Here is a 57671-nt window from a genome sequence, read left to right on the forward strand (position 1 = left end):
AAGGTTTTTACGATAGGTTTTTTGAAAGCATTTCTTATAAAAAACCTTTGGTTATTTTTACACAAATGATCGATGCAAAATCTGATCAATTTTTTAGCCAAGATCATGATATAAAAGGAAATTTTTATATAAACCCTTATAAAAAATATTTTAGGAAAGTTAAAAACAATGATAGAAATATTAGTCGCATTAATAGCCGTTTTTATAGGCGGAGGGATTGGGTATATAGTCGCCAAAAAGATTAATGATGCAAATTTCAATATCTTTTTAGAGCAAGCAAAAGCAAAAGCAAAAGCCATTGAATATGAAGCTGAACTAACACTTAAAGATGCTAAAAATTCAGTTACTGAAGCTGAATTTGCGGCAAAGAAAAAATTTGATGAAAAAATTCAAAAACTTCAAAAAGAACATTCTATTAAGCTAGAAGAGCTTAATAAAAAAGAACAAAATCTTCATTATCAAGAAAAACTTCATGAGGAAAACAAAAACAAACTGGCAAAAGAACAGCAAGCTATAAAAGCTTTACATGAGGAAAATGAAAATTTAAAACAAAATTATAAAACAAAGCTTAGTGAAGTATTAAAAATTCTTGAGCATTCAGCTGGTCTTACACAAGAAGAAGCAAAAAATATAGTTTTACAAAAAGTAGAAGAAAACTCAAGAGCTGAGATTGCTCATATTGTTAGAAAATACGAAGAAGAAGCTAGAAATGAAGCCAAAAGAAAAGCTAATTTTATCTTAGCGCAAGCTACTTCAAGATTTGCAGGAGAATTTGCTGCTGAAAGATTAATTAATGTGGTAAATATCAAAAATGATGAGCTAAAAGGTCGTATTATAGGTAAAGAAGGGAGAAATGTTAAAACCTTAGAAATGGTTTTGGGTGTTGATATTATCATCGATGATACACCTGGAGCGATTATAGTAAGTTGTTTTAATCTATATAGACGCGCCATTGCTACAAAAGTAATTGAACTTTTAGTTGAAGATGGCAGAATTCAACCTGCAAAAATAGAAGAAATTCATGAAAAAGTTTGCAAAGAATTTGAAGATAATATCTTAGAAGAAGGTCAAACTATAGTAATGGATTTAGGACTTAATAATATCCATCCTGAAATTGTTAAATTAATAGGAAAATTAAGATATAGAGCAAGTTATGGCCAAAATGCTCTAGCGCATTCTTTAGAAGTGGCGCATTTAGCTGGAATCATAGCAGCTGAGTGTGGTGGGGATGAAAAATTAGCAAGAAGAGCTGGGATTTTACACGATATAGGCAAGGCTTTAACACATGAATTTGAAGGCTCTCATGTGGATTTAGGAGCTGAACTATGCAAAAGATACAAAGAACATCCTGTTGTGATTAATGCAATTTATGCTCATCATGGGCATGAAGAAGCTATTAGCATAGAATCAGCTGCAGTTTGTACAGCAGATACACTAAGCGCTGCACGCCCTGGAGCAAGACGTGAAGTTTTAGAAGCCTTCTTAAAAAGAGTGAGCGAACTTGAAGATATAGCAAAGAGTAAAGAAGGGGTTAAAAAAGCTTATGCTATTAATGCTGGTAGGGAAATTAGAGTTATTGTTAATGCAAAATTAGTCAATGATGATGAATCTGTGCTTTTAGCTAAAGAAATAGCTGAAGAGATTCAAGAAAAAGTTCAATACCCTGGCGAAATAAAAGTCAATGTCATCAGAGAGCTTAGAGCGATTGATTTTGCAAGATAAGGTTTTTCATGCAAGAAATGATAGATAATCTAAGTACTTATGGCTATTTAATTTTATTTTTTTATTCTTTTGGTGGAGGTATGGTTGCTATACTTGCTGCAGGAGTGCTTTGTGCAAGTTCTACTAAACTTGATTTGCATTTATGTATATTTTTAGCCTTTTTAGCTAATACCATAGGCTCAACCTTGTTGTTTATCTTGGGAAAATACTACAAAAAAGACATAATGCCTTATTTTAAAAATCATAGAAGAAAAATCGCTCTTGCTATGATGAAAATCAAAAAATACGGTGATTTGCTTTTAGTGGTGCAAAAATTTATCTATGGAGTAAAAACCATCATTCCTATAGCAGCAGGTCTTTGTAAATTTAGCTTTGTAAGATTTTTTATCATCAACACCTTAGCTAGTTTGATTTGGGCTGTTATTTTAGGTTATGCTGGTTTTATTTTTGGAAATACCCTAAAAGAAGCTTTTGAAGCATTTGCCAACTATCCTTACATAGCTCCTGTTTTTATAATCACTTTAATTTTTATTATATGGTTATATTTATCACGCTTTTCTAAGAAAAAATGAGTTTAAAATTCTCTATAAAAGAAACTTATAGAGAATTTTTTATTTTATTATTGTGTTTTTTAGCAATTTTTAGTTTAAATCTCATCTATGAGTATAAAAAATATCAAAATTTTAAACTTACTAAGCATTTATTACTTAAAGATAACATCGTTTTATCTTCTTATGAAAAAACTAATAAAAAAGGTAAAAAATATCAAGTTTTAAAACTCAAAAATTCTGATTTTATTTTTTACACCACTAGCTTTAAAGATCTCAATTTAAGTAAAAATGACATGATAAATCTTAGAATTATCACTAAAAATATTAACTTTAAAGATTATCTTAGTAAAAGTTTTTATGTGCCAAGTTATGATTTTAACAAAACCAAAACACAAAAAGAAAATACACTAATAAGATATTTTTTAAATCAACATCAAAATGAAAAAATCAAAGAATTTTACGGTGCTTTATTTTTTGCAAAAAATGTATCAAGTGAACTTAGAAATGATGTAAATTTTTACAATATTGCGCATTTAATTGCTATTAGCGGGTATCATTTGGGCTTGTTATTTAGCTTTTGTTTTTTGATTTTTGCTCCTTTATATGCTTTTTTTCATAAACGATATTTTCCTTATAGAAGTTTAAAACTTGATATTAGCATTTTTGCTTTCTTACTTTTAATTTTTTATATATTTTTAATAGATTTTAGCCCTTCTTATACAAGAGCTTTACTGATGAGTCTTTTTGCTTTTTATTTATTTAGTAAAAATATTAAAATACTCAGTTTTAAATTTTTATTTTTAAGTATAGTCTTTTGCATTAGCATTTTTCCAAAACTTCTTTTTAATGTTGGGTTTTTATTTTCTATTTTGGGAGTTTTTTATATTTATTTATATCTTCATCATTTTAAAGATCAATTTTCAAATTTTACTCATGTTTTTTTGCTAAATATTTGGACCTTTTTAGCAATGATTATCCCTGTCTTATACTTTTTTCCTCTACTTAGCTTTCAGCAATTTTTAGCCATACCTTTAAGCTTAGCCTTTATAATATTTTATCCTTTGGTTTTAATCTTGCATATTTTCTCTTATGGAAATTTATTAGATTTATATTTAATGCATTTTTTTGAGTTTAAAATGCATGCGATTAATCTATCAATACCTTTTGTATTTTATTATATTTATTTAATTTTATCTTTAATCGCTATATTTAATAAATACTTAGCTCTTTTTGTAGTTTCTCTTGGGTTTATTCCCTTTATTTTCTTGATTTAAAAGCAAATAAGCCTTTAAGCCTAAAAGATAAATAATCCAAGAAATGTAAATCCACAAAAAGAAAAATAATATTACAGAAAAAGAACCATATACATTTAAATAAGTTTTATTATATACAGCATAATATACAAAAATCATCTTAGAAATATACCAAATTACAGAAGCGCCAAAAGAACTAATAAGTAAGGTTTTTAAATCACCTTTTTTGCTTACTGAACTTGAATAAGAGACAAAAAATAAAGCCCATATAATCACATAGGGTAAAATCTCAAAAAAATTTAAAGCAATATTAAAATCATCTAAGGTTTTTTGTATAAAACCTGAAATATAAAAACTCACACCAAGTCCAAGCGGAGTTAAAGTTGCTAAAGTCCAATAAGAACTTATACTATGCCAAAGACTTTTAGAGTCTTCTTCCAAAAGCTTATTAATCACATAATCATAACCTGAAAAAAAAGCCAAAGAAGTCAAGGCCATAGCCAAAAGCCCTATAAGTCCTAAATTTACGCTGTTTTTTAAAAAGGTATTGATATACTGTATGATTAATTCTTGTTGAGTTGGGATTAAAAAAGTAAAAATTAAATTTTTAATTCTTTCTTGATACATTTCAAAACTTGGAATTTGGGTAAAAACCCAAAAACACAAAAACAAAAGTGGTATTAAAGATAAGATAGTATAAAAGCTCAAAGCTGCAGCATAATTTAAAATTTCTTTATCTCTTAAAGCTAAAAGAATTTTAAATAAGTTTTTAAAACTCATCAAAGTCCCATTTTGAAAGGATTGAGTATATTATTTGGATCAAATGCCTTTTTGATATTTCTCATTAAGTCCATTTCAGCTTCACTAAAAGCAAGCTTCATAAAAGGAGCTTTTGAAATGCCTATACCATGCTCTCCACTTAAAGTCCCACCTAAAGAAACTGTAAGCTTAAACACCTCTTCCACGGCTTCATAACCTTTTTTAACTAATTCAGGATTGTTTTTGTCACTTACCATTACATTAGTATGTACATTCCCATCGCCAGTATGACCAAAACAAGGGATTTTAAAACCATATTTTTTAGAAATTTCAGCTATGCCTTTTAAAAGCTCAGGTAGTTTTGAACGCGGTACTGTAATATCTTCATTAAGCTTTAAATTTCCATACATTGCTATGCTTTGAGAACAATTTCTTCTAGCAAACCAAATATCAGCTGCTTCTTGTTCATCTTTCGCTATTTTAAACTCTCTTACGCCAGATTCATAAAAACTCTCTTGCAAGATTTTTAAATCTGCTTCAATAGCTTCTTTTACATTACCATCTACATCAGCGATTAAAATCGCACCCGCATCCATAGGTAAACCTTTTTGGAATTTTTGTTCTAATGCTTGTATGCTTAATTGATCTAAAAATTCCATAGATACAGGAGTTACACCTTTAGCTAAAGTTTTATAAACTGCATTCATCGCTTCATCAATGCTGTTAAAAATCCCCATAGCTGTCTTTTTAAACTTTGGCAAAGCTACTAGTTTTAAAGTAATCTCGCTAAGCACAGCCAAAGATCCCTCACTTGCTATTAAAATTCCAGCTAGATTATAACCCGCTACATCTTTTATGGTTCTTTTACCTGCTCTAATGATTTCTCCATTAGGTAAAACAGCTCTTAAAGCCATTACATAATCTTTAGTTATACCATACTTAGCAGCTCTCATACCCCCTGCATTTTCGCTTACATTCCCCCCTAAAGAAGAATACTCCATACTAGCAGGATCAGGTGGATAAAATAAACCATATTCTTTTGCTTTTTCTTGTAAAGCCATATTTATCACACCAGGTTGTACCACTGCGACTAAATTTTCAAGATCAATTTCTAAAATTTTATTCATATGCTTTTCAAAGCTTAGCACCACTCCACCGTTAACAGCTAAGCTTCCACCGGTAAATCCACTGCCTGAGCCCCTAGGAATGACGATAATTTTATTTTCATTGCAATATTTTAGAATTTGACTAATATCATTTTCATCTCTTGGAAAAAGCACCCCATCAGGTAAATAATGCTTTTTAGTAGCATCATAACTATACGCTCTTTTATGGATAGGATCAAAATGCGCATTTTCAACCCCTAAAAGATCTTGAAAGAATTTTTGATGAATTTCTTGCATTATTTTTCTCTAGTTAAACTAATTAATTTTTCATAATATACATAATAATTTCCAATAGCCTCATCATTTAAGCTAAAAATATCACTTTTATAACCTGTGATTCTTGAATAAAATGGAATTTGCAAACTTTGAGCTTGCGGTATGGCAAATTCTTCAATCTTGTCAAAGTCTTGACAATCAACTATCTCAGCTTTATTTTCTAAAGCTACCACTAAAAGCCCAACAGCATTTTTTGAACAAAAAGATCTAAAATCTGATCTTCTTGGGGTTTGGCGGTATTCTTGTATCATATGAGCACCAAATAAATCAGGGTGTAAAAAATAAATTCCATTTAATTTTTGCGCTATAAAATCATACACACTTTTATCAGGAGCTATAATCAAAGCTCTATCGTATAAATAATTTAAAACTATTTTATCACCTACTTGTGGCAATACATTTGGCAAAGGCATAGCATCTTGAGCTAACATATCAAAAACTTTAAATTGTAATTTAACTAAGCCATTTTCACGCCCTATCACACTAGCTCTTGCAATGATAGATTTTTGTGTATCAATTTCATGTACAACTATACCACTTGAGTGCAATAAAATTCTAGGATCATCTTTTATATAACCATAAATATCATCTACTTTTTCAAGTTTTGTTTGTATTAAATCAAAATTTTTAGCTTGCAAAAATGCTAAAAAACAGCAAAGCATTAAGATAATTCTTGACAATTTATACTCCTTAAAAAGTGTAAAAAATAAATTATATTGTTTTTTCCTTACAAAATTGTAAGAAAAATTAAGTAAAATACAAATTTATGTTTAAATTTTAGAAGGCTTTAGATTATCATGAAAAAAATTTTCATATCTTTACTTATATCCATAAAACTTTTTGCTATTTCAAGTGTTGAAGAACTTTCTTGGGAAAATGGCAAAACTTTACTTGATTTTTTACAAGATCATTCTATACCACTTAATTTATATTATAATCTTGACACCGAAGATAAAGAACTAAGCGCAGAAATTGCAAGTGGCATTAAATACCAAATGCTAAAAGATGAGCAAGGTGAGCTCGAGCAAGTTTTAATCCCAATTAGTGATGATTTACAAATTCATATTTACAAAAATATAGAAAACAAATTCGTATTGAGTTTTACCCCTATTTCTTACACTAAAGAAAAAAGAATCATTCGCGTAGCTATTAACAACTCAGCTTATCAAGATGTTTATGATGAAAGTGGCAGTGTAACCTTAGCAAGAGCTATGGTGAGAGCTTTTAAAAATAGTGTTAATTTTAAAAATGTCAGAAAAGGCGATAGCGTAGTATTAATTTATGAGCAAAAAAGAAGACTAGGAAGACTTTTTGGCGACATTAACATCCAAGCAGCTTTAGCTAACATTAGAGGTAAAGAATATTCTGTGTTTTTATATAAAGATTCTTATTATAATGCTCAGGGAAAAGAACTTGAAAATTTCTTTTTAACCAAACCTGTTAAATACACAAGAATTTCAGATCGCTTTACTAGAGCAAGATATCATCCTATCTTAAAACGTTATAGAGCGCATTTAGGTATTGACTATGCAGCTCCAACGGGTACTCCAGTTAAGAGTGCAGGAGATGGGACGATTAGTTTTGTTGGGACAAAAGGTGGTTATGGTAAGGTTGTACAAGTAAAACATGTATCAGGCTATATGACTTTATATGCTCATCTTAGTCGCTTTGCAAAAATCAAACGTGGCCAAAAAGTTAAGCAAGGACAAGTAATTGCCTATGTAGGCTCTACTGGTATGAGTACTGGGCCACATTTACATTTTGGACTTTATCTAAATAACAAAGCAATTAATCCTGAAACCATAGTAAAAATTCCAAAATCAAGCCTAAGCGGTAAAAATAAAGAAGAATTTTTAAAAATGGCAAAAGAGTATGAAAATCGCTTGCAAAGCATTGATGAAAACTATAAAAATCCACCAAAAGAACAAAATATAGAAAATTCTATGGAGCTTTGAGATGATGAATGATTTTTTAGAAGCACAAGAACTTTTAAAAAATATTTCCAAAGATCAAAGCACCTATGAAACCAATGAAGCCCTAAAGACTATCAAAAGATATAACGAAGAGCTTTATTTGCAAACTCTTAAATCTTTTGATACTTACACACTTGCAAATGTAGCTACTATAACACCTGAACATATCTTAGAAGATATTTTAGAACACTTAAGCATTATAAAGATTGCAAAAGCAGTAGAAGAGCTTGAAAGTGATGATGCAACAGACTTAATTAAGCGTTTTGAAGAGCTAAATCTGCAAAAAACTTTAGCCATTTTAAACCGCTTAAGCTCTGAAGATAAAGAAGAAATTTTACGCCTTAAAAATTATGATGAAAATACTGCTGGTGCTTATATGCAAACAGAAATTTTCACAGCTTCTATTGATGAGAGTATAGAAAAAGCTATTAAAAGATATAGAATTTTAAAACATTCAGGACAAGTAGATCAAATTTTTCAAGTTTATATCATAGATAACCAAGGAAAGCTTTGCAATGCTATCAACCTAAGCGATCTTTTGCTTTGGGATTTTAAACTAAGTTTTGCGGATATTATTAAAAACAATAATGAAAGATATAAAAGCTATAGCATAAAAGATCATGAGGATATACAAAAGGCTATTGATATAGTAGAAGATTATGATTTGAGTGTTTTAGCGGTTGTAAATGATGATGGAGTGCTTTTAGGTAGAATTACCTATGATGATATCCATGATTTAATCCAAGAAAACGCAACAGAACAAATTTATAACTTAGCCGGAGTTGATGCAGATGTTGAGGAAGAAAGTGCTTTTAAAGCAGCTAAAGCTAGAGCTTTTTGGCTTATGATTAATCTTACCACTTCATTAATCTCAGCTAATATCATTAGCCTTTTTTCAGGTGAAATAGAACAACTTGTAGCCCTAGCAGTACTTATGCCTATCGTAGCTTCTATGGGAGGCAATACAGGCTCACAAGCTTTAGCAGTAACAGTTAGAAAACTCTCACTCAATGAAGTAGAATTTAAAGATGCTAAAAAAGTTATATTAAGAGAGAGCGGAATTTCTTTACTCAATGGATTTATATTTGCTAGTATTATGAGCATTATAGCTTTCATATGGTTTAAAACAGCTCTTTTGGGACTTGTTATAGCCTTATCAATGCTAATTAATCTAGCCTTAGCCGGTTTTGTAGGTTCTTTTGTACCTCTAACTTTGAAAAAATTTAAAATCGATCCTGCGGTAGGATCAAGTGTAGTGATTACTGCGATTACTGATGGTTTGGGATTTTTTAGCTTCTTACTTTTAGCAAAAATGATTTTATTATAAAAAAGGGAAATTATGTCAAGCATTACATATAAAGGTCAAATTATAGAACTTGCAGGAATTGAACTAGAAGTTGGAGATAATGCTCCAAGAATAACTCTAAGAACCAAAAATCTTGCTCCAGTAGAAATAGCACCACCTGGAAAAACTCAAATTTTATTAACTCTACCCAGCTTAGATACACCAGTATGTTCAAAACAAGCCAAAGAAACCAATAAAAGACTAGCTTCTATGAAAAATATTGAAGTTATTATTGTTAGCATGGATTTACCTTTTGCTATGGATCGTTTTTGTGCTACTGAAGGGATTGATAATATTATAACCGCAAGTGATTTTGCCTTTAAAGATTTTGGCATAAACTATGGGGTATTAATAAATGATAGTATATTTGCAGGATTGCTAGCAAGAGCAGCTTTTATAGTTAAAGATGGAAAAATAGTATACAAACAGCTTGTAAAAGAGCTGATGGGAAAAATCGATTTTAAAGATTTAGAACTTTTTATGCATAGAAATTATGGTTACCCTTTGAATTAACCCTCAAAGTTTGTAACCACAAAATCTTCTTTTGGAGCTTCAATAAAGCATGATTTTTCTTTCAAAAAAAGCAAATCCACATGCCCTACAGGGCCATTTCTATTTTTACCTATAATAAGCTCAGCCTTTTCTTGCACAGGATTTGGCATAAATTTTCTCTCATAAGTCTTGCCTTCATTTTTGGCTTTATTTTCTCTTTCTTTTTCTTCTTGCTCTCTATAAACTTCATCTCTATATACAAATAAAATCGTATCTGCATCTTGTTCTATAGCACCACTTTCTCTTAAATCACTAAGCATAGGACGTTTATTTGCTCTACTTTCTAATGAACGATTTAATTGCGAAAGTGCCACTACTGGCATATTTAATTCTCTTGCTAAAAGCTTCAAACCTCTTGAAATTTCACTCACTTGCAAATGCCTATCATTAAAAGCTGAATTACTCATCATAAGACCGATATAATCAACTACGCAAAGCTCGATACTTTCATCTTGGGCTTTAATTTTGCGTAAAATCGAACGAATATCAGCTATACTAGCATAACCACTATCATAAATATAAAGATTTTTTTGTGCATATTCATTACAAGCATCACCCACCCTACTCCACTCATCATCGTTTAAATCTGCGATTAGAATTTTTTGCAAAGGAATGGAAGTTTTTGCACTGATTAATCTTTGCATGATTTGTGTAGCAGGCATTTCTAGTGAAAACATCACAACGCCTTTATTTTGTCTTAGTGTTTTTTCTATAAAATTTAAACAAATTGTAGTTTTTCCCATACCTGGGCGTGCAGCGATGATTACAAGATCGCCAGGTTTAAAGCCTTTTGTCATTTTATTAAGCTCACTAAAGCCTGTATCAAGTCCCAAAATATCTTTGTTTTCGGCTTCTTTTTGCTTTTTAAACTCATCCATAAGCTCAGACATAACCATAGTCATATCTTTAATACTATTACTATTTACACGGTTTGTAAGATTAAAAATCTCTTTGCCTATTTCATCTGAAATTTGAGAAATGCTTTTATCTTCATTTACCCTTGTAGGTATAGTATAAGCAAAATTTAAAAGTTGGCGTCTAATGGACTTTTCTCTTAATTCATATGCGTATTTACTCACATCTGCTATGGAAGTAGTAGCTAAAACTTCAGCTAAAATTTGCTCATCTATTTTTTTATGTTTTCTTATAAAACTTGCACTTATAGGCTCACCTGCATTCACACAAGCTAAAATCGCTTTATAAATATCTTGATGAGCTTTGAGTGAAAAATCATTAATCTCAATATCTGAAGAAATGCTAAAAAAAGAATCCTCACTATATATACAAGAACTTAAAATCGCTCTTTCAAGATCTAAATCAAAATGCTCATTATTTTGACTCATATTCACTCCTAATTATAAATTTACAAATAAATCAGTTGATAAATACCGCTCGGCTGTATCATTTAACATAGTCAAGACTTTTTTATTTGGATTTTCTAAAGCAATTTTTCTAGCCATATATACATTTGCCCCGCTTGAAATTCCTGCCATTATGCCATTTTTACCAAGCTCTAAGGCTGTGTTTATGGCATCTTCATTACTTACACAAACTACCTCATCTATGATTTTTTGATTTAAAATTTTAGGGATAAAATTTGCACCTATACCTTGAATTTTATGACTTGCAGCAGTATTTTGACTCAAAAGTGGTGAAGATGCAGGTTCTAAAGCTATGATTTTGACATTAGGATTGTGTTCTTTTAAAATTTCTCCTACCCCACTAATAGTCCCGCCTGTACCAAAACCTGCTAAAAAAATATCAAGATCAGGCAAAACTTTTAAAATTTCTAAGGCAGTATTTTTTCTATGTGCGTTTTTGTTGTTGATATTTTCAAATTGACTTACCATAAATGAATTTGGAATTTCACTCAAAAGCTCATTAGCTCTATCAAGCGCTCCTTGCATGCCTTTGCTTGCTTGAGTAAGCTCTAGCTTTGCACCAAAAAAACTCATCATTTTTCTACGCTCAATACTCATAGACTCAGGCATAGCTATGATAAGTTTAAGCTTTAAGCTTGCACAAATCATTGCTAAAGCTATGCCGGTATTTCCACTTGTAGCTTCTATAATGGTTGTTTCTTGATTAATCTTACCTTCATTTAAAGCTTGTTTTATCATCTCCACAGCCGCTCTATCTTTTATAGAATGACTTGGATTAAAATACTCACATTTAGCATAAAGATTTGGAGCAAATTCTTTTAAAGAAATAATCGGGGTATTACCTATACAATCTAAGATATTATTATAAACTGACATTGTTTTCCTTGTAATTTTTTAAAAACAATATCAAAAGAAAATTAATACTTAACTATGAAGAAAAACGCAAAAGTTAGAAACTTTTGCGCAAAGAATTATTTTTTAGCTTTTTTAGCAGTTTTAGCAGCAGCAACTGCGTCTTTAAGGTTTTTACCTACTTTAAATTTAGCAACTTTAGTAGCAGGTACTTTGATAGTAGCGCCAGTGCTTGGTACTCTAGCTTCCCTAGCAGCTCTTTCAGCTACAGAAAATGTACCAAAACCGATAAAGCTAATGCTATCACCTTTAGCTAATACATCAGTAATAGTAGCGATTACTGCATCAGTAGCTGCAGTTGCATCTTTTTTAGTTAGCCCAGCAGTTTGAGCAACTTGAGAAATAAAATCTGCTTTAGTCATAAAAAGCTCCTTGATTAAAAATGATTGTTAAGTTTAACACATTTATCAAGCTTTTGCAAGAGGTTTTCATGCAAAAAAGCTTTTCTTAGCACTATTTATCTAAAATACCACTTGCTTTTATTTGCTCAATTAAAGGATTTAAATCATAATTTTTGATTTTTTCTTCCATAATTTTAAAATACTCATCCATATTTTCAGGCGTTAAAATATTTGTTTGGTTTTTAATAGCATCAAGTTGCATTGAATTCATATCTATATTATAGTGGTTTAAGTCTTTATAATTTGCAATATCATCTGCATAATCTAAATCATCAAATCCGTATATTTTAATATTTTCAAGTGTTTTTGACTTTAAAATAATATATTTTATCAAATCTAACCATTGTTGGTAATATTGAAAATCAACTTGTGCCATCTTGTGATAAACTCTAGAATAAGTTGGTAAGATTAAAGAAAACTGAATATTTGGATACATTTTAGCATAGTTAAATATATAAATATCAATATGATTTTTTAAAACATTAAGATCTTTACTCGAATAATCATGTATGTAATTTCCATTATATAATTGCATAATTTTTTTAATATCCTCTCTAACACCCTCTTCTATATTTTTAACCCAATTTTCAATCCCTCCAAATTGTTTTTGCGCAATCGGACTTTTAATCCATTTTGGTAAATTTTCTAACTCAGTATCATCTCCAACGCATTTTTTATTACTAGAAAATTTCAATGCACAGAAAATAAATTTTTTATTAAGATAAATTTTTAAATCATTATAGATGTTTTGATCATATAAATAGCTAAAATTAGAAAAATTTTGAAATTTTATATCCATAATTGCAAATTCATCTAAAGATATTACTAAATGTTTAATAATATGTTTTTGCAATATATAATCTAAAATAATCTTTCTTTGTTCAAAAGTGCTTCCACCTATTGATAAATTAATAAATTGCCCTCCAAGTTTAGAAGTTGCTTCAAAAGATGAAGTATTTTGAAGCATTGAAGTTCCAAAAATTATAGAATCAAATTTATTGTGATCAATTATACCTTTGGAGCTAATAGTTAAATCATTGTAATATGTTTTTTTTCTAAACCAAGGTTCATGATAAAGTTGCAATGGATCATACACATAAAGTAAAACTCCTAAAAACAATATAAAAGGCAAAGGTATTAATAAAGAATAAATTACAAATTTTTTATATGATTTAAACATTTTTATCCTTAGAAATTAAAATAAATAAATTCAGTATAAGGAACTACTCCTAAAGTTATCAAAGCTATATATAAAAAAAGCATGACTAATAAAGAATTTATATAACTAGCTTTAAAATTTTCAAGTTTTTCAATACTATTTTTAAACCCAATACATAAAATCATACAAATGATAATATAAATTAAAGTTTCATTACTACCACTAATTTGCGCTAAAGATTCTTTCATTCTATGCCATTTTATTGGCAATTCCATCCAAGTTATACCAAACATAGCTTTTAAAAGATTTATAGCACCTTGAAGATTTTCGCTTCTAAAAAATATCCACGCAAGGTTAATAAAATTAAAAGTTACAAACCATACAAATATTTTATAAATAATATTTTCTTTAAATTTTGCATTTGGGGTTATAAATGAATATATTCTATGAAGCACCATAGCTAGTCCATGCAACACTCCCCATATCACAAAACCCCATCCAGCTCCATGCCATACTCCACTTACAAAAGCCACTATAAAAAGATTTCTTAAATTTATAATCTTAGAAACCCTATTACCACCCAAGGGTATATATAAATAATCTTTTAAAAATTTACCTAATGTTATATGCCATCTTCTCCAAAAATCACTTATACTTAATGCTTTATAAGGAGAGTTAAAATTAATAGGAAGTTTTATACTAAAAAATAAAGCTATACCTATAGCCATATCACAATAGCCACTAAAATCAAAATAAAGCTGAAAAGTATAAGATAAAGAAGTTGCCCAAGCTTCAAAAATATTTAAAGTACCTCCATTTTCAGCTATCTTAAATCCTGCATTAGCCCAAAGTGCAAAAGAATCAGCAATATATACTTTCTTAAATAAACCCATAGAAAATATAAATAATCCTTTAGCTATATTTTCCCAATTAATAAGAATAGAATTATTCCAAAGCATACTCTTAAATTGAGGCATCATTTCTTTATGATGCACTATTGGACCTGCTATAAGCTGAGGAAAAAATGTTATAAACAAAGCATAATCTAAAATATTTATTTTATATGCATTTTCACTTTTTAAACCTTCTATGTTTGTTCTTTTATAACAATCCACCAAAAAAGCAATTTGTTGAAAAGTAAAAAAAGATATAGCCAAAGGTAGCAATATATGCGGCAAAGGAATATTAAAATCTAGTTGGACTATTTGAAAAAATACATTAAAATTTTCTAAAAGAAAATCAGTGTATTTAAAAAAAGCAAGTAAAGCTAAATTAAAAAACACTCCGCTATAAAATAATAGCTTTACCCCCCCCCTATTAAGTAAAATTAATTTTGCAAGATAAAAATTCACGCCTATAGAAAGCAGTAAAATCAAAATATATTCAACCTTCCAAAAAGCATAAAAAAATAAACTTGCTAAAACTAAAAATAATTTTGCGCTTTGAATATGATTAAATTTTTTAAGCATATAAAATATAATTAAAACTATAGGTAAAAATATAAATATAAATTCATAAGAACTAAAAACCATTTACACTCCTGAAAAATTTTTTGCTAAATTTATTACCACTTCAGGCTTTAAATCTTTCATGCATTTATGGTGTTTTAAAGGGCAGACCTTTTGCATACAAGGCATACAAGCTAAATTTAAATGTGCTATTTTAGCATTTTCTTGCCAAGGAGAGGTTTGACTAAATTTAGTCGAGCCAAAAACGGCCACCGTTTTTACCCCATAAACTGCACCTATATGCATAGGACCACTATCGTTTGTTATGAGTAAATCAAGCATAGAAATATTTTTACATAAAGTATAAATGCTAGTTTTACCACAAAGATTTTTTGCCCTTATGCCTTCTTTTAAAAGAAAATGCTCAATTTCATTACAAATTTCTCTCTCACTTTCTACCCCAAAGATTAAAATTTGATGAGTTGAGCTAAATTCTTTTGCTACCCTTGCAAAATAGCTCGCTTCCCATCTTTTGGCACTTCCAAAATGTGCACCTGGGTTTATACCTAAAATTTTTTGAGTTGATTTTGCTTTTATAGGGAGTTTTAAAGCATTTGAAGTGGCTTTAAAATTTAAGGCTTTTTCTATGAAATTTAAGTATTTTAAGACTTGATGTTCTTCTTTTAGAATATTTTTATCAAAATAAAATCTTTTCTTTGTTTTAATTAGATTTAAAATAATCTTGCTTGAAAATGCCGAGCGAAACGAAAAAGCTAGATCAAATTTACCAAGACTTTTTCTAGCTTGTAAAATTTGTTTATATCTTTGCTTTTTATTTTCTACTAAAATTTGAGCATTTTCAAAGCGTTTAAAAAGCTCTGCACTCACAAAAGAACCATAAAAAGTAAATTTAGCTTGGGGGTATTTTTCTTTTATAGCATAAATAGCCGCACTAGCCATTACTGCATCGCCAAGCCAAGTAGGAAGGTTGATAAAAATATTCATGATTTTCCTTAAAAATAAAAGCTATAATTATATCAAAAAATAAAGAGCTAATATGAGTCAAATTTCCATCATACTACCAACTTATAATGTAGAAAAATATATAGCTAGAGCATTAGAAAGTTGTATAAATCAAACTTTTAAAGATATAGAAATCATTGTAGTAGATGATTGCGGTAATGATAAAAGTATAGATATAGCCAAAGAATATGCTAGTAAAGATGATAGAATAAAAATCATACATAATGAAGAAAATTTAGGAACCTTTGCTAGTAGAAATATAGGTGTATTAAATTCAAGCTCACCTTATATAATGTTTTTAGATCCTGATGATTATTTAGAACTTAATACTTGTGAGCTTGGTTTTGAAAAAATTAAAAATGTAGATATGGTAGTGTTTGATGCATATGTGCATAGGGTGAAATTTAAGAAATTTTATAGATTTAAGCAAGATGAATACTATAATAAAGATGATTTTTTGGAATTTTTACTTAGGCAAAAACATTTTTGTTGGAGTGTTTGGGCAAAAGTATATAAGAAAAATTTGATTTTAAAAAGCTTTGAATATGTTGATTTTAAAGAAAAACTTTGTTATGGAGAAGATGTGCTTTTTAACTATATAAATTTTATGCTAAGTGAGAGTTTTTTTGTATCGAAAGAATGCACATACCGCTATGAATTTAATGAAAATGGTAGATATGAAAACAAAAATAAAGAAATTTTATGGCAAAATTACGAGCATAAAAAGCAAAGTTTAAAATACATTAAAAAATTAGCTAATATTTTTCCACATAAGCATTTTAGTGAAAAAATATTAGAAGTTTTAGAGAAAGAAATTTTAGGATTAGAGAGTAGGATAAAATCACAACCCCCATCCATCATCTACTATTAAAGTTTGTCCTGTTATATATTTAGAATGATCTGAAATTAAAAACAGCAAAGTCCCACACACATCGTTAGGATCTAGCATTCCTTTTGAAGCACAGCATTTTCTATAAGCATTTAAAAAAATTTGTGGCTGACTATCTTTTATGCCTCCAAAAGCTATGGAATTTACTCTGATGTTGGTATTAAAAAGTTCTTTAGCAAGCCATACTCCAAGATGATTAATCCCTGCTTTGATTACACTATATTCTAGAGAACTTTGCATAGATGTGCCTTCATAGTTTTCAAATTTAGGTGCATAAACTCCCATTATTGAGCTTAAATTAATGATATTACCAAAACCTTGTTTTTTGAAAAATTTCACCATGATGTTTGCTATAAAAACAAAACTAGCCAAATGCAAATTTAAACTTTCACAAATTTGCTCATAACTTGCTTCATAATACTCAATCCTACCCCAATCCTTGCTCATAGGATAAGCACAATTTACAAACGCATCAATTCTGCCAAATTTCTCAACTGCTTCTTTTATACAATTTTCAATTGCATTTTTATCGTTTATATTCATTTTTTTACTAAAAACACGTTCTTCATTGTTTAATTCTGATTTTAAACTAGACAAGCTATCTTCGTTTATATCCACAATGATAATTTTTCCATTTTGTTCTAAACATGCCTTGCTTAAAGCACTTCCTATACGTCCACATGCTCCAGATATAAATACTACTTTATCCTTAATCATCAAAAATCTTCCTGTTTTAAATTTGATTTTTTAATTAAAAATTCAACTATTTCAAAATCAAGTTCATTATCTATATCAAAAGCTGTTTTTTCATCCATAACATACAAGCTTGTATCACTTCCAAAAACACTATTACTGCTTAAAAGCTTATTTCTTTTAAATATATAAATACTAGCATTCATATCATAACATTTTGGGCTACTTTGTCTTGTAGTAAAATTTCCTTTCTTGCTTGTATTGATTTCATTGTCATATATTTCAATAAGATTAAAATATGGATTGCGTCTTGCATTAACAGCTGTGATTAAATTACCTTTATTTTCTTTTTTAAAAAGCTCATAAGCTTTTATGATATCTAAACTACTTCTAAGTGGAGCTGAAGCATCAAGATCTATAAGTATTTCAAATTTTTTATTATAATAAGCTTCACTTTTTATCAAACAATCTCTTATAGCTGGTATTTTTGCTGCATTATCATGAGATAGCTCAGCTTCTCTTTTAAAAAAAACTTCACCACCATATTTTAAAGCAACCTTAGCTATTTCATCACTATCTGTGCTAATTACGATATGGTCAAAAAGATTAGAATTTTTAGCTTGGATAATACTATAAGCTATTAATTCTAAATCATTAATTTTTCTAATATTTTTATTTTTAACTCCCTTGCTACCGCCTCTTACACATATTGTGCATAAAATATCACTCACTTGATCTCCTTTTAGCCTCATCGCATAAATTCAAAACATCAAAAGCATTGTTAAGATTACATACATTATCATCTTTTTCTAGAACTTTTTGATGAAAGTTTGTTAAATTTTTTATAGTATCACTTTGATATTCTTTCACCTGCAAGGCATCTAATCCATAAATATATAATTTATTATCAATTAAATCTGCCTTATAAGTCTTATCTTGAGAATATAAAACAATTTCTCTTTTTGTAAATTTAGAAAAATAATCAAGTTTAATATGGATTAATTTTTCTCTAGATTTTAAAGATAAAAATGCAAAATCATCACTATTGATTTTTAACTCTGAAATTTTTAAATTTTGAGCATATAATAATTTTAATTTTTCAAAAAAATAAAATGCCAAATCAAGCTCATGAGATAAATCCAATAAAACCCCTCCACCTAATTCTTTCTTAGCGCTATAATTTTGAGTATAATCACAAGCCCTCCAATTAGGCAAATACGACGAGCAATTAAATTCAGCAAAATAGATACTATGATCATTTTGCACTATAGTTTTTATTTCTTGTATTAAAGGATGAAAACGCAATAAATAGGCAATAAAAATATAATTATCATGAGATGGATAAAAATCTTTATATTTTTCAAATAAAGGTTTTTCAACCAAAATAGTTTTTCCTTTTACATTTTTATCGATAATTTCCAAACTTTCATAATGATTTATTGTGATATTTGCAATTATAAATAAATCAAAATCTTCTAATTTTACTTTTTGCAAATCCCTAAAACACTCTAAATCATTTTCGTTATAGCTTTTTGAAACTATACTAACTTCATAACCTAAATGTTTTAAAGCTAAGTAGTGTTTTTTTCCTATACTACCAAATCCTATAATCAAAGCTTTCATTGAAAATCCACAATCGCCTTTTCATATTCTTCAAGCCTTCCTATATCAATCCAATAATCTTGTAATATATAAGAATTTATTTTTAATTTTTTATCTAACAATCGTTTAATCAAATTAGGCATATCCAAATACACATCTTTTTTGATATACTTTAAAACTTCTGGTTCTAATACATAAATTCCAGCACTAACTAAAAATTTATGCATAGGTTTTTCTTCTATATCTTTTATGTTATTATTAGAAATTTTTACAACACCATAAGGAATTTGATGCTCAAATTCTCTAAGTACCACACTCATCACTGCTTTACTTTTTTTATGTTCTTGAATAAGTTGATCAAAATCAAGTTTAGTTAAAATATCTCCATTCATAACAATAAATGAATTTTTCATATCTTTTATCAAAGACAAAGCTCCAGCGGTACCAAGCTTTTGTTCTTCTTTAATATAAGAAATTTCAACACCCCAGCTTTTGCCTTCTTGAAAATAATCACAAATAACTTCTTTTTTATAATTTACACAAAATATAAACTTTTTAAAGCCTTGTTCTTTGAAATTTAAAACAATATTTTCAAGTATTGGTTTTTTACCTATTTTTAACATAGGTTTTGGAGTATTTTTGGTAAGTTCACCCAATCTACTTCCAAGACCTCCAACCATTAGAACTACTTCATTTTCAAAACTTTTTTCTTTAAGAATTGAAGCAATAGATTTTATAGCTATAACTTCATTTTCATCATTTAAAACAGGAAAATCATAAATATCAGTTTGACTAGCTAATTTTAAAAGCTCTTCTTTGCTTGTATTTTCTTTAATAGTTAGCGAATTCTTAGTATAAATTGTTTCTATACTATCTTCAAGCTTTTTACCATTTAACAAAGCTCTTCTAATGTTAGAATCACTAATTACACCTAAAAATTTATCATTTTCTACCACCAAAGCTATTCTAACACGCTCACTACCTATAATTTTTAAAGCTTCTTGTATGCTTGCATTTTTAGCAAGTTTTAATTTTTCAATACTCATTGCATATCCACAAATTTTTTATATAAAATTTTTTCCAAAGAAATATTTTTTAAAATATCCTTTATCATTAGACTTGTATTTTTACCTTCACACTCAAAAGGATTAATGAAATTTTTTAGCTTATCTTGATATTCTTTGGTATTAACATACAAAAACGCTTGTTTTAAATGATAAATATCACAATTTATAATATTATCAGCAAAAATTCTTCCTTCTTGTCTGTTACCTATATTGATACAAGGAATTCTTAAAAAAGGACTTTCGCAAATTCCACTAGAGCTATTTCCTATAAGCGTATTTGCTATTTTCATTAAACTTAAGTATCTTTTAGAGCCCAAATTATCAAATAACTTTGCTTTATGAGATTGTTTTATACAATACTCATTTAAAAGCTCATTAACACACAAACCATTCTCATCAGCATTTGCTTTAGTAAAAATTAAAGTAGAATTTTCCAAACTATCTAAAAATTCAAGCAATAATTTTATTTCTTTTTTAACGCTTAATTTTTGTATCGTTTGAGGATGATAAGTTATTAAATATATATTTTCATCAAATATCAAATTCAATTCTTTTTGCAAATCTTCCTTGTTTAAAAAATTCATATTATTGATATTTTCTCCCCCTAGAGAACCTACATTAAAAACTCTATCTTTACTTTCTCCAAGTTGCAAAATTCTATTTGCATAAGTTTGAGTACTAGCAAAATGCAAATGCGCCATTTTACTAATAGCATGCCTAATGCTATCATCAATAGCTCCCAAGGTAAGCTCACCTCCACAAAGATGTGCTAAGGGAATTTGCATTATCAAACAAGCGCTAGCACAAGAGAGCATTTCATATCTATCGCCTAATATCACCACAATATCGGGTTTTAATTCTTCAAAAGCTTCACAAAGTGAAATTTGTAAAAGCCCCATACTTTTACAAATACCTACGCCATCATTATTATTAAGCAAAATGGGAATTTTTTTATTTACTTTAAATTCTTTTTCAATCTCTTGATAAGTAAAACCAAAATCTTGACTTAAATGAGCTGCTGTAACAATAAGCTGCAAAGTTATTTCATTATCTTGTTCAATGTATTTGCATAAATTTCTTAACAAATACCATTCAGCTCTAGTGCCACTAATAACACAAATTTTTCTATTCATCAATTAACTCATCTTCAGCATATTCTCTACTAGCAATTTTACCTAAATATTTATCATATTCCATAGCACAAATTCCATCCCCTGGTCGCTTTGTAGTAAGGTTTTCTTCGCTAAAACATTCGCCTTTTTTTATAGCTTTTTTAGCCACAAGAGACTTTCTAGCAATGACTTTATTTTTGCTTTCGCTTTTACTTGGAATTTTAATACCATCTCCAAAAGCTTGTTCTAACTCTCTTATAGATTTAATCATAGCTTTTAATTCTTCAGGTTCTAAGGATGCTTGATGATCAGGCCCTTGCATACTTTTATCTAAAGTAAAATGTTTTTCTATCACGCAAGCTCCCATAGCTACAGCTGCTATAGGTATAGTTATACCCAAAGTGTGATCAGAATATCCCACAGGCAAGCAAAAAGCTTTTTTTAAGGTTTGCATAACCCTTAAATTTACATCTTCAAAAGGCGTAGGGTATTCAGTGTTACAATGTAAAATGATGATTTTATCTCTTTGGGTTCCATTTTGCACCAAAATATCTAAAACTTTTTCAATCTCACCTAAAGTAGCCATTCCAGTTGATAAGATGATATTTTTATTAAAACTAGCAATTTTTTTTAAGTAAGGAAGGTTGGTTAATTCTCCGCTTGGAATTTTAAAAATTTCTATATCAAACTTTACAAGCAAATCAATACTTTCTAAGTCAAAAGCAGTAGAAAGAAATTTAATATTAAATTTTTTACAATGTTCTATTAAAATTTCATGATCTTGTTTAGAAAGTTCTAATTTTTTAACCATATCAAGCTGGCTTTGATTTTCATCAGTAGTTTGGAGTTGATACTCTGCTTTTTTAGCATTTTTGCTTATGCAATTTTTAGCTACAAAAGTTTGAAATTTCACAAAATCAGCCCCAGCTTCACTAGCTACTTCTATAAGCCTTTTGGCTAAATTTATATCGCCATTATGATTAACTCCAGCTTCTGCTATAACAAGGGTTTTATTGTATTTCATTTTTTAATTTATATTCTCCAAATTCATTCTTATAAAATAACTCTTTATTATAATGCTTTTCTACTATACTCCAAAATTTAGATTTTGAAATACCTAAAAAACTACAAAAATCTTCTATGCATTTATTATCCAAATTATGATCTTTTTGTTTTACTATTTTTACAGCTTCATCTCTGCTTAAAAGTCCATATCTTACAAATCTAGCTGCATAATCACTAGCCATAGCATGAGCAAACTTTGGATATTTCATCCAAGCATGTACAATATAAGCTATGCTATCTATTTGATCAAAATTTTCGGCGCAATGAGCTCTATCCCACTCTCCATTTAAATCACTAAATCCTCTACTTTTAGCGAACACATAATTAGAATAAGAATTCCATTTAATAAAATAGCTTAAATATATCGGATGGAGTTTATTGATATCATCTTTTTTTGGATCAAAAAATAATTGCAAATTCTCCTCTTTTACATCTTCATCTATAAACTCACTAATATCCAAATCACTTGCTACCCCATTTAAAAAAATACCACTTGCATCAGGAGTTTCTATATTACCATTCCCGCCATATTCATATGAAATATTTTCCCCATAGACAAGTAAAGGTGTGTTAAATTTCAAAGCCATAGCAAAAGGGTAAGAATAGATTAATCTATCTATAAACCAGGTAGGTTTTCCATACTTTTCAAAGGTTTTCAACATAACTTTTTTTTGAGTTTTTATATCAGGTTTTAAGCTTATAAGATGACAGCCAAATTCTTCAGAAATATTTTTTAAATTTTTCTTCCCAGCTTCAGTCATAGTAAAATTATCTTCTACGCTAAATAGAATAGGATTCATTCCTAATTTTTCTTTCATAATATGTACTTGAAAATGAGAATCTTTGCCTCCACTTACCGCAATAGCACAATCATACTCATACTTACCATTCATTCTTCTATATTTATCACAAAGTTTTTCTAATTCTTTAAATCTAGCTTCATAATCAATATTTTCTTTATTTTTATGATTTACACAAGCTGAACAAATATTTTTACCATTTTTATCTTTACTAAATTTTATCCCTGGTCTCGTATCTGGCATTACACAATAATCACAATATTTCATCATTATACTCCTTTCATATATACTATACTATCTTCGCCTAAAATACTACCATGTTTTAAATGAGTATTTGACCCTAAAAAACTATGCTGCTTTATCAAACAACCCCCATTAACAACACTAGCTGTACTAATATGACAAAAATTTTCAATTATAGCATCATGTTCAACCAATGCCTTTGAATTTATTATACAACCTTTACCTATCTTGACATTTGTATTTACCAAGGCATGATGCATTATTATACTCGCCTCGTCAATAAAAGATCTTTTTGATACATGCGCAAGTGGTGAAATAATAGTTGGCAATCTAAAACCTATAGTTTTTAACTTATCATAAATTTGCACTCTCGGCAATGAAGTTTTAATTTGTCCAATACCAATTAAGGCATATTTATATTCTTTAAATAATTTTTTTAAATCATCATCATTCCCAAGCAATGGATAATACACACTTTGTATATCATTATCCACAAAACCAGCAATTTCAAATTTACCTTCAAGCTCTATAACATCCATACATGCTCTTGCATGTCCTCCAGCTCCAATAATGATTATTTTTTCTTTCACAAGAATCCTAAATATTATAAATATCACTTTTATATTTTTTTAAATTTAAAGGATTACTAAACCACTCTATAGTCTGAGCTAAACCTTTTTCTATATCATATTGTGGCGAAAAGCTAGTAAGGCTTTTAATCTTGCTATTGTCACACCATAGCCTAAATACTTCACTATTTTCGGGTCTAACGCGTTCATTTTCTGTGATAAATTCTACATTTGATTTCATAAGTTTTTTAATGAGTTCTAAAGTATCTTTTATGCTTATTTCATAATTTGATCCTATATTTACCGCTTCACCTATAGCCTTTTGGCATTTAGCTAACTCTAAAAACCCTAAACAAGTATCTTTTACATAATTAAAATCTCTAGTAGGACTTACATCTCCAAGCTTTATTTGTTTGGCTCCATTTGCAATTTGAGTGATAATAGTTGGGATCACCGCTCTTGCACTTTGCCTTGGGCCATAGGTATTAAAAGGTCTTGCTATGGTCAGTGGGAGATTGAAAGCATTGTAAAAACTCATCGCCATAGCATCAGCACCTATTTTGCTTGCTGAATATGGACTTTGTGCTTGCAAAGGATGTTTTTCATCAATAGGTACATATAAAGCTGTACCATAAACCTCGCTTGTACTTGTGTGAATAATACGCTTTACATTATTTTCTAATGCACTTTGGCAGATATTTAAAGTACCCTTTATATTAACATCTACATAACTATCTGGAGCAACATAAGAAAAAGGTATGGCTATTAAAGCTGCTAAATGAAAGATAATTTCTACATCTTTAGTGATATTTTTACAAAAATGTGGATCTCTAATATCTCCACAAACCACTTCAATATCATCTAAACACTCTATATCTTCAAGCCAACCCCAATAATTAAAAGAATTATACTGACTTAAAGCTTTAATTTTATAGCCATAGAACAAGGAATCTTTGTCTTTACTTTGCGTATAAAGCATTTCAACTAAATGCGAACCTATAAAACCATCTGCACCTGTGACTAGTATATTCTTACCCATAACTCTTCTTTAAATATTTTACTAAATTTGCTTTTTACGAATTATATTATATAATAAAAATAAAAATAAAAATAAAAATAAGGTAAATAATGAAGAAAATAATCCTAATAGATCTAGATTTACAGTTAATAGAACAATTTTTATCTTTTAACAAACATATTAAGATAGAGATGTTAATTACCAATGACATAAAAAAAGCTAAGGAAAAGTATAAAGGGTTTGTAAATTTTTTTTATCCACAAGGACAAACCAGAGAAAAAATAAATAACATTCATAAAATAAATTATAATTTAAAATATGATGAAATATTAAAATTTAGATCAACTCAATATAAAATTGAAAAATATTACCATAGATATTATCTAGATACCGGTGTAATACAAAATTTATATTATAAAGCGCTTTCTTTTTGGCTTGATTATTTTAATAACAACCACATTGATATGATATTTTCCGATCAAATAGAACATGGTGGTGACTGGGATAGTATTCCTTTTGATATTGCTTTAAAACATAACATCCCAGTTTATCTACTATCAATATCTAGTGATTTTAACAATCAACAAATCTATCAACTATTACATTTAAATAGTCATAGTTTTAAAAACATAAAAAATATCAACAAAACTAAAGTAAACCTCTATAATTTTTTTAACAATTCAACATCAAATAAAAAAATAGGAATTAAAAATCCTTTAAAATATTTTTATAAAACAAAAATAAAAACCCTACCTAGGATAATTCAAAGAAAATTAGGAGGTATATATTCAGAGTATAACTTAATTAAAAACAAAGAAATGTTTTTTCTTTCAAAATATGAAATATATAGACAGTCTATATATATCAATAATCTTCGAAAAATATATAAGAAAATTTCACAAAAAGCTGATTTTAAAGACAATTATATATATTTTCCATTACATTTGGAACCAGAAGCTTCAATTATGAACAGAACAACACTATCATCTCAATTGTTTATTATTGAACTCTTATCAAGTTTATTGCCTAAAAATTGGAAAATCTACATTAAAGAACATCCTCATCAATTTTTTTACTATGAAAACGAATTGCCATATTTAAATAATATTCACTATTTTAGAAGCTTAAAATTTTATGAATTTTTAGAACAGATACCAAATGTAAAGATTATAGACATAGATGCAAACTCCACTGAACTTATAAAATATTCTAAAGCTACATGCGCAATAGCTGCAACATCTCTAATAGAAGCAGTTCTATTAAAAAAACCTATTATAAATTTTGGTGAAAATACTAATTTTATTGAATTACTCAATGAGTGTTTTAATATTCGTTCTAAAGAAGATTTGACAAAAGCTATTGATAAAATTCAAAAAAATTTTATTCCTAAATATGATGACCTAGATTATGTTTTAGAAAACTACACTTTTCTCCAAACAAATAATACAAAAGAAATACAAGATATAATACAAATTCTTTTATAATTTCTTAATATATAAATAATTTCTAAAAATCACATATCTGATTTTAGAAATTTTATAAGGTTTTAATAATTGCAATTTCTCTTTAATATACAAAGGATCTTTATCGAATTTTTCAACCTTAAATGCATTTTTTATATAAAAATATAAAATAGCTTTTTTTAAAAACAAAGAGATGGTTTTATCTTGATAACTATTAATAAAATTAATTAGCTCTAAGGCTATTAACACCCAACTAGAATATCTAAAATATTCCTTTGCTAAAAATGCATCTCCATTAAAAGCATCTAATATATTTCTAAAATGAGGAAGTATGTTATCTTTAATGATTATCTTATCTTGATTTGTTGATGAATTTGTTCGAATTCTGTAATAATAAAATACTTTAGGATAAACATAAATACTCTTAGCTTGCGAAAAAAGCAAAATTCCAAATAAATGATCTTCGGCAAAAATACCATCTTTAAATTTTATTTTATTATTTTTTATATGGTTAAAATTTATCATACCCGAACAAACAAAAGAAAAATCTTTCATCTTGCTTCTTGCTAAATATCGCAACCATTCTAACGAAGTAATCTTTTTTTCTTGTTTTATATTAATGTCTTTTAGCCTACTACTTTGACTTTGATTTTTACAAGATATTTCATAGTATTTTGCCTCATCAAACCACAACACTTCTACCCCATCCATTCTAGGTACACATTCTTCTATGCAATTTAATTCCCAATAATCATCAGAATCTAAAAAGATAATATAATCTATACTAGGATAAGTAAAGCTAGTTAAATCTTGTTCATCATTAAAAGCTTTATAGCTTTTATATACAGTATATATTTCATAAGGATTATTACCTTCTATGCTAAATTCTATTAAAGAATTTTCTTTTATAGTTTGAGTTTTGTTTTTGAGTTTATATTCTCCACTAAAATATTCTATACCTACATTTCTAGCTGTACTTTGTCCACCATTTTTTTTATCAAAAAGAGTAATTCTTTTATCTTTTAGAGTATATTCTTTTGCAATATTAAGTGAGTTTTCATCTGTACTACCATCATTTACTAGTATGATTTCTAATTTAGTATAAGTTTGATTGATTACACTATCTAAACATTCTTTTAGATATTTTTCTACATTGTATATGGGGATTACTACACCTATGGTTTTCATATATACATAACCTTAATTATTTTTGATATTATATCAAAAAACTTTTTAGGAATATATATGCAAATTCAACAAAATAGCCCTTTATTTTATAATAATTTAACAAAAAAACTAAGCTCATTTATACCCATAAAATCAACAAGAAGAAAATTAAGAAATCATATCCAATATAAGTTAGAACACCCTAAAGTAGCTAGTTATCTTTCAAGTAACTATATCAATCCTTTTTTAGAAGGAAAAATTCCTCATTTTGATTTTGAAAAAAAACATCATTTTAAAAACGATAAAATTATTTGGCAATTTTGGTACCAAGGTAAAGATCAAGCTTCACCTATGATACAACAATGTTTCAATTCAGTGCAAAGTCAAATGAAAGATGACTACACAATTATCATTTTAGATAAAGATAATATAAAAGAGTATATTGATTTTCCACCATATGTTATAGAAAAATTAGAAAATAATTTTTTTGGAGAAAAAACTATAACTTTTTTTTCAGATCTTTTAAGAGTATGCTTGCTTGCAACTTATGGTGGTATATGGTGTGATGCAAGTATATTTTTAAGTTCTAAAATTCCTAGTGAGCTTTGTGATAAAGATTTTTTTACCTTTGAAAGATCAAAAACAAAACCTAGTAAAGAAAAATTGAAAAAATTTATCAAAAGTGGATATTTTTCTTATGGATATTTTAATTGGAATGATGATTTTAAGGTTAAAATGCTAAATAGTTTTATAATCTCAAAATCTCATCATAAAAATATCCAAGCTATGAAAGACATACTTATATACTATTGGTCAAATGAGAAAAATTCTAATAACTTTTATTATTTTACTTTTCAAATTATCTTTGAACTTTTAAAAGAACATGGCTTTATAAATGATACTTATAAAAACATGAGCGATATAGAATGTCATTTATTGCAATTTAGCGCCAAAGAAAAATTTAATTCAACTCTTTGGGAAGAAATTCAAAAACAAAGTTTTTTACACAAACTCACGCATTTTAAATCTATAAAAAAAGATTCAATGATAGATAAAATCATCTTGCAAAGTTGATTTTATCTAAAAATACCTTTTATTTTTTGGCAAATTTTCCAAAGATCATAAGGGATTTTTGTCTGGATAAAAGGTTTGATTATAGGTAATTTTTCCTTTAAATTTAAAGGATCTTTTTTAAATTTTTTAATCATCAAAGCCTTTTTTACGTAAAAAGGCAAAAAAGCCTCTTTTATGGCTTGAGAATTTTCACTTTTTTGATCTTTAAAAAATTCTATCAACTCCAAAGCTGTTATCATCCTACTTGCTGCTTTTAAATAGTTTTTTGCCTCTTTAGCATTTTCTCCAAAAAATTCATACAAGTCTTTAAAATACTCTGACACATTTGCCTTTGTAACTTTTTTATCATGATTTGATATACTATTTGCCCTCAAACGGCATAAGTACAATCTTTTTGGTAAAATATAGATACTATCAGCACTCGCAAACAAAACCATGCCAAAATGAATATCTTCATTGATGATTTTGTTGATAAATTTAAGTTTTAATTGTTTTAAAAATGAAAAATCTATCATACCACCCCAGCTAAACGAGATATCCCTCGAACCTACTTTTATAGCTTGCTTAGCATAGTCTCTTGGAGTGATAGTGCATTCTTGAGTAAAATTAAATATATTCATCCTTGTTTTTTGACCCTTATCTTCTATACCATCATCATAAATACAAGCATGGTCAAACCATAATACATCTACATTTTGCATTCTTACAACACACTCTTCTATGCAGTTTAACTCCCAATAATTATCAGAATCTAAAAAGATAATATAATCGATCTTTGGAATTTCTAATTTACTATCAACTAAAACATTTTTGTACTTATAAATTTTATAAATATTTTGTGGGTTATTACCAACAATCTTAAAAACATTTAATTCATTTTCATTTTCAATATATTGTGTTTTATATTCGCCATAAAAAAATTCTATACCTACATTTCTAGCACTGCTTAAACCACCATTTTTTTTATCAAAAAAAGTGATTCTTTTATCTTTTAAAGTGTATTCTTTTGCAATATTAAGTGAGTTTTCATCTGTACTACCATCATTTACTAGTATAATTTCTAAGTTAGTATAAGTTTGATTGATTACACTATCTAAACATTCTTTTAGATATTTTTCTACATTATATATGGGGATTACTACGCCTACTTTTTTCATGCTTTATCTCCAAGTTATTTTTTTATTTTTTATAGTTTCAAGATAAATTTGATGATTAATCTCAAGCATATTTTTGCTATTTTCTTCATGGTAGATATGATAAGCTAAAGCATTAAATTTAAGCCTTTTAAACACTCCATTATTAAATAAAAATCTAGCTACAAACTCACTATCTTCCCTACCCCAGCCTATAAATTTTTCATTAAATCCCTCAATGGCTTCAAAATCACTTTTATAAAAACTCATATTGCAAGTTTTACTACCTTTAACAAGTTGTGATTTTTTAAAAAATTTCTTAGTTAGCTTTGAAAATTTATATACACATTTAGCTAAAAAAGCATTTCTTTGATTTTTAAAACCTTTTTTATCAAATGCCAAACTAAAATCATTTTTGCTTAAAAGTTCTTTACTTTCATTTTCATTTAAAATAGTTCTTGAGCCTTGCAAAATAGTCTTTAAACTAGCAAATTTTAAATGATCATTAATGAAGTTTTTTTCTAAAATCATATCACCATCGATTAAGATAATATATTCGCTATTAGAAGCATTAATTGCCTTATTGCGACTTGCCGCAGCACGAAATCCCTCATCTTCTTGCCAAATATGCTCTAACTTACAAGGAAAATCCTTTTGATAAGCTTGTATAAGCTTAGCCGTATCTTCCTTGCTTCCATCATCAGCTATTAAAACCTCATCTGGTAAAGGCTCTAAGTTTTTAACACTATCAAGCACCAAAGCAAGCCTTTCTTTTTGATTATAGGTTGTGATGATTAAAGCACAAGTTTTTGGCTTTTGCTTTTTAAGTTCATACAATTTCATATATTTAAAAAAAGCTCCAAGACCATTACAAGCACTTATGATAAAGCCTTTATAACCATAAAAAATTCCCTTTTTTAAAACATAATTTCTAAAAAAAGTCCAAATTCCTCTTAATAATGCTTTGCAAACACCACTTTCTTTGTGTAAATTTTGCAAAGCCCAAAGTTTAGAATATTTTTGAAGCTTATCTAACAAACTATCGATATCCTCAAAAGCAAAATGCCTCAAACCATTTTGCAACTTAATCTTTTTGCTATCTTCATGTAAAATCAAACTCTCATGCACCAAATTTTCATTAAAACTAGTATGGGTTTTATTAAACACTCGCATTACATGATCAGGCCACCACCCACAAGCTTTAATCCACTCTCCATTGTATAAATTTTCTCTTGGTAAGGCCATAATATCTTCTTTATTAGGCTCAATTTGCCCTAATTCTTGTAAAAATTCTTTCTTAGCAAGCTCATCTGCATCAATATTAAAAATCCAATCATTGCTAGCATAACTTATGGCTAAATTTTTCAAAGGTCCAAAACCTATAAATTTATGCTGATAAACCTTGATATTTTTATAACTTTTACTAAACTCATAAGCAATTTTTAAAGTATCATCATTGCTATCATTTTCTATCAAAACTATCTCGCCAAATTCTTGCAAAGATTCCAAGCAAGCTTCTAAAGTTTTTTGAGCATTTTTAACAATCATTATCACACTAATTTGCTTTAAATCCATTTTATATCCTATAAATATAATTCATGATTGTATCTTTTAAATCTCTTATGAAAGAAAAAATACTCATCAGGTTTAAATTTAATCATCTCTTCACAACACTTTGCTTGATACTTAGTAAGCTCTTCTATACTTACCTTACTTGCATCTAAAGCCTTAAAAGTTTTTACAAAAAATTTCCCATCTTTTTGATACACAAAACAAGGTAAAATCATAGCATTTGTTTTTTTAGCAAGCACACTTGCACCTGCTATAAAATTTACTTCTTGGTTAAAATATTGTATTTTTACACTTTCACCATCTACCGCATCTTGATCGGTTAAAATTCCAAGCGATCTGCCTTCTTTTAAGGCTTTTAGCATTTTTTTAAGCCCGCCTTTTTTTTCTATAAGTTCTATGTTAAATTGTGTGCGATTTTTACTTAAAATTTTATCCATTACCATACTATCAAGCGCTCTTCCAACTATGGAAATTCCTTGAAATTTAGCTCCAAAAGATAAAGCCAAAAGTTCCCAGTTACCATAATGAGCCGTAGTTACGATTAAGGGTCTTTTACTTTGCATTATATTTAAAATTTGCTCCTCATCATCAAAGCAAATTTTATTGATGATTTCTTCTTTGCTTGCATTTTGATTTTTGATAAAATCAATCCCAAATTTAGCAAAATTTTTATAGATATTATGGCTAGTTTCATCACGCCATTTTTGATCTTTTTCAGGAAAGCAAATTTTTAAGTTTGTATCAATGATTTTGCGGTGTTTGTGATTTAATTTATAAGTGATTAAGGCAACTAAATTTGTAAAAGAGTTTAAAAGCTTTGAGGGTAAAATCTTCACAAGAGCTTTTAGTATATAAAAAAGGCTTAGATATATATAATTTATCATTTTTCTAAAAGCTCACAAGCAAGTTTAAAAATATCTTTTTCATCGATATTTTGTATGCAAAAATCACTCTTATCTATATGTTTTGAATGCAGTATTTTTTTACCTGCATTGATTGTTTTGTTGATATTTGTTTCATAAGCATTTCTTTGACTAGGAGTAGCGCCAAAAATCGTTATAGAAGGCTTGTTTAATGCAAAGGCTAAGTGAGTAGGCCCGCTATCATTTCCGATAATCAAATCACTTGCCTTAGTTAAAGCACAAAGCTCACTTAAGCTTAATTTTGGCGCAAGTTCTATTTTCAAATGTTTTAAATTTAAAACTATATCTTTAGCAAAATTAAACTCATTAACATTGCCCCAACCAAGCATGATTTTTGCACTAGTAAAATACTCTAAAAGCATTCTACAAAGTAGTATCAAACGCTCTTTTGGGTAAATTTTATTAGGCATAGATGAGCCTACATGTATGAGTATATTTGGCGCACTTTCACTTAAAGAAAGCCTTTGTTCTAAGCTTTCTTTTAACTCATCATCTACACTAAAACAACTTTGTTTTAACTCTATATCACTATGATCAAAATGCTCATTTAATACATAAGCCACCAAAGAAAGATTACGCACGATAATATTTTCTTCATAATTACACGCAAATTTATGCGTATAAAAATTGCTCGCAAAACCCTCTTTGATACTTTCTTGATCAAAACCAAAAGTATTGGCACATAAAAATTTACTCACTAAAGCAGATTTAATCAAACCTTGCAAGTCAATCACAACATCATATTTATTTTGCCTAGCTTCAAAAAGCATAGCAAAAACTTCTTTGAATTTTCTATCTTTTAAAGGCAGAGCATACACTTCATTGATCATTGGATGATCTTGCAATAATCCTGCAAATCTTGCATCTACAAACCAATCAATACTCGCCTTAGGATAATGCTTTTTAATAAATTGTAAAACAATTACCGCATGGATGATATCTCCAAGTGCGGATAACTTAACCAAACCTATTTTCATATGCTACTTTATTTTTAAATTTTCTGTTATGATTTTAACAAAGATTTTTTTAAAAAAAGGTTTATCATGCAAGAATATATTTGCGTTTTTGATTGTGAGAGTATTCCTGATGTAGAATTGATAAAACATCTTTATGATTTTAATGGCGATGATTTAAGCATTAGCAAGCAAGCTTTAGAAAGACAAAAAGAAGAAAGCGGAAGTGAATTTTTACCCCTGCCTTTTCATAAAGTTGTAAGCATTTGTGCAGTGATTGCAGATAAATTTGGAAATTTCATCAAAGTCAATAAAATCAAAGGTGAAAATGAAAAGCAAATGTTAGAAGAGTTTTTTAACTTCATAGACAAGCACCAACCCCGCCTTGTAAGTTTTAATGGTAAAAGCTATGACATGCCTTTGCTTATTATAAGAGCATTAAAATACAATATCAACGCAAGTGCTTATTTAGACGCAAGCGATAAATGGAATAACTACAAAAGTAAATTTGTAGAAAATAAACATTGTGATTTATTAGAATCTTTAGGAAGTTTTGGCCAAAAAGGCTTAAGACTTGACACACTTTGTGCTATGGCAGGACTTCCTGGAAAGTTTGATGTGCATGGAAATGAAGTATTAGAACTTTTTTATCAAAACAAATTAGAAAAAATTCACGAGTATTGCGAGAGTGATGTGTTAAACACCTATATGCTATTTTTAAAATACGAACTCATCAAAGCTAATTTAACCCAAGAAGATTATCTTAATATTTTAGAAAATTTCAAAGAAGAACTTTTGCAAAAACATAGTGATAAAAGCTATCAAGAGCCATTTTTAGAAGCCATAGAAAAAGAAAAGAGCAAGTTTTAAATTAATTAAGAAAAGTATATTAAAATAACTATTATTAAATATCACAAAAAGGATAAAAATGAAAATTTTAATCACCGGTGGTGCAGGATACATAGGCTCTCATACTTTAAAACAATTTTTAGAAACAAATCATGAAATTTGTGTATTAGATAATCTTTCAAAAGGCAGTAAAAAAAGCTTAGATGAACTTTCTAAAATCAGACCTTTTAAGTTTTTTGAGCAAGATTTAAGCGATTATGCTGGGATTAAAAAACTTTTCAAAGAAGAAAAATTTGATGCAATTGTGCATTTTGCAGCTAGTATTGAAGTTCCTGAAAGTATGGAAAATCCTTTAAAATATTATATGAACAATACCGCAAATACAAGCAATCTAATCCAAACTTGTTTAGAAACAGGTGTGAAAAAATTCATTTTTTCTTCAACCGCAGCTACTTATGGAGAGCCGCAAACTCCTATTGTAGATGAGCAAAGTCCATTGGCACCGATTAATCCTTATGGACAAAGTAAACTAATGAGTGAAAAAGTCTTACAAGATGCTAATATGGCTAATCCTGAATTTAAATATTGCATTTTAAGATACTTCAATGTAGCAGGTGCTTGCATGAGTTATCCTATAGGTCAACGCTATCCAAAAGCTACTTTACTTATCAAGGTTGCTGCCGAAGTAGCCACAGGAAAAAGAGAAAAGCTTTATATTTTTGGCGATGATTATAATACTAAAGATGGTACTTGTATTAGAGATTTTATCCATGTTGATGATATTTCGAGTGCGCATTTAGCTGCTTTAGAATACTTAGAAAACAATGAAAGTAATATTTTCAATGTAGGCTATGGACATGGCTTTAGCGTAAAAGAAGTTATTGAAACTATGAAAAAAGTAAGCGGAGTAGATTTCACAGTAGAACTTGCACCAAAAAGAGCTGGGGATCCTTCAGTGCTTATTTCAAATGCTGATAAAATCAAAACCCTAACTAATTGGAAACCAAAATATGATGATTTAGAATTAATCTGCAAAAGTGCTTATGAGTGGGAAAAACAGTGTTAAAAAAACTTTTTTTTATACTCAATGCTCATGATAAGAAATTTTTATTTACTTTGCTAATTTTTTCTATTTTTATAGGATTCATAGAAAGCTTTGCTATTTCTTTAATCATGCCTTTTGTATCGGTAGCGAGTAATTTTGAGCTTTTAGAAAAAAGCTCCTATTTTCAACCTATATATGAGTATTTAAATTTACCAAGTTATAAGATTATTGCTTATTTTGGCTGCATATTAATCGCCTTTTATATTTTTAGAGCCTTTTTGAATGCCTTTTATTTTCATTTGCTTGCGCGTTTTTCTAAAGGGCGTTATCACAGCCTTGCTTGTCGTATTTTTGATAAATACTTACATCTTGAATATGAAAATTTTACTAATAAAAATCAATCAGAACTTTTAAAAACTATCACTCAAGAAGTATTTCATTTAAGCACTTTAATTAGTGCGTTTTTACTTATGCTAAGTGAAAGCTTTGTGGTGTTTTTACTTTATACTTTATTGCTAATTATCAACTATAAAATCACCCTAGCTTTAAGTGCTTTTTTACTTTTAAATGCTTTTATTTTGATTAAAATTCTCTCACCCTTGGTAAAAAAAGCTTCCATAGCTAGAGAAGAGGCGATGAAAAATTATTTTGAAATTTTAAATGCAAATTTAAACAACCTTAAAATCATCAAACTCAAAACCAAAGAACAAAGCACACAAAAGCTTTATGAAATTCAAAGTGGGCTTTTTGCCAAAGCAAACATTAGCAATGAAAGCATGTCAAGCATTCCTAGAATTTACCTTGAAGGTATAGGTTTTTGTATGCTTTGTTTTATCGTGGTATATTTAGTTTTAAGATATGAAAGTGATATTTCATCTATCTTAGCAACTATCACTATTTTCGTAGTAGCTCTTTATAGGCTTATGCCAAGTGCTAATCGTATCATCACAAGTTATAATGAAATCACATATTATAAAAACTCTTTAGATATTATTTATAATATGCTCAATGAAAAAGAAGAAAAACTGGGTGATGAAAGTATTGAATTTAAAGAAAAAATCGTTTTAAAAAATCTTTTCTTTGCTTATAAGGGCAAGAAAAATTTATTTAAAAATTTAAATTTTGAGCTTAATAAAAATGAAAAAATCGCTTTTATAGGTAAAAGTGGAAGTGGTAAAAGTACTTTAGTTGATCTTATCATAGGGCTTTTAAAACCAAGCGATGGAGCTATTTTTGTAGATGGAATTAAGCTTGATGAGAGCAATATAAAAAGTTTTAGAAGTAAAATTGGCTACATACCTCAACAAATTTATCTTTTTAATGATTCTATTGCTAAAAATATTAGCTTTGGAGAAGAAGTAGATGAAGCACTTTTACATAAGGTAATCAAGCAGGCTAATCTTGAAAGCTTTGTAAATTCACTTGAAGATGGAGTGCATACTAAGGTGGGTGACTCAGGTTCGTTTTTAAGTGGGGGTCAAAGACAAAGAATAGCCATAGCAAGAGCGCTTTATCAACAACCTGAAATTTTAGTTTTAGATGAAGCAACTAGCGCTCTTGATCAAGAAAGTGAAGCAAAAATCATGGAAGAAATCTATAAAATTTCAAAAGATAAAACCCTCATCATCATAGCCCATAGGCTCTCAACCATACAAGGTTGTGATAGAGTATTTGAAGTAAAACATGGGCATTTAAAGGAACAAGTATGAAAATCACTTTCATCATAGCTACTTTAAATTCAGGTGGTGCTGAAAGAGTATTGGTCACTTTAGCTAATGAGCTTTGCAAAAAGCATGAAATAAATATTATTAAATTTCACAAAGAAGACTCTTTTTACAAGCTTGATCCAAAAATCAAACTTTTTACCCTAGAGCAGTTTGACTTTTCCACTCTTTATAATAAAATAGCCTCACGCATTAAAAAATTCAAAGCCTTAAAACAAGCACTTAAAGACCATAAAAGCGATGTTTTTATCTCATTTTTAGATACCACTAACATCGCTTGCATTTGGGCAAATAAAGGCTCCAATACACCTTTAATTATTAGCGAACATAGCTCTTATACTTATTTAAAATCTAAAATTTGGAAGTTTTTACGCCGTATAAGTTTTCCTCATGCAAATGCTCTAACTGTGCTAAGTAATGATGATAAAAATTATTATGAAAACTTTGTTAAAAAAGTTATCAATATACCAAATCCTTGTCATTTTAGCCCTATTAAAGAAAATTTAAAAAAAGAAAATAATGTCATTTTCGTAGGCAGACTTGATCATAATAAAAATGCTTCTATGTTTTTAAAAGCCATAGCAAGGCTAGATATAAATTTACAAAAACAATACAATTTTTTCATAGCAGGCGATGGAAAATTAAGACAAGATTTAGAACAAGAAGCTAAGAATTTAAATATCAAGGTTAATTTTTTAGGTAAAGTTGAAAATATGCAAGAGCTTTATAAAAAAGCAAAAATAATCTGCCTTTGCTCTTTCATAGAAGGCTTGCCAACAGTTTTGCTTGAAAGTTTATATTATCAAGTAGCGCGTATTAGCACTAAATACACAAGCGGCCATAAAGATTTAATTGATGATGGAAAAGATGGATTTTTGGTAGATTTAGATGATGAAAAAGCTTTAAGCGAAAAACTCGCCCTTTTAATGCAAGATGAAAATTTAAGAAAAACACTAGCGCTTAATGCACAGCAGCGATGTAAAGATTATGAAGTAGCCAATGTAGCACAAAAATGGCTTGATTTGATCAAAGAAGTAAGGGTTTAACATGAAAAAACTAGCAATTTTTATTTATTCTTTAGGAAGCGGTGGTGCTGAAAGGGTTGTATCTACGCTATTACCTGTATTAAATTTAAAATATGAAGTACATTTGATTTTAATGAATGATAAAATATCCTATGATATTCCTGAAGTTAATATCCACTACCTTGAAAAATCAAATCCAAGCGAAAGTAATTTAGCTAAATTTTTAAAACTACCCTTGCTAGCTATGAAATACAAAAAGCTTTGTGAAGATTTAAAAATCAACTTGCAATTTGTATTATTAAATAGACCTAATTATATTGCGTTAATGGCAAAATCCCTAGGACTTAAATCAACCCTTATTATCAATGAATGCACCACTCCAAGTGTGATTTATAAACATAATAATCTAAATTCTTTTATCAATAAATTTCTTATTAAAAAACTTTATAATAAGGCAGATTTAATCTTAGCAAATTCTGTAGGAAACAAAGAAGATTTAATACAAAATTTCAATATAGAAGCAAAAAAATGTGATATTTTATACAATGCCATAGACTTAGAAAACATTATAGAAAAATCTAAAGAAGAAATAAACTTTAAAGATCCTTTTATATTAAGCGTTGGCAGACTTGATCATGGTAAAAATCATGCTATGCTTATAAGAGCTTATGCAAAAGTTAAAACTGATTTAAAATTAGTCATTTTAGGCGAGGGTATTTTAAAAGATGAGCTTTTAGCTTTAATAGAAACTTTAAATTTAAAAGACAAAATCTTTTTACTAGGTTTTGATAAAAATCCTTATAAATACATGAGTAAATGTGATTTTTTTGCTTTTGCTTCAAGTTTTGAAGGCTTTTCTAATGTTTTAATCGAATGTCTAGCTTGTAATACTGCTGTGCTTTGCACTGATCATAAAAGTGGCGCAAGGGAGTTGTTTTTAGATAATGAGTTTGGACTTTTAGTAAAAGTAGATGATGAAAAAGCCATGCAAGAAGGCTTGGAAAAAATGTGCAATGATGAAGCATTAAAAACTTCGTATAGACAAAAGGCTTTTTTACGTGCAAAAGAATTTGATAAAATTAGTATAGCAAAGCAATTATTTGAATTTTTCAACAAGGCATAAAATGAAACTACGACAAAATTTCACTAATAATAATTCTATAAAATATACCTGTATTTTGATCCTTATAGCCTTTGCTTTTAGTGTTTTGTGTAGATTATACTGGGTAGCTTGGGCAAGTGAGTTTTATGAGTTTTTCTTTAACGATCAACTTATGATTACTACTAATGATGGCTATGCTTTTGCAGAAGGTGCAAGAGATATGATAGCAGGTTTTCATCAACCTAATGACTTATCTTATTTTGGAAGCTCACTTTCTACTTTAACTTATTGGCTTTATAGTATTTTGCCTTTTAGCTTTGAAAGTATTATTTTATATATGAGTACTTTTTTTGCTTCTTTGATTGTTGTGCCTATTATATTAATCGCAAGAGAATATAAACTCACTACCTATGGCTTTATAGCAGCCTTACTTGGAAGCATTGCAAATAGTTATTACAACCGCACTATGAGTGGGTATTATGATACAGATATGCTAGTATTAGTTTTACCAATGCTTATTTTACTTACTTTTATACGCTTAACTATTAATAAAGACATTTTCACCCTACTTTTAAGTCCAATTTTCATCATGATTTATTTATGGTGGTATCCATCAAGTTATTCTTTAAATTTTGCTATGATAGGACTTTTTGGACTTTATACTTTAGTATTTCATAGAAAAGAAAAGATTTTTTATCTAGCTATTGCTTTGATGATCATAGCTTTAAGTATGCTAGCATGGCAATATAAACTTGCTTTGATTGTATTATTATTTGCTATTTTTGCTTTTAAAGAAGAAAAAATTAATTTTTATATGATTTGGCCTTTAATTTTTATTAGCATTTTGATATTACATTTAAGCGGTGGTTTAGATCCTGTTTTATATCAACTTAAATTTTATGTTTTCAAAGCTTCTGATGTGCAAAATTTAAAAGATGCTGCCTTTGTGTATTTTAATGTCAATGAAACCATTATGGAAGTAAATACTATCGATCCTGAAGTGTTTATGCAAAGAATTAGCTCTGGTGTTTTAGTATTTATCCTTTCTTTTATAGGTTTTATCTTACTTTGCAAAGATCACAAAAGTATGCTTTTGGCTCTACCTATGCTTGCACTAGGTTTTATGGCTTTAAGAGCTGGACTTAGATTTACCATTTATGCAGTTCCTGTGATGGCTTTGGGTTTTGGGTATTTTTTATATACATTTTTTAATTTTTTAGAAAAAAAACAAATCAAACTTAATCTAAAAAATAAAAACATCTTGCTCATACTCATTGCATTTTTTAGTATAAGTCCTGCCCTAATGCATATTTATTATTATAAATCCTCTACTGTTTTTACTTCTTATGAAGCTAGTATTTTAAATGATTTAAAAAATAAAGCTCAAAGAGAAGATTATGTTGTTGCTTGGTGGGATTATGGTTATCCAATACGCTATTATAGCGATGTAAAAACCTTAATCGATGGTGGAAAACACCTAGGAAAAGATAATTTTTTCTCATCTTTTGTCTTAAGTAAAGAACAAATTCCAGCAGCCAATATGGCAAGACTTAGCGTAGAATACACTGAAAAATCTTTCAAAGAAAATTATCCTGATGTTTTAAAAGCTATGGTAAAAGATTATAACCAAACAAGTGCTAAAGATTTTTTAGAAAGTTTAAATGATAAAAATTTTAAATTTGATACCAATAAAACAAGAGATGTATATATTTACATGCCTTATAGAATGTTGCGTATCATGCCTGTGGTAGCACAATTTGCAAATACAAATCCTGACAATGGAGAGCAAGAAAAAAGTTTATTTTTCTCCCAAGCTAATGCTATAGCTCAAGATAAAACTACAGGTTCTGTTATGCTTGATAATGGAGTAGAAATTATTAATGATTTTAGAGCCTTAAAAGTAGAAGGTGCAAGCATATCTTTAAAAGCTTTTGTGGATATAGAATCCATCACTAATGGCAAATTTTATTACAATGAAATTGATTCAAAAGCTCAAATTTATTTGCTCTTTTTAAGAGAATATAAAAGCTTTGTGATTTTAGATGAAAGTCTTTATAATAGTGCTTATATACAAATGTTTTTATTAAATCAATACGATCAAGATTTATTTGAGCAAGTCACTAATGATGCAAGAGCAAAAATTTATAGGCTAAAAAGATGAAAATAGGAATTTTAACTCACAGTGCAATGAGTGTGTATTATTTTCGTCTTGCACTCATTAGAGCTTTAGAAAAAAATAATCATGAAGTTATAATCATCACTCCAAAAGATGATTTTGCTATTAAATTACAAGAGCTAGGTTATAAGGTTTGCTTTTATGATTTAGCTAGATCAAGTGTCAATCCTTTGATTGTTTTTAAAAATCTACTTAGTTTAAAAAATACACTCAAAAGTTTAAATTTAGATCTTTTGCAAACAAGCGCTCACAAAAGCAATACAACAGGTATCATAGCAGCTAAAATGGCGGGTGTTAAATACACTTTTGGTTTAGTTGAGGGCTTAGGAAGTTTTTATATAGATGATGATTTTAAAAGCAAATTAGTAAGAATGAGCATTAATTTACTTTATAAAATTTCTTTTAAACTTGCTAATGGTTTTATTTTTGTCAATGAAAGCAATGCTTTATTTATGAAAAATTTAGGCTTAAAAGAAGAAAAAATCAAAATCATCAAATCCGTAGGACTAAATTTAAAACAATTTTTACCTTTAAAAATTAGCACAGAAGAAAAACAAGCTTTTCTAAAAGAACACAATATGCCTGATAAACCTATCGTTTTAATGATCTCAAGAGCGCTTTGGCATAAAGGTATTAAAGAATTTTATGAGGCAAGCCAAATTTTAAAAGATAAGGCAAATTTTGTTTTGGTAGGTGGAAGAGATGATAATAAATCTTGTGCACCATTAGAATTTTTAAACTCAAGTGATGTTTTTTATCTTGGTACAAGAAGTGATATTGCACATTTATTAAATTTATGCGATATTTTTGTTTTACCAAGTTATAAAGAAGGCTATCCAAGAACGGTTTTAGAAGCACAAGCTTGTAAAAAAGCATGTGTGGTAAGTGATGCTGAAGGTTGCATTGAAGCAGTGGATAATGCCATAGATGGTTTAATTTGTAAATGCAAAGATAGTAAAGATTTAGCTGAAAAAATCGCAGTTTTATTAGAAGATGAAAAACTAAAAAATACTTTAGCGCAAAATGCTTTTCTTAGAGCACAAAATTATGATGAAAATATCATAGCTTTGAAATATCTTGACTTTTATAGGGGTTTTACAAATGTATAAAAATGGTTTAAAGCGTGTTTTTGACTTTTTTTTGGCTTTGATTTTGCTGATTGTTTTTTCACCCTTTATAGTGCTTATAGGTATTGTTTTAAAAATCGTTCAAGGAAGTGTGCTTTTTAAACAAGCAAGACCAGGATTAAATGAAAAAATTTTTTATATTTATAAATTTAAAACTATGAGTGATGAAACCGATGAAAATGGAGAATTACTTCCTGATGAATTACGCCTAAAGCCTTTTGGTAAGCTAGTTAGAAGCTTGAGCTTGGATGAATTACCACAACTTTTTAATGTATTAAAAGGCGACATGAGCTTCATAGGCCCAAGACCTTTACTTGTAGAATACTTACCCTTATACAATCAAGAGCAAAAAAAACGCCACGATGTAAGACCAGGCATTACAGGTTGGGCTCAGATTAATGGACGCAATGCTATTTCTTGGGAGAAAAAATTTAAATATGATGTAGAATATGTGCAAAATTGCTCTTTTTTATTTGATCTTAAAATCTTTTTTATGACCATTGTTAAAGTTTTAAAAAGAAGTGGGGTTAATAAAGAAGGAGTAGCTACAACGGATAAATTCAATGGACACAACTAAAAGTATTTATATATATGGCTCTAGTGGGCATGGTTTAGTCTGTGCTGATGTAGCTAGAAATTTAGGGTATGAAAAAATTATCTTTTTGGATGATAATAAAGGCTTAAAATATCACTCCAACTTAGAAAAACACGATATGTTTATTGCTATTGGTGCAAACTCTATTAGAGAAAAACTTTTCAAAAAAGCAAAAGAAGATGGATTTAGATTAGTAAATTTGATACACAAAAGTGCTATTATTAGTCCAAGTGCTTTTTTAGATGATGAGGGTATTTTAATCATGCCAAATGTCGTAGTTAATGCTAGAGCTAGCATTGCAAAAGGTGTGATTTTAAATACTGCTTGTGTGATTGAGCATGAGTGTTTTGTAGATGAGTTTAGCCATATTAGCGTTGGAGCTAAGCTAACAGGAAATGTAAAAATAGGAAAGCGTTGTTTTTTGGGAGTTAATTCAAGCGTTATTCCTTGTATGAGTTTAAATGATGATATAACTTTAGGCGCAGGAGCAGTTGTGGTTAAAAACTTAACTTCTAAAGGTATTTATGCTGGAGTTCCTGCTAAGAAAATAAAGGAGGTAAAATGAGATTTTTTCTATCAGCACCACATATGAGTGGAAAAGAATTAGAATACATACACAAAGCTTTTGAAAGTAATTATATAGCACCTTTGGGCGAGTTTGTTAATGCCTTAGAACAAAGTATTAAAGATTATACAAAAAGCTCTAATGCACTTGCTTTAAATGCAGCAACTGCAGCCATTCATTTAGCTTTAAGAGTTTTAGGTATCAAAGAAGGTGATGTAGTTTTAGCTTCAAGTTTTACTTTCATAGCTTCAGTAGCACCTATTTCTTACATGAATGCTACGCCTGTGTTTATTGATTGTGATGAAACTTATAATTTAGATGTAAATTTATTAAAAAAAGCCATCAAAGAAAGTCCTAAAAAGCCAAAAGCTCTTATTTTAACACACCTTTATGGTAATGCTTCTAAAATGGATGAGATTGTCCAAATTTGTAAAGAAAATGAGATTTTTTTAATCGAAGATGCTGCTGAAGCTTTGGGAAGTTTTTACAAAAATAAAGCTTTAGGTACTTTTGGGGATTTTGGAGTATATTCTTTTAATGGTAATAAAATCATCACAACAGGTGGTGGCGGTATGCTTGTGAGTGAAAATCATGCTAATCTTGAAAAAGCAAGATTTTATAGCACTCAAGCTAGAGAAAATTGTCTTCATTATGAGCATAAAGAATATGGTTATAATTATAGAATGAGCAATATCTTAGGTGCAATCGGTACTGCTCAAATGGAAGTTTTAGAAGAAAGAGTAAGTAAAAAGCGTGAAATTTATAGCTGGTATAAAGAATTTTTAAGTGAAACTTTTACTTTTTTAGATGAACTTGAAAATACCAAGTCAAATCGCTGGCTAAGTACTGCCTTACTTGATTTTGATTTAAATAAACTTAATACTTATGAAAAACATTGTATATGTGAAAATAAAAATGTTCAAATTCAAGATAAAATTTTAAAAATCATACAAGTTTTAAAAGATAACAAAATCGAAAGTCGTCCGCTTTGGAAGCCTATGCATTTACAAGAACTTTACAAAGGCTGCGATGCTTACTTAAATGGCAATAGTGAGTTTTTCTTTAGCAATGGAATTTGCCTTCCAAGCGCAACTACTATGAGTAAAGCTGATGTAGAGGAAGTTTCTACTTTAATCTTAAACACCTTAAAGGACTAAGATGGATTATAAAAGCAAACGCTTAGGTTTTTTCCTAGGCGCTGATATTTTACTTTTTGTTATAAGTATTTATTTGTCTTTTTCTTTACGCTTTAGTGCAGACATCCCAAGTGAATTTTATGAAGGTATGTTTAAAAGTGCTGTGATTTTGATTTTACTTAAAATCATTTTTCTAGCTTTTTTTAGAATTTATCAAGTTGCTTGGAGATTTTTCTCACTTAATGAAGCACGTAAATTAGTCATTGCTTTAGCTTTAGCTGAACTTGTATTTTTAGCAATTTATTATTTTTATGATGATTTTTTTAACCCTTTTCCAAGAAGCGTTATAGGAATAGACTTTGTTTTATCTTGCATGTTAATTGGAAGTTTGCGTATAAGCAAAAGAATGATAGTTGATTTTAGAAAACCAAAATATAATGAAGAACATCCTTGTATAGTAGTTGGTGCTACTTCAAAGGCTTTACATTTATTAAAAGGAGCCAAAGAAGGAAGCTTAGGACTTTTCCCCGTAGCTGTGGTAGATGAGCGTAAAAATTTAATAGGTACTTATTGTGATAAATTTATAGTTGAAGAAAAAGAAGCTATTAGAAAATATACCGCTGAAGGTATTCATACTGCTATCATTGCTTTAAAACTTGAGCAAGAAGAACTCAAAAAGCTTTTTGATGAGCTTATTGCTTATGGGATTAATGATATAAAACTTTTTTCTTTTACACAAAATGAAGCAAGAGATATAAGCATCGAAGATTTATTAGCGCGTAAACCAAAAGATTTAGATAATGCTTGCGTGATTGATTTTATCAAAGATAAGGTAGTTTTAGTTAGTGGGGCTGGTGGGACTATAGGAAGCGAGCTTTGTAAACAATGCATTAAATTTGGCGCAAAACACTTAATCATGCTTGATCATAGTGAGTATAATTTATATAAAATCAATGAAGAATTAAGCTTACATAAAGAAAAAATTGAACCTATTATGATGAGTATATTAGACAAAGAGGCTCTAGAAAAACTTTTACAAGAAAAAAATATAGATTTGATTTTACACGCAGCAGCTTACAAGCATGTACCTTTGTGTGAGCAAAATCCACATTCAGCTATTTTAAATAATATCATAGGTACTAAAAATTTAATCGATCTTGCAAAAACTTACAAGGTTGCTAAATTTGTTATGATAAGTACTGATAAAGCTGTAAGACCAACTAATATCATGGGTTGTACAAAAAGAATTTGTGAGCTTTATGCACTAAGCTCAAGTTGTGAAAATTTTGAAGTAGCTTGTGTGCGTTTTGGTAATGTTTTAGGATCAAGTGGAAGTGTTATACCTAAATTTAAAGCTCAAATTGCAGCTAATGAGCCACTTACTCTTACTCATCCTGATATAGTGCGTTATTTTATGCTTGTGGATGAGGCTGTACAACTTGTTTTACAAGCTGCGGCTATTGCAAAAGGTGGGGAGTTATTTGTACTTGATATGGGTGAGCCTGTTAAAATCATGGATTTAGCTAAAAAAATGCTTTTACTTTCTAATAAAAAGTTAGAAATTAAAATCACTGGACTAAGAAAAGGTGAAAAACTTTACGAAGAGCTTTTAATCCATGAAGATGATTTGAAAACTCAATATGAAAGTATATTTGTTACCACTAGTGAAATTAAAGATTTAAAAATTTTAAATCAAGAAATAGAAAGATTACTCCAAAGCACAGATCCTGCAAAAGTTTTAAAGGAAATTGTGCCTGAGTTTAATCACAATAAAAATGGAGAGTGATTAAATTCTAATTTTATTTTTAAATGGTATAATATAAACTTTTAATTGATTAATAAAAATAAAAACGATACAATTACACTTTTATGTAATTACATCAAGACAAAGGAAAAAAAGTGAAGTTATTAGTAGTTGATGATAGTTCTACCATGAGAAGAATAATCAAAAACACTCTTGTAAGATTAGGTCACAAAGATGTTTTAGAAGCTGAACATGGAGTTGAAGCTTGGGATTTGCTTTCACAAAATGATGATATTAAAATTTTAATTACTGACTGGAATATGCCTGAAATGAACGGCTTAGAATTAGTAAAAAAAGTAAGAGCGGAAGAAAAATATGCTGATATGCCTATTATCATGGTAACTACAGAAGGTGGTAAGGCAGAAGTTATCACAGCTTTAAAAGCAGGTGTAAATAACTATATTGTAAAACCTTTTACACCTCAAGTATTAAAAGAAAAACTTGAAGATGTTTTAGGAACAAACGAAGGCTGATTATAAGTTTTTATGCAAACACATTATTACGAACTTTTTTTTCAAACAGATAAGGAATATTTAGATTTATTCCTTGATCTTGTTTTTTCTCTAGATATAGATGCCATAGAAGAAAAGAATGATGGCGTTTATATACGATCAGAAGAAGATATAAAACTCATTCAAATAGCCTTGCAAAGCTTTCATCAAAAATTATGTGAAAAATTTAATACTAAGATTTATTTTCATTCTACTTTAGAAAAAAAAGAAAATAAAAACTGGATAGAAGAGTATAAAAAAGGCATACAAGCTTTAACCATTGACAATATCCACATTCACACCACTTGGCAAGAAGCTATACAAGATAAAATCAATATCATTATAGACCCTGCCCTAGCTTTTGGCTCAGGACATCATGAAAGCACTTACACTTGTATAGAATTTTTACAAAAATACACAGATGATTCTAAATTTTGCTTAGATGTAGGCTGTGGAAGTGGGATTTTAAGTATCATCATGGCAAAGCTTGGAGCTAAAGTGCAAGCTTGTGATACAGACGAGCTAGCCGTAGTTGCAAGCAAGGAAAATGCAAAATTAAATCAAGTTAACTTTGATGATATTTGGGTAGGTTCTATTAATAAAAGCTTACATAAATATGATATAGTTGTGGCAAATATCATTGCTGATATTTTAATCATACTAGAAAAAGATCTTAAAGAAAAAACCAAAGAAGGTGGAATTTTAATCTTATCTGGTATTTTAAACAAATATGAAGAAAGAATTAAAGATAAATTCAAAAATTTGACTTTGTTAGAATGTAAACACAAAGGAGAGTGGTTGAGTTTAGCTTACAAAAAGGAAACAAAATAATGAATAAAAAACCAAACGAACCAAAAGATAATCCAAACAATAATAGCTTTTTCAATAAAAACCCTATTTTTATTTTCGCTATTTTTGCCATTGTGATGATTCTTTTATTTAAAGGATTTTCAGATGATGGTAGCATGGGTATTATGGGCGGAGAAAATACCAAAAAAGTTACTTATTCTGAATTAAAAACTTTAATTGAAAACAATCAAATTACCCAAGTTAATATAGGCCAAACCACCATAAAAGCAGTATCTAAAGCAGGAAATATGGTATATATTACCAAAAAAGTTCCAAATGATGCTACTTTTGTGCCTTTACTTGATTCAAAAGGCGTTTCTTATGGAGCTTTTAACGAGAGTAATTGGTTTATAGATATCTTACTTTCTTGGGTTTTACCGGTATTTATTTTCTTTGGTATATGGATGTTTTTAGCTTCTCGTATGCAAAAAAATATGGGCGGATCTATACTTGGTATAGGAAGCTCTAAAAAGCTTGTAAATTCAGAAAAACCAAAAGTTAAATTCAATGATGTTGCAGGTGTTGAGGAAGCAAAAGAAGAAGTTAAAGAAATAGTTGATTTTCTAAAATATCCTGAAAGATATATCAATCTTGGAGCAAAAATTCCAAAAGGACTTTTGCTTGTAGGCCCTCCAGGTACGGGTAAAACTTTACTTGCAAAAGCAGTGGCAGGCGAAGCTGATGTACCATTTTTTAGCGTATCAGGTTCATCTTTTATAGAAATGTTTGTGGGTGTTGGTGCTAGTAGGGTTAGAGATTTATTTGAAAATGCTAAAAAAGAAGCTCCAGCTATTGTATTTATAGATGAAATTGATGCTATAGGTAAATCACGTGCTGCAAGTGGCATGATGGGTGGAAACGATGAAAGAGAGCAAACTTTAAATCAACTTCTAGCAGAAATGGATGGCTTTGGTACTGAAAGCTCGCCAGTAATCGTACTAGCAGCGACAAACCGTCCTGAAGTACTTGATGCAGCGTTACTTAGACCAGGACGTTTTGATAGACAAGTTTTAGTAGATAAGCCTGATTTTAAAGGCAGATGTGATATTTTAAAAGTTCATATGAAAGATGTTAAAATTTCACCTGAAGTAAAAGTAGAAGATATCGCAAGATTAACAGCAGGTCTTGCGGGTGCTGATTTAGCAAATATCATTAACGAAGCAGCTTTACTTGCAGGTAGGGATTCTAAAAAACATGTAGAACAAAAAGACTTAGTTGAAGCAGTAGAAAGAGCTATAGCAGGACTTGAGAAAAAATCACGTAGAATTAATGATAAAGAGAAAAAAATCGTAACTTATCATGAATGTGGCCATGCTTTAATCGCTGAAACCACAAAAGGTGCTAAAAAAGTAAGTAAAGTTTCTGTTATACCGCGTGGTTTAGCAGCTTTAGGATATACGCTCAATACTCCTGAAGAAAATAAATTTTTAATGCAAAAACATGAGCTTTTAGCTGAAGTTGATGTGCTTTTAGGTGGACGTGCAGCTGAAGAAATTTTCATTAAAGAAATTTCAACTGGTGCAAGCAATGACCTTGAACGTGCAACTGACATCATAAAAGCTATGATTTCTATGTATGGTATGAGTGAAATTGCAGGTTTAATGGTGCTTGAAAAACAAAGAAATACTTTCTTAAGTGGTGGACAAACTATCAAAGATTATTCTGATAAAATGGCTCAAGATTTAGATGAGTATGTGAAGAAAACCTTAGATGAACGCTATGCGGGTGTAAAAGAAATTTTAAAAACTTATAGCGGTGCTATAGAAGTAATGGTACAAGCACTTTATGAAGAAGAAACTATTGATGGTGCTAAAGTAAGAGAGATTATTAAAAACTATGAAGAAGAAAACAATCTTCCAACGCGCTTAGAAGAAAAAGAGCAAGAAGTTACTAAGGATAACTAATGAAAACAAATTTTATTGCAAAGGCTGGCTGGAATTTACTTATAATTCTAGCTATAGTTTTTGCAATAGCTCAATTTATATGGGGATTTTCTTGGCTTTTATGGTGTATTTTTATACTTTTTGCTTGCCTTTTTAGAGCTAGTAAAATCGATTATATAGCAGATCCAAATACTATCATAGCTCCCATAGAAGGAAAAATAAAATGCATTAAAACAAGCTCATATAAAGAGCTTGGCGAATGCATAGAAGTGCAAATTATAAACAATATCATCCATCAAGGCAGCATCATAGCTCCACTTAATATGGATATAGAAGAAACTAGACCAAGACACGGACTTTTTTTATGTCCATTTATGAAAAATACAAATTTAATGGGCGAAAGAATGCTATTTTTAGCACGCTCTAAAGGCAAACAATGGGCATTACGCATCATTTTTGGCGCCTTAAATAGAAAAGTTCATATTGATGATTTTGGTCATCATTTAAACCATGGACAAAATATAGGTTTTATGTTTGATGGCAGTGTGAGTTTATTGCTTCCAAAAGATACTAGAATTTGCGTAAATGAAAACGATAAAGTACGCATTGGTGCATTGATAGGGTATTTAAATCCATGAATTTTAAACTAATTTATATTTTACCTAATCTTTTTACAGCTGCTTCCATATTTTTAGGCATTATTTCAGTGATTGCTTCTATTAATCAAAATTTTGATAAAGCATTAATTTATATCATTTTATCATTAATTTGTGATGGCTTGGATGGACGCGTTGCAAGAGCTACTAATTCTACTTCTAAATTTGGAGTTGAGTTTGACTCACTAGCAGATTTAATAGCCTTTGGTGTTGCACCTGCTATGCTTTTTTATATGAGTATAGGTTATGAATATGATCGTTTTGGCTCCTTAATAGCTGGTTTATTTGTAGTTTTTGGTGCCATACGCTTAGCAAGATTTAATGTCACCACAGGTACTTATGAACCTTCAGTTTTTATAGGACTTCCTATACCAACAGCTGCAGTTGTAAGTGCTTTATGGGTAAGTGCTTATTTATATTATGATTTTTTACGTGATTTTTCTTTGATGATAGTATGTATTCAAATGCTTTTAGCTTTTTTAATGGTAAGCAATATAAGATATCCAAGTTTTAAAAAAATTGATTTAAAACGGGCAAATGTTTTAAAAGTATTAATCCTTTTAGTAATCTTATTTTCCATGCTTTATTTGTATTTTTTAGAAAGTGCGTTAATCGTCGCAAGCTTATATGTACTTTATGGAATCATTCGAAGCTTTTTTACTCTAGCTCGTAAATTTAAAAAAGATTAAAATTTTATTTTCACTTCACTTTTTAATAATATACTTTTCATTATTTTTCAAAAAGGAGTAAAAATGAATAAAAACAAATTATTCAGACAAATTCACATTTACATTAGCTTATTTTTCTTACCACTAGCATTTTTATATGCTGTTACTGGTTTTGCTTATATAGCTGGTTTTGATGGGGAAAGTGGAGCTAAAATTCAAACTCAAAAAGTTCAAGCCATTGTCCAAGAAGGCGCTGAAGCTGAATTTTTAATTGATTTTTTAAAGAAAAATAACTTAAAACTTCCTTCATCTTTGGAACCAAAACTTAACAAAAAAGGCGATGGAATAGAGCTTGGCACTATAAACTATACTGCAAGTATTGTCAAAATAGATGAAAATAATTATGAAATTATCACAAAAGAAAGAAGTTTACTTGGAAATATGATTTTACTTCACAAAGATAAAGGCATGTGGTATTTTTCTGTTCTTGGACTAGCTTTTGCACTTGCTATGATAATCCTTTATATTTCAGGACTTTTAATCACTATCATAGCTATACGCAAAGACAGGGGTAAACAAATCGCAGTTTTAAGCGCTGGTTTTGTTATAACTTTAATCATAGCTTATCTTAGTGTATAAATTTAAGGTATATCTTATAAACAATAAGATATACTTTCCCTTTTAATACGGACAGATGGGTGAGTGGCTGAAACCACACCCCTGCTAAGGGTGCAGATCTTAACGGGTCTCGAGGGTTCAAATCCCTCTCTGTCCGCCACCTTATAAAATCCATTTCCTTTCATCTATTTTAATAATTTTACTGCTATAATTATAATAAATTTAAAGGCAAGCTTCACATACTATGCAAATTTATGCTTCTATTGATTTGAAATCTTTTTACGCTTCAGCTGAATGTGTTTTAAGAAATTTAGATCCTTTAACAACTAATCTCATTGTAGCAGATGAATCAAGAACAGATAAAACCATCATACTGGCAGTTTCACCTGCACTAAAAACTTACAATATACCTGGTAGATTAAGGCTTTTTGAGTTTAAGCAAAAAATCTATTCAATCAACCAAGAAAGATTAAAACAAACTCAAAAACACCGCTTTAAAGCTAAAAGTTTTGATACATTAGAACTTAAAAATGATTTAAATTTAGAACTAGATTACATCATCGCTAAACCTAGAATGGCTACTTATATAGAATTTAGCACAAAAATATACAGCATTTATTTGAAGTATTTTGATGCAAAAGATATTCATATATACTCCATTGATGAAGTTTTTATCGATCTTAGTTCTTATCTTGAAAAATACAAACTATCAGCTTATGAGTTACTTACTAAGGTTTTACTTGATATTTTACACACAAGTAAAATCACTGCAACAGCAGGTATAGGTACAAATTTATACTTAGCTAAAATTGCTATGGATATACTTGCTAAAAGACAACAAGTAGATGAAAATGGCTTGCTTATAGCCTTTTTAGATGAAAAATTATACAGATATAAATTATGGCAGCATAAACCTTTAAAAGATTTTTGGCGTATAGGTAAAGGCATTGCCTTAAAACTTGCAAATTTAAACATTCATACTATGGGAGATCTTGCAAAATTTTCTTTAAAACACGAAGCTTTGCTTTATAAACACTTTGGTGTTAATGCTGAATTATTAATCGATCATGCATGGGGTATTGAAACTTGCACGATGAAAGATATTAAAAATTACAAATCACAAAATCACTCTAAAGTCATGGCTAAGGTTTTACCTTTTGCATATGATAATAATCAAACAATAAAGGTTTTAAAAGAACTTGTCGATCATTTAGTGCTTGAACTTATACAAAATAACCTTAAAACAAACCATATCACGCTAGATATACAATATGATAAAAGCAATTTAGAAAATTCAAACCTTTTAGCTTCTTATAAAGGAGCTATTGCTAAAGATAATTATGGAAGAACTATACCTAAAAATGCTCATGGAAGTATAAATTTAGAAAATTTTACCCATTCTTTAAAAATCATCAATAAAAAAGCCTTGGAACTTTTTTATAAAATCAGCAATAAAAACTTAAGCATTAGAAAAATCAGCTTAAGTTTAAATAATATCACAGACAAAGCACAAGAAAATTTCCAAGAATTAAATTTATTTAGTGATTTTAATGCAATTTTGCAAGAAAAAAATCAACTTGAAAAAGAAGAAAAACTTCAAAAAGCAAGACTTCAAATCATGCAAAAATTTGGTAAAAAGGCTATTTTAAAAGCTTCAAGCTTAGATAATGAAACCAAAGAAATTACTTCTTTAATAGGAGGACATAATGCATGATGATTATAAAGATATAATAGATATAAAATATCAAAAATCAAAACAATTTCCACCAATGCCAAGAGAAAAAAGAGCGGCGCAATTTGCTCCATTTTCAGTGCTAAATGGTTTTAACAAAGCTATTTTAAAAACGCAAAAAGATATGGAAAAAGCATTAGAAAATAGCAAATATCAAGAAGAAAGCTAAGTTCTTCTTGATAAAATTTTATTTTGCATTAGAGTATTTTTCAAACTCTCCACTTTCATCGATTTCATTGCCATAAAGTTTGTGTAATTCATAGTAATATTTTACAAATTCCTTACATTCTTCATCAAGTGGTAAAAACACCTCATCTTCTAAAATACAAAACTCATCTAAATAATTTTTAGCATCTTCTTTTAGCATATAATGTCTTGCTAGCTTATAATAATTTTGCATAAACACAGCCTTAAAACTCTCGTAAGCTTCCTCATCAAATTTAATGTTTAATTTCTCATTTGCAAAAGATAACACCCCTGATTTAAACAACAATGATAAATGAATCAAACCTTCAGTATAATAAGGCTTAACCTCCTCTACTCTTTGCCAAGCGATCAATCCTATAGCCCTTTTAATAAGCTCATAAAATACAGGAAGCCTTAAATCATCTTCTTCATGTAAAAAGAAATTTACAAGCCCGCCCGCAGTAGCTTTAAACTCTTCTATATTTTTAAATACACCACTTTCATTCATTTTCTTTTCGCTATCATTTGCCACAAAGAAAATATGTCCAAACTCATGACCTATGGTAGAAACTTCATAAATTCTTTTCCATAATTTTTCATTATAAAATAAAATTTCTCTCCCATAATCTAAAAATTCTTTTTCAAATACCATAGATGAAAGCTTCATAAAAGGCTTGGTTTTAGCATTTTCATAAACATAATTTAAAAAAGCAAAGATCTTTTTGCCTGCTATATTGCTTACATACTCATCATTTGGCACTACTTGAGCAGAAAAAAGTCCCTTAAGCTCTGCCCCATAAAAGATCATAGGCATACAAATATAAAGCTGAGTTTTTTCAAGATTAAAATTCACCTCATCAAACAAAGCTTCATCTTCTTCATCTAAATTTGCATACACCATTGCAAAACTTTCTTTGATTTTATCTTTAAACTCACCCCCATTAAAATCACTCACATCTTCTAAGCGTATATCCCACTCAAGTGCTACTGCATGTGTGTAAGAGTCTTCATAGTATTCTAAAGGATGGCCAATTTGTAATGGACATTTTACTTCCATCCACGCAAGCTCTGCTTCTTGCCATTTTTTAACCACTTCATTATTATCTTTTTCACAAAATGCAAATTTTAATTTTTCTATATAATCAATATAAGCATTTTTTTCATCATCTAACGCACAATTTCTTAGTTTTTCTAAAAGTTTATCAAACTCATATTCAAGCTTTAAAACCTCATTTTCAAAAGCTTTTGCATAAGGTAAAAATCTCCAAAGTGTTCCTATTTTAACTAAAGCTCCATAACTTCTTTCACAAATTTCGCCATCTTGAGTAAGCTGATAAAGCTCATTTTGTTTTAAAAACTCCAAAGCATCACTTAAATTTGGAAATTGTTCTTTTAAGATTTTATTATTTGTATCTAGAATTTGCTTGCTCCAAACAAGCTCAAAAGAATTCATAACTACACCTATATTATGCACACCTTGAACTAAAGCCAAATAAAACTCATCAAGTAAATTTTTACTCTTAATCTCATCGATTAAATCTTGATGTTCTACTTCATAAAAGGCTCTTACTAAAGAAAAAACTTTATATTTTATTTGAGAAATTTCTTCTTCATTTAAACCTTTTTTCTCAAGTTCTTGGACTAAATTTTCCTCTTTTAGATCCACCAAACGACGCAACATTGCCAAAACATTGCTTTTTTCATTTTCAAGATTAGCTAGTTCTAAAGCTCTATCTATCAAAGGATGACTTTGATTAGTTTGAAGTATATTATAAAGACTATTGATATTTTGTTTCCTATTTTTCACAATTTTTGCTATTTGCTTAAAATCATTCATTTTTTACCTTTCTTTATTTTTAAAACTTAATTATAATGTTTTTTTTAAAACACAAGGAGAATGTATGAAAGATATGGGAGAACCTAAGCTAAGAGTTATAGCTATGCCAAGCAATACAAACCCCGCTGGTAATATCTTTGGTGGTTGGATCATGTCACAAATTGATCTAGCCGGAGCCATTGCCGCAAGAGAACTTTCCCCACAAAGAGTTGTCACAGTTGCGGTAGATAAAATCATTTTTAAAGAGCCAATTTTCGTAGGTGATTTGGTATCTTGCTATGCAAAAATCATCAAAGCAGGTAATACTTCTATCACCGTAGAAGTAGAAGTAGTTACTCAAAGAGCTAATGAATATGGCCGTGTGTATTGTATGCATGTAACTTCAGCTGTAGTAACTTATGTGAGCGTAGATAAAGATGGAAATAAATTTCCTATTGATGCGGATTTAAAAAGATTACATGGCTTTTAATATGTTTTATTGTATTTTTAAAAAACTTTTTATATCATCACAAAAAATTTTCTAAGGCTTATATATGCGTGGATATAAAATATTTTCTGGTTCAGCAAATGAAGAATTTGCTAAAAAAATCTCAAAATACCTTTCATTGCCTCTAAGCAATGCAGGTGTGAAGCGTTTTAGCGATGGTGAAATTAGCATTCAAATAGATGAAAGCGTGCGTGGTAAAGATGTATTTATCATTCAAAGCACTTGCGCTCCAACAAATGATAATCTAATGGAACTTTTAATCATGACAGATGCATTGCGTCGCTCAAGTGCAAGCTCTATCACAGCTATCATCCCTTATTTTGGTTACGCTAGACAAGATAGAAAAGCAAGCCCTAGGGTGCCTATTACTGCAAAATTAGTAGCAAATCTTATAGAATCAGCTGGTGTGGATAGAGTAGCTACCATAGACTTACATGCTGGACAAATTCAAGGCTTTTTTGATATACCTGTGGATAATCTTTATGGAAGTATTATTTTTAATGATTATATCAAAAATAAAAACTACAAAAATCCTATCATTGCAAGTCCTGACATAGGTGGTATAGCAAGAGCTAGAAGCGTAGCAAAAGCTTTAGGACTTGATATAGTTATAGTAGATAAAAGACGCGAAAAAGCTAATGAAAGCGAAGTGATGAATGTCATCGGCGATGTAAAAGATAAAGAAGTGATTTTAGTAGATGATATCATCGATACAGCAGGAACCATAGTAAAAGCTGCTGAAGTATTTAAAAGCAAAGGCGCAAAGTCAGTTATAGCTTGCTGTACTCACCCTGTACTTAGTGGTGTAGCTTATGAAAGAATAGCTAAAGATGCGCTTGATGAGCTAGTAGTAACTGACACTATACCTTTAAAACAACAAATGGATAAAATCAAAGTCTTAAGCGTAGCACCTATCTTTGGAGAGGTAATACGCAGAGTTTATCACAATGAAAGTGTGAATTCTTTATTTGTATAAATTCTTTGCAAGGATTACCTTGCAAAGAAAATCTAAACTTCAAATAATTCTACAATTTTATATTAATTAAAACTATATTTTGCTATAATTAATAAATTATTATTAATTAAGGAGCTATTATGATTAAAAATTTAATCTTAAATTTTGGTAGAACTATACTTGATATAGCGGCTGCATTAAGCTTTATTATAGCGATTATTTATTCTATTGCGCTAATGTTTACTCTAGGATTTATAGCAGGTCTAGTAACACTTATTGGATCTTTAGTTGCGATATTTTTAAGCTTTTTTGTAATTTATCTTGTCATAGATATAAGAGATGCACTAGTTAATAAAAACTAAATTACTGGTGGAGACGAGGGGAATTGAACCCCTGTCCAAAAATAAAACAACCACGGCATCTACATGCTTAGCAAAGGTGAAAATTTCATCTAGCCAAACTCACCTTCCAAAATTTCAAGCTAGACTAAGACTTTAACTTCAATCAAAACTTGTCAAATTTCAATCTACACTATCAAAAATGACCAAATTCTAAGCTAGATAGTATCACTTAAAATTCAGGCTCAACTGAACTTACGCAGCTTTAGCGTAAGCAGGAGCAAATTTAACGTTGTTTGCGTTTAATTTTAATTTGAGCTTTATACGCTTTGCTCAAAGCGACATGCCACCAAGGCCACTCTACTCCTGTCGAAGCCAAGTCGTCCCCATTATTTAGAAATTTTATCTGGAACATTTGCAATTTGAGGGTTAAATACGCTTAAAAAAGAAGCATTTTTTTCATAATCACTGCAATATCTATCAAGCTGCTCACCCACTAAAAACATCCAATCCACAAATTCATCGCTAGCAGGCCCATCAAATTTAGCTGCTTCTTGC

At 29.1% G+C, this 57671-nt stretch carries 56 protein-coding genes, 1 tRNA gene, 1 other RNA gene and 1 pseudogene (2 of these 59 cut by a window edge); 33 read left to right on the top strand and 26 right to left on the bottom strand.

The annotated features are described in order from the left end of the window. The 4 genes in view from L8V79_RS01315 to L8V79_RS01330 are tightly spaced (at most 8 nt apart) and all read left to right on the top strand, a layout consistent with a single transcriptional unit that may run on beyond the window. A protein-coding gene (locus L8V79_RS01315) for a 5-formyltetrahydrofolate cyclo-ligase (RefSeq protein WP_263692177.1) crosses the window boundary here: on the top strand, positions 1 to 245 show its end. Its footprint begins 385 nt before the window's first position; the window shows 245 of its 630 coding nt (coding positions 386–630); its start codon lies beyond the left edge, outside the window; it ends in the stop codon at positions 243 to 245. Beyond that, positions 169 to 1722 carry a ribonuclease Y gene (rny, locus tag L8V79_RS01320; RefSeq protein ID WP_263702213.1) on the top strand — a complete coding sequence of 518 codons (1554 nt, stop codon included), beginning with the start codon at positions 169 to 171 and terminating at the stop codon, positions 1720 to 1722. Before L8V79_RS01315 ends, rny begins: the two co-directional genes overlap by 77 nt. 8 nt (positions 1723 to 1730) lie before the next feature. Continuing rightward, positions 1731 to 2294: a DedA family protein gene (locus L8V79_RS01325; protein WP_039668721.1), complete on the top strand. Its 564-nt coding sequence runs from the start codon at positions 1731 to 1733 to the stop codon at positions 2292 to 2294. Next, a complete protein-coding gene (locus L8V79_RS01330) occupies positions 2291 to 3547 on the top strand; it encodes a ComEC/Rec2 family competence protein (RefSeq protein WP_263702214.1) in 1257 nt (418 codons plus the stop codon). Before L8V79_RS01325 ends, L8V79_RS01330 begins: the two co-directional genes overlap by 4 nt. Here the strand turns inward: L8V79_RS01330 and L8V79_RS01335 are convergent. From L8V79_RS01335 to L8V79_RS01345, 3 genes are read right to left on the bottom strand one after another with little or no spacing between them, the layout of a single operon-like run. Then, on the bottom strand, positions 3494 to 4306 hold the full coding sequence (locus tag L8V79_RS01335) for a YihY/virulence factor BrkB family protein (protein ID WP_087685400.1): 813 nt from the start codon (positions 4304 to 4306) through the stop codon (positions 3494 to 3496). The two genes, L8V79_RS01330 and L8V79_RS01335, sit on opposite strands and share 54 nt — an antisense overlap. Continuing rightward, positions 4306 to 5688 (bottom strand): FAD-linked oxidase C-terminal domain-containing protein, encoded by a 1383-nt coding sequence (locus L8V79_RS01340; RefSeq protein ID WP_263702215.1) that lies wholly within the window; start codon positions 5686 to 5688, stop codon positions 4306 to 4308. Before L8V79_RS01340 ends, L8V79_RS01335 begins: the two co-directional genes overlap by 1 nt. After that, the gene (locus L8V79_RS01345) at positions 5688 to 6398 is read right to left on the bottom strand and encodes a plasminogen-binding N-terminal domain-containing protein (protein WP_412175169.1); all 711 of its coding nucleotides are present in this window, start codon (positions 6396 to 6398) and stop codon (positions 5688 to 5690) included. Before L8V79_RS01345 ends, L8V79_RS01340 begins: the two co-directional genes overlap by 1 nt. Before the next feature lie 126 nt (positions 6399 to 6524). On the opposite strand from L8V79_RS01345, the gene L8V79_RS01350 reads away from it, so the two are divergent. From L8V79_RS01350 to tpx, 3 genes are read left to right on the top strand one after another with little or no spacing between them, the layout of a single operon-like run. Next, positions 6525 to 7682 carry a peptidoglycan DD-metalloendopeptidase family protein gene (locus tag L8V79_RS01350; protein ID WP_039628801.1) on the top strand — a complete coding sequence of 386 codons (1158 nt, stop codon included), beginning with the start codon at positions 6525 to 6527 and terminating at the stop codon, positions 7680 to 7682. Between the two features lies 1 nt (position 7683). Next, positions 7684 to 9027, top strand: a complete 1344-nt coding sequence (gene mgtE, locus L8V79_RS01355) for a magnesium transporter (RefSeq protein WP_263702216.1) — start codon at positions 7684 to 7686, stop codon at positions 9025 to 9027. Between the two features lie 12 nt (positions 9028 to 9039). Next, on the top strand, positions 9040 to 9558 hold the full coding sequence (tpx, locus tag L8V79_RS01360) for a thiol peroxidase (RefSeq protein WP_263702217.1): 519 nt from the start codon (positions 9040 to 9042) through the stop codon (positions 9556 to 9558). Here the strand turns inward: tpx and L8V79_RS01365 are convergent. From L8V79_RS01365 to waaF, 6 genes are all read right to left on the bottom strand, one after another. Then, a complete protein-coding gene (locus L8V79_RS01365; RefSeq protein ID WP_039618998.1) occupies positions 9555 to 10940 on the bottom strand; it encodes a replicative DNA helicase in 1386 nt (461 codons plus the stop codon). The two genes, tpx and L8V79_RS01365, sit on opposite strands and share 4 nt — an antisense overlap. A gap of 12 nt (positions 10941 to 10952) precedes the next feature. Next, the gene (gene cysK / locus L8V79_RS01370; protein WP_263702218.1) at positions 10953 to 11855 is read right to left on the bottom strand and encodes a cysteine synthase A; all 903 of its coding nucleotides are present in this window, start codon (positions 11853 to 11855) and stop codon (positions 10953 to 10955) included. Positions 11856 to 11950: 95 nt separating this feature from the next. Beyond that, a complete protein-coding gene (locus L8V79_RS01375) occupies positions 11951 to 12253 on the bottom strand; it encodes an HU family DNA-binding protein (protein WP_039619003.1) in 303 nt (100 codons plus the stop codon). A 91-nt stretch (positions 12254 to 12344) separates the two neighbouring features. Further along, a complete protein-coding gene (locus L8V79_RS01380; protein ID WP_263702219.1) occupies positions 12345 to 13472 on the bottom strand; it encodes a hypothetical protein in 1128 nt (375 codons plus the stop codon). A gap of 8 nt (positions 13473 to 13480) precedes the next feature. After that, the gene (locus L8V79_RS01385) at positions 13481 to 14983 is read right to left on the bottom strand and encodes an MBOAT family O-acyltransferase (RefSeq protein ID WP_263702220.1); all 1503 of its coding nucleotides are present in this window, start codon (positions 14981 to 14983) and stop codon (positions 13481 to 13483) included. Then, a complete protein-coding gene (waaF, locus tag L8V79_RS01390) occupies positions 14984 to 15904 on the bottom strand; it encodes a lipopolysaccharide heptosyltransferase II (protein WP_263702221.1) in 921 nt (306 codons plus the stop codon). Between the two features lie 52 nt (positions 15905 to 15956). Here waaF and L8V79_RS01395 point away from each other — a divergent pair, with 52 nt between their 5' ends. Next, positions 15957 to 16793, top strand: coding sequence for a glycosyltransferase family 2 protein (locus L8V79_RS01395; RefSeq protein WP_263702222.1), 837 nt, complete (start codon positions 15957 to 15959; stop codon positions 16791 to 16793). Here L8V79_RS01395 and L8V79_RS01400 read toward each other — a convergent pair. The 9 genes from L8V79_RS01400 to L8V79_RS01440 are packed head-to-tail and all read right to left on the bottom strand — an operon-like array spanning position 16764 to position 25001. Next, entirely contained in the window at positions 16764 to 17528 is a 765-nt protein-coding gene (locus L8V79_RS01400) for an oxidoreductase (RefSeq protein ID WP_263702223.1), read from the bottom strand. The genes L8V79_RS01395 and L8V79_RS01400 overlap by 30 nt on opposite strands. After that, positions 17528 to 18235, bottom strand: a complete 708-nt coding sequence (locus L8V79_RS01405; RefSeq protein ID WP_263702224.1) for an acylneuraminate cytidylyltransferase family protein — start codon at positions 18233 to 18235, stop codon at positions 17528 to 17530. Before L8V79_RS01405 ends, L8V79_RS01400 begins: the two co-directional genes overlap by 1 nt. Next, positions 18228 to 19127, bottom strand: coding sequence for a Gfo/Idh/MocA family protein (locus L8V79_RS01410; protein ID WP_263702225.1), 900 nt, complete (start codon positions 19125 to 19127; stop codon positions 18228 to 18230). Before L8V79_RS01410 ends, L8V79_RS01405 begins: the two co-directional genes overlap by 8 nt. After that, on the bottom strand, positions 19124 to 20152 hold the full coding sequence (locus tag L8V79_RS01415; RefSeq protein WP_263702226.1) for a nucleotidyltransferase family protein: 1029 nt from the start codon (positions 20150 to 20152) through the stop codon (positions 19124 to 19126). The genes L8V79_RS01410 and L8V79_RS01415 overlap by 4 nt, the downstream gene beginning before the upstream one ends. Beyond that, the gene (gene neuC / locus L8V79_RS01420; RefSeq protein WP_263702227.1) at positions 20149 to 21309 is read right to left on the bottom strand and encodes a UDP-N-acetylglucosamine 2-epimerase; all 1161 of its coding nucleotides are present in this window, start codon (positions 21307 to 21309) and stop codon (positions 20149 to 20151) included. The genes L8V79_RS01415 and neuC overlap by 4 nt, the downstream gene beginning before the upstream one ends. Further along, positions 21299 to 22309 carry an N-acetylneuraminate synthase gene (gene neuB / locus L8V79_RS01425; protein WP_263702228.1) on the bottom strand — a complete coding sequence of 337 codons (1011 nt, stop codon included), beginning with the start codon at positions 22307 to 22309 and terminating at the stop codon, positions 21299 to 21301. Before neuB ends, neuC begins: the two co-directional genes overlap by 11 nt. Then, entirely contained in the window at positions 22296 to 23417 is a 1122-nt protein-coding gene (locus L8V79_RS01430) for an N-acetyl sugar amidotransferase (protein ID WP_263702273.1), read from the bottom strand. Before L8V79_RS01430 ends, neuB begins: the two co-directional genes overlap by 14 nt. A gap of 2 nt (positions 23418 to 23419) precedes the next feature. Next, complete coding sequence (locus L8V79_RS01435; RefSeq protein ID WP_263702229.1) at positions 23420 to 23983, bottom strand: acetyltransferase; 564 nt, start codon at positions 23981 to 23983, stop codon at positions 23420 to 23422. A gap of 7 nt (positions 23984 to 23990) precedes the next feature. After that, positions 23991 to 25001: an NAD-dependent 4,6-dehydratase LegB gene (locus tag L8V79_RS01440; RefSeq protein ID WP_263702230.1), complete on the bottom strand. Its 1011-nt coding sequence runs from the start codon at positions 24999 to 25001 to the stop codon at positions 23991 to 23993. Between the two features lie 89 nt (positions 25002 to 25090). Between L8V79_RS01440 and L8V79_RS01445 the strand changes: the two genes are divergently transcribed. Then, entirely contained in the window at positions 25091 to 26464 is a 1374-nt protein-coding gene (locus L8V79_RS01445; protein ID WP_263702231.1) for a hypothetical protein, read from the top strand. Here the strand turns inward: L8V79_RS01445 and L8V79_RS01450 are convergent. Beyond that, entirely contained in the window at positions 26459 to 27631 is a 1173-nt protein-coding gene (locus tag L8V79_RS01450) for a glycosyltransferase family 2 protein (RefSeq protein WP_263702232.1), read from the bottom strand. The two genes, L8V79_RS01445 and L8V79_RS01450, sit on opposite strands and share 6 nt — an antisense overlap. 57 nt (positions 27632 to 27688) lie before the next feature. Between L8V79_RS01450 and L8V79_RS01455 the strand changes: the two genes are divergently transcribed. Next, positions 27689 to 28684, top strand: a complete 996-nt coding sequence (locus L8V79_RS01455; RefSeq protein WP_263702233.1) for a capsular polysaccharide synthesis protein — start codon at positions 27689 to 27691, stop codon at positions 28682 to 28684. On the opposite strand, the pseudogene L8V79_RS01460 reads toward L8V79_RS01455, so the two are convergent. The 4 genes and pseudogenes from L8V79_RS01460 to waaC all read right to left on the bottom strand — a co-directional run bounded on the left by L8V79_RS01460 (position 28668) and on the right by waaC (position 33289). Further along, positions 28668 to 29841 (bottom strand): annotated as a pseudogene (locus L8V79_RS01460) (glycosyltransferase family 2 protein). The gene L8V79_RS01455 and the pseudogene L8V79_RS01460 sit on opposite strands and share 17 nt — an antisense overlap. Positions 29842 to 29844: 3 nt before the next feature. Then, positions 29845 to 31392: a glycosyltransferase family 2 protein gene (locus L8V79_RS01465; RefSeq protein ID WP_263702234.1), complete on the bottom strand. Its 1548-nt coding sequence runs from the start codon at positions 31390 to 31392 to the stop codon at positions 29845 to 29847. 8 nt (positions 31393 to 31400) lie between these two features. After that, a complete protein-coding gene (locus L8V79_RS01470) occupies positions 31401 to 32273 on the bottom strand; it encodes a lipid A biosynthesis lauroyl acyltransferase (protein ID WP_263702235.1) in 873 nt (290 codons plus the stop codon). Continuing rightward, the gene (waaC, locus tag L8V79_RS01475; RefSeq protein WP_214124979.1) at positions 32270 to 33289 is read right to left on the bottom strand and encodes a lipopolysaccharide heptosyltransferase I; all 1020 of its coding nucleotides are present in this window, start codon (positions 33287 to 33289) and stop codon (positions 32270 to 32272) included. The genes L8V79_RS01470 and waaC overlap by 4 nt, the downstream gene beginning before the upstream one ends. A 66-nt stretch (positions 33290 to 33355) precedes the next feature. Between waaC and L8V79_RS01480 the strand changes: the two genes are divergently transcribed. The 20 genes from L8V79_RS01480 (at position 33356) to L8V79_RS01575 (ending at position 53479) form a co-directional block, all read left to right on the top strand. Beyond that, positions 33356 to 34135 carry a 3'-5' exonuclease gene (locus L8V79_RS01480; protein ID WP_263702236.1) on the top strand — a complete coding sequence of 260 codons (780 nt, stop codon included), beginning with the start codon at positions 33356 to 33358 and terminating at the stop codon, positions 34133 to 34135. Between the two features lie 58 nt (positions 34136 to 34193). After that, positions 34194 to 35180 carry a UDP-glucose 4-epimerase GalE gene (gene galE / locus L8V79_RS01485; protein ID WP_039626879.1) on the top strand — a complete coding sequence of 329 codons (987 nt, stop codon included), beginning with the start codon at positions 34194 to 34196 and terminating at the stop codon, positions 35178 to 35180. Continuing rightward, positions 35174 to 36868, top strand: a complete 1695-nt coding sequence (locus L8V79_RS01490) for an ABC transporter ATP-binding protein (protein ID WP_263702237.1) — start codon at positions 35174 to 35176, stop codon at positions 36866 to 36868. The genes galE and L8V79_RS01490 overlap by 7 nt, the downstream gene beginning before the upstream one ends. Then, a complete protein-coding gene (locus tag L8V79_RS01495) occupies positions 36865 to 37929 on the top strand; it encodes a glycosyltransferase (protein ID WP_263702238.1) in 1065 nt (354 codons plus the stop codon). The genes L8V79_RS01490 and L8V79_RS01495 overlap by 4 nt, the downstream gene beginning before the upstream one ends. 1 nt (position 37930) lies before the next feature. Continuing rightward, positions 37931 to 39031: a glycosyltransferase gene (locus L8V79_RS01500; RefSeq protein WP_263702239.1), complete on the top strand. Its 1101-nt coding sequence runs from the start codon at positions 37931 to 37933 to the stop codon at positions 39029 to 39031. 1 nt (position 39032) lies between these two features. Then, entirely contained in the window at positions 39033 to 41171 is a 2139-nt protein-coding gene (locus tag L8V79_RS01505) for an STT3 domain-containing protein (protein WP_263702240.1), read from the top strand. Further along, entirely contained in the window at positions 41168 to 42295 is a 1128-nt protein-coding gene (pglA, locus tag L8V79_RS01510) for a N,N'-diacetylbacillosaminyl-diphospho-undecaprenol alpha-1,3-N-acetylgalactosaminyltransferase (protein ID WP_257938870.1), read from the top strand. The genes L8V79_RS01505 and pglA overlap by 4 nt, the downstream gene beginning before the upstream one ends. Continuing rightward, the gene (pglC, locus tag L8V79_RS01515; RefSeq protein ID WP_263702241.1) at positions 42288 to 42890 is read left to right on the top strand and encodes an undecaprenyl phosphate N,N'-diacetylbacillosamine 1-phosphate transferase; all 603 of its coding nucleotides are present in this window, start codon (positions 42288 to 42290) and stop codon (positions 42888 to 42890) included. Before pglA ends, pglC begins: the two co-directional genes overlap by 8 nt. After that, positions 42877 to 43473, top strand: coding sequence for a UDP-N-acetylbacillosamine N-acetyltransferase (gene pglD, locus L8V79_RS01520; RefSeq protein ID WP_115646040.1), 597 nt, complete (start codon positions 42877 to 42879; stop codon positions 43471 to 43473). Before pglC ends, pglD begins: the two co-directional genes overlap by 14 nt. Continuing rightward, the gene (pglE, locus tag L8V79_RS01525) at positions 43470 to 44630 is read left to right on the top strand and encodes a UDP-N-acetylbacillosamine transaminase (protein ID WP_263702242.1); all 1161 of its coding nucleotides are present in this window, start codon (positions 43470 to 43472) and stop codon (positions 44628 to 44630) included. The genes pglD and pglE overlap by 4 nt, the downstream gene beginning before the upstream one ends. A 1-nt stretch (position 44631) precedes the next feature. Then, positions 44632 to 46395, top strand: coding sequence for a UDP-N-acetylglucosamine 4,6-dehydratase (configuration-retaining) (gene pglF, locus L8V79_RS01530; protein WP_263663429.1), 1764 nt, complete (start codon positions 44632 to 44634; stop codon positions 46393 to 46395). 113 nt (positions 46396 to 46508) lie between these two features. Beyond that, positions 46509 to 46886 carry a chemotaxis response regulator CheY gene (locus L8V79_RS01535; RefSeq protein ID WP_039619063.1) on the top strand — a complete coding sequence of 126 codons (378 nt, stop codon included), beginning with the start codon at positions 46509 to 46511 and terminating at the stop codon, positions 46884 to 46886. A gap of 12 nt (positions 46887 to 46898) precedes the next feature. Next, positions 46899 to 47735 (top strand): 50S ribosomal protein L11 methyltransferase, encoded by an 837-nt coding sequence (locus L8V79_RS01540; RefSeq protein ID WP_263702243.1) that lies wholly within the window; start codon positions 46899 to 46901, stop codon positions 47733 to 47735. Then, complete coding sequence (gene ftsH, locus L8V79_RS01545) at positions 47735 to 49657, top strand: ATP-dependent zinc metalloprotease FtsH (RefSeq protein ID WP_263702244.1); 1923 nt, start codon at positions 47735 to 47737, stop codon at positions 49655 to 49657. Before L8V79_RS01540 ends, ftsH begins: the two co-directional genes overlap by 1 nt. After that, on the top strand, positions 49657 to 50274 hold the full coding sequence (locus L8V79_RS01550; protein WP_263702245.1) for a phosphatidylserine decarboxylase: 618 nt from the start codon (positions 49657 to 49659) through the stop codon (positions 50272 to 50274). The genes ftsH and L8V79_RS01550 overlap by 1 nt, the downstream gene beginning before the upstream one ends. After that, positions 50271 to 50981: a CDP-diacylglycerol--serine O-phosphatidyltransferase gene (pssA, locus tag L8V79_RS01555; RefSeq protein WP_257399294.1), complete on the top strand. Its 711-nt coding sequence runs from the start codon at positions 50271 to 50273 to the stop codon at positions 50979 to 50981. The genes L8V79_RS01550 and pssA overlap by 4 nt, the downstream gene beginning before the upstream one ends. Positions 50982 to 51044: 63 nt before the next feature. After that, positions 51045 to 51599, top strand: coding sequence for a PepSY-associated TM helix domain-containing protein (locus L8V79_RS01560; protein ID WP_263679090.1), 555 nt, complete (start codon positions 51045 to 51047; stop codon positions 51597 to 51599). A gap of 49 nt (positions 51600 to 51648) precedes the next feature. After that, positions 51649 to 51738: transfer RNA gene (locus L8V79_RS01565), tRNA-Ser, on the top strand. An 84-nt stretch (positions 51739 to 51822) separates the two neighbouring features. Further along, positions 51823 to 53292, top strand: coding sequence for a DNA methylase (locus L8V79_RS01570; RefSeq protein ID WP_263702246.1), 1470 nt, complete (start codon positions 51823 to 51825; stop codon positions 53290 to 53292). Continuing rightward, entirely contained in the window at positions 53285 to 53479 is a 195-nt protein-coding gene (locus tag L8V79_RS01575) for a hypothetical protein (protein ID WP_263702247.1), read from the top strand. Before L8V79_RS01570 ends, L8V79_RS01575 begins: the two co-directional genes overlap by 8 nt. An 18-nt stretch (positions 53480 to 53497) precedes the next feature. On the opposite strand, the gene ciaB is transcribed toward L8V79_RS01575, so the two are convergent. Continuing rightward, a complete protein-coding gene (gene ciaB / locus L8V79_RS01580; protein ID WP_263702248.1) occupies positions 53498 to 55333 on the bottom strand; it encodes an invasion protein CiaB in 1836 nt (611 codons plus the stop codon). 64 nt (positions 55334 to 55397) lie between these two features. Here ciaB and L8V79_RS01585 point away from each other — a divergent pair, with 64 nt between their 5' ends. The 3 genes from L8V79_RS01585 to L8V79_RS01595 all read left to right on the top strand — a co-directional run bounded on the left by L8V79_RS01585 (position 55398) and on the right by L8V79_RS01595 (position 57137). Beyond that, the gene (locus L8V79_RS01585) at positions 55398 to 55802 is read left to right on the top strand and encodes an acyl-CoA thioesterase (protein ID WP_039619080.1); all 405 of its coding nucleotides are present in this window, start codon (positions 55398 to 55400) and stop codon (positions 55800 to 55802) included. 64 nt (positions 55803 to 55866) lie between these two features. Next, positions 55867 to 56796 (top strand): ribose-phosphate pyrophosphokinase, encoded by a 930-nt coding sequence (locus tag L8V79_RS01590; RefSeq protein ID WP_039619082.1) that lies wholly within the window; start codon positions 55867 to 55869, stop codon positions 56794 to 56796. 119 nt (positions 56797 to 56915) lie between these two features. Beyond that, complete coding sequence (locus L8V79_RS01595; protein WP_263702249.1) at positions 56916 to 57137, top strand: hypothetical protein; 222 nt, start codon at positions 56916 to 56918, stop codon at positions 57135 to 57137. Positions 57138 to 57142: 5 nt separating this feature from the next. On the opposite strand, the gene ssrA is transcribed toward L8V79_RS01595, so the two are convergent. Then, positions 57143 to 57501: a transfer-messenger RNA gene (ssrA, locus tag L8V79_RS01600) on the bottom strand. Between the two features lies 1 nt (position 57502). Next, a protein-coding gene (locus L8V79_RS01605) for a histidine phosphotransferase (protein ID WP_257399298.1) crosses the window boundary here: on the bottom strand, positions 57503 to 57671 show its 3' end. Its footprint extends 242 nt past the window's final position; 169 of the gene's 411 nt are visible here — the last part of the coding sequence; its start codon lies beyond the right edge, outside the window; it ends in the stop codon at positions 57503 to 57505.

It is taken from the genome of Campylobacter sp. IFREMER_LSEM_CL2194 (genome assembly GCF_025771685.1).
Taxonomy (GTDB): domain Bacteria; phylum Campylobacterota; class Campylobacteria; order Campylobacterales; family Campylobacteraceae; genus Campylobacter_D.

Bases quoted from the DNA above. Each gene is read 5' to 3' on its own strand.
- L8V79_RS01540 (WP_263702243.1), top strand. From the start codon at position 46,899: ATGCAAACACATTATTACGAACTTTTTTTTCAAACAGATAAGGAATAT.
- L8V79_RS01335 (WP_087685400.1), bottom strand. From the start codon at position 4,306: ATGAGTTTTAAAAACTTATTTAAAATTCTTTTAGCTTTAAGAGATAAA.
- L8V79_RS01375 (WP_039619003.1), bottom strand. From the start codon at position 12,253: ATGACTAAAGCAGATTTTATTTCTCAAGTTGCTCAAACTGCTGGGCTA.
- L8V79_RS01385 (WP_263702220.1), bottom strand. From the start codon at position 14,983: ATGGTTTTTAGTTCTTATGAATTTATATTTATATTTTTACCTATAGTT.
- L8V79_RS01465 (WP_263702234.1), bottom strand. From the start codon at position 31,392: ATGGATTTAAAGCAAATTAGTGTGATAATGATTGTTAAAAATGCTCAA.
- L8V79_RS01450 (WP_263702232.1), bottom strand. From the start codon at position 27,631: ATGAAAACCATAGGTGTAGTAATCCCCATATACAATGTAGAAAAATAT.
- L8V79_RS01430 (WP_263702273.1), bottom strand. From the start codon at position 23,417: ATGAAATATTGTGATTATTGTGTAATGCCAGATACGAGACCAGGGATA.
- ftsH (WP_263702244.1), top strand. From the start codon at position 47,735: ATGAATAAAAAACCAAACGAACCAAAAGATAATCCAAACAATAATAGC.
- L8V79_RS01505 (WP_263702240.1), top strand. From the start codon at position 39,033: ATGAAACTACGACAAAATTTCACTAATAATAATTCTATAAAATATACC.
- pglC (WP_263702241.1), top strand. From the start codon at position 42,288: ATGTATAAAAATGGTTTAAAGCGTGTTTTTGACTTTTTTTTGGCTTTG.
- waaC (WP_214124979.1), bottom strand. From the start codon at position 33,289: ATGAAAATAGGTTTGGTTAAGTTATCCGCACTTGGAGATATCATCCAT.
- pglF (WP_263663429.1), top strand. From the start codon at position 44,632: ATGGATTATAAAAGCAAACGCTTAGGTTTTTTCCTAGGCGCTGATATT.
- L8V79_RS01400 (WP_263702223.1), bottom strand. From the start codon at position 17,528: ATGATTAAGGATAAAGTAGTATTTATATCTGGAGCATGTGGACGTATA.
- L8V79_RS01480 (WP_263702236.1), top strand. From the start codon at position 33,356: ATGCAAGAATATATTTGCGTTTTTGATTGTGAGAGTATTCCTGATGTA.
- L8V79_RS01455 (WP_263702233.1), top strand. From the start codon at position 27,689: ATGCAAATTCAACAAAATAGCCCTTTATTTTATAATAATTTAACAAAA.
- L8V79_RS01575 (WP_263702247.1), top strand. From the start codon at position 53,285: ATGCATGATGATTATAAAGATATAATAGATATAAAATATCAAAAATCA.
- cysK (WP_263702218.1), bottom strand. From the start codon at position 11,855: ATGTCAGTTTATAATAATATCTTAGATTGTATAGGTAATACCCCGATT.
- L8V79_RS01440 (WP_263702230.1), bottom strand. From the start codon at position 25,001: ATGGGTAAGAATATACTAGTCACAGGTGCAGATGGTTTTATAGGTTCG.
- L8V79_RS01340 (WP_263702215.1), bottom strand. From the start codon at position 5,688: ATGCAAGAAATTCATCAAAAATTCTTTCAAGATCTTTTAGGGGTTGAA.
- L8V79_RS01415 (WP_263702226.1), bottom strand. From the start codon at position 20,152: ATGAGTATTGAAAAATTAAAACTTGCTAAAAATGCAAGCATACAAGAA.
- L8V79_RS01560 (WP_263679090.1), top strand. From the start codon at position 51,045: ATGAATAAAAACAAATTATTCAGACAAATTCACATTTACATTAGCTTA.
- tpx (WP_263702217.1), top strand. From the start codon at position 9,040: ATGTCAAGCATTACATATAAAGGTCAAATTATAGAACTTGCAGGAATT.
- L8V79_RS01570 (WP_263702246.1), top strand. From the start codon at position 51,823: ATGCAAATTTATGCTTCTATTGATTTGAAATCTTTTTACGCTTCAGCT.
- mgtE (WP_263702216.1), top strand. From the start codon at position 7,684: ATGATGAATGATTTTTTAGAAGCACAAGAACTTTTAAAAAATATTTCC.
- pglD (WP_115646040.1), top strand. From the start codon at position 42,877: ATGGACACAACTAAAAGTATTTATATATATGGCTCTAGTGGGCATGGT.
- L8V79_RS01365 (WP_039618998.1), bottom strand. From the start codon at position 10,940: ATGAGTCAAAATAATGAGCATTTTGATTTAGATCTTGAAAGAGCGATT.
- L8V79_RS01330 (WP_263702214.1), top strand. From the start codon at position 2,291: ATGAGTTTAAAATTCTCTATAAAAGAAACTTATAGAGAATTTTTTATT.
- rny (WP_263702213.1), top strand. From the start codon at position 169: ATGATAGAAATATTAGTCGCATTAATAGCCGTTTTTATAGGCGGAGGG.
- pglA (WP_257938870.1), top strand. From the start codon at position 41,168: ATGAAAATAGGAATTTTAACTCACAGTGCAATGAGTGTGTATTATTTT.
- L8V79_RS01445 (WP_263702231.1), top strand. From the start codon at position 25,091: ATGAAGAAAATAATCCTAATAGATCTAGATTTACAGTTAATAGAACAA.
- L8V79_RS01395 (WP_263702222.1), top strand. From the start codon at position 15,957: ATGAGTCAAATTTCCATCATACTACCAACTTATAATGTAGAAAAATAT.
- L8V79_RS01325 (WP_039668721.1), top strand. From the start codon at position 1,731: ATGCAAGAAATGATAGATAATCTAAGTACTTATGGCTATTTAATTTTA.
- galE (WP_039626879.1), top strand. From the start codon at position 34,194: ATGAAAATTTTAATCACCGGTGGTGCAGGATACATAGGCTCTCATACT.
- pssA (WP_257399294.1), top strand. From the start codon at position 50,271: ATGAATTTTAAACTAATTTATATTTTACCTAATCTTTTTACAGCTGCT.
- L8V79_RS01410 (WP_263702225.1), bottom strand. From the start codon at position 19,127: ATGAAAGCTTTGATTATAGGATTTGGTAGTATAGGAAAAAAACACTAC.
- L8V79_RS01585 (WP_039619080.1), top strand. From the start codon at position 55,398: ATGAAAGATATGGGAGAACCTAAGCTAAGAGTTATAGCTATGCCAAGC.
- ciaB (WP_263702248.1), bottom strand. From the start codon at position 55,333: ATGAATGATTTTAAGCAAATAGCAAAAATTGTGAAAAATAGGAAACAA.
- pglE (WP_263702242.1), top strand. From the start codon at position 43,470: ATGAGATTTTTTCTATCAGCACCACATATGAGTGGAAAAGAATTAGAA.
- L8V79_RS01470 (WP_263702235.1), bottom strand. From the start codon at position 32,273: ATGATAAATTATATATATCTAAGCCTTTTTTATATACTAAAAGCTCTT.
- L8V79_RS01350 (WP_039628801.1), top strand. From the start codon at position 6,525: ATGAAAAAAATTTTCATATCTTTACTTATATCCATAAAACTTTTTGCT.
- L8V79_RS01595 (WP_263702249.1), top strand. From the start codon at position 56,916: ATGATTAAAAATTTAATCTTAAATTTTGGTAGAACTATACTTGATATA.
- L8V79_RS01500 (WP_263702239.1), top strand. From the start codon at position 37,931: ATGAAAAAACTAGCAATTTTTATTTATTCTTTAGGAAGCGGTGGTGCT.
- L8V79_RS01550 (WP_263702245.1), top strand. From the start codon at position 49,657: ATGAAAACAAATTTTATTGCAAAGGCTGGCTGGAATTTACTTATAATT.
- L8V79_RS01380 (WP_263702219.1), bottom strand. From the start codon at position 13,472: ATGTTTAAATCATATAAAAAATTTGTAATTTATTCTTTATTAATACCT.
- waaF (WP_263702221.1), bottom strand. From the start codon at position 15,904: ATGAATATTTTTATCAACCTTCCTACTTGGCTTGGCGATGCAGTAATG.
- neuB (WP_263702228.1), bottom strand. From the start codon at position 22,309: ATGAAATACAATAAAACCCTTGTTATAGCAGAAGCTGGAGTTAATCAT.
- L8V79_RS01495 (WP_263702238.1), top strand. From the start codon at position 36,865: ATGAAAATCACTTTCATCATAGCTACTTTAAATTCAGGTGGTGCTGAA.
- L8V79_RS01590 (WP_039619082.1), top strand. From the start codon at position 55,867: ATGCGTGGATATAAAATATTTTCTGGTTCAGCAAATGAAGAATTTGCT.